Raw genomic sequence first — 57,671 nt, forward strand, 5'->3', positions numbered from 1 at the left:
ATAAAACCCGATGGAAGCGTTAGTTCAACAACAATTTTAAAATAATCGATTCCCATTTTTTACAAACATTTTTAAATCGTCTAGATTGGGGTAGGGTCTTGGCTTACAAGAAGAATCTATCCGCTGCCCACCCGCAATTTCTTGATGATGCACTATTTTATTTAACGACTCTAGCAATGCATCCATCCCAAGCATTCGGATATCTAATAAAACTTTATCTAAACTACGTTCGCTGATTGTATAATGCCTGGTTGCAATCACATTGCCAGTATCCACCCCTTCCTCGATTTTATGAACGGTAACACCCGTTTCTGCACAACCATCCGCTAATGCCCAAAATATCGAAGCGCGTCCTCGATGCTCGGGTTTAATGCCAGAGTGTAGGTTAATACAGCCAAAACGCGATGCATGCAGCAACTTTTTATTAAATAGTGAATTCACTCCAACTGCTACAATATAATCAGGTTGGTAAGTTTGGATTTTTTTTACCACATCTTCTGCATTAATATCTTCCAACCCATTAAATACTGGAATGCCTTGATTTATAAATATATTGGAAACTTGTTTATCCGCGCTGAATCGTCCTTTTAAGATACGCACAAGGGCTTTGAAGAAGTTAATAGGACCAAATGCCCTTAGCACATCCAGATAGTTAATGCGATTTGCGCCCGTATAACCAACGTGAAAATAATTCAATATAAAAGCACTTTTAATATCAATAGCGCCTACGTCATGGCTAAAAAAATAGCGGAAAGCGTCCGCCATATAAAATGGTTCAGATTCTGTGATGAATACAATTTTTATTCTTTCCATCGACTTTCCTACATTCTAGGGCGTGTCCACATTCCATTAGTTGATAATTTGGGAACATCTCCAACTTAATTCACCCACTTATCTTCCGGACTTTCCCTTGAATTTAAGCATTCCTTACTGGCAATACCTTCGCATTAGGATCTTTCGTATAAACGCTGATAATGTCGTTGATTAACTCATCAATGACCCCTTCCTTAACCTCTTCCTCAATCAAACCGCTCGCTTCCCGCTTACTGATTAATCGATTCTCAACCTCTTTAGCGGCTGATCCACCAGGGAAAAAGTTAGCGAGGACTCGTCTCGTTTCAGCTGGGCCTAAATGCTTATACAATCGATTCCTTAATAAGGCATCTTCAGCCGTTGTGCTAAATGCCCATAGCTCAATTGGCCCCAAAGTTAAGGTCAGTAACTGCATGTTTATGCCTTCTTTGGTGGCATATTGCACTAAAAAGGTTGCTCCTCCTTCTCGGGGACCATGCACCCTCGTTCTAAGTGCCGTTTTCGAGGTAGGCGATAAGCCAAAAATCTGAGTGGTTTTCTCAACTGCTTGGGAGGGGCCTGCATCCATCACATAGATCGCAGTCGCAAACTCAATCATCACCGGATCAAAATCATCAACCGACTGGGAAAGCAACGCAATTTGCACTTTCCATTTACGCCCTTCACGCATATCGATAATTACTTGTTCTCTAACCGCTGATGATTTAGCTGTTCGGTGAAATTCATCATAAACAATCCGTTTCGGATCTTCTCGAATTTCTTGAATACGCTCATCATGATATTCTTTGTATTCTTCTGGAACAACACTACCCATGCTTTCCTCAGTGAGGTAGAAGTGCCTTGCCAAAACATAGCGCGCTAACATATACATAACAGCGGTTTGTCTATCCGCTGCATCACCACCGGATTTAGCCACTTCATCTAAATCTAAAGAAACAACACGGGCATCACCGATATCGAAACTCGTAATCCTCGATAAAATGGGATACTCCCGAACCGCGGAGGAAACCATGCGTGAAAACGCACTAATTAACGATTCACCTGTCGGAGTTGTTACTTTTTCATAAAGGTCTTCAATTGAAGGTGTTCGACAGATTGAAGCAGCATCCGCCAGCAAAGGCATGGCATATCGTTGCGCCAGCATCGCTTCATGCGCGAACCCAGCTAAGAATAAAGCGTCTGTCACTTCCCACCAAGTTGATTTTGAATCTTTGACAAAGCCAATCTCTTCCAATATGCCATCCAACATTTCTTCAACACCCGTGGTATAGGGGGTTGGATTAAATTCATCAGCAAGGCTCTTATATAATTCATCCACCACCATACCTGCCAAATCGGCCATCCCGTCGTATGGCTTGGCAGCGCCCAAAGGGGTGGTTAATAACGTTAAAAAATTTACTAAAAAGGAGCGCTCAAGAGCAGTTGGATACCGACAACCTAACTGTGTATCAAAGGGGTTAATACTATATTCTTTCGCCATGCGTAATCGATGATAAGCAACTAAATGGCGTTTGGATTTCGGCAATGCCTCTTTTAATAACGAAATTAAACCACTACTAGACGGTCCAATATCAATAATGGCAATCCGAGGCAAGCGGCTCAACCCGCCATTTAGGCATAGCGCAAGATTTTGTGCACTTGATAAAACAGATTTACCCGAACCCGGTCTAGCATAAACCAAATCAATCCATGTGGTTTGACGTGTCGAACCCGGTTGAAATGGCCATGGTTTGCCATCCGGTGAGCGAAATAATAATGCGCCTGTCCGCCAAGGCGATGCAGGGCGAGTAATAGGCAACATGCTGATTACATCGGTGAGCGGCGCTACCGATGGAACTGCACTACTGCTAACGGTTGCAGCAAGCATATTCGACACAAAACCTTCAAATGGGTCCCCACACATCTCTGAAACATCGGTAGATCCCCAACCTTGGATAGCTTTTACTAATTCCGAACTTCGTCTTCTTAACAAAGACAGGTCGTTCTCAGGTGCCCAAGTAGAAGCAACCACGCGCAAACGAACAACCGCTTCATCCGTATTTAACTCAAGGTACTTTAATAAATTCACAGAATCACTGATTAATCGATTTTGCGCCGATGAAAAACTTAAAATCGCAGAGAGTAACCCCTTTAATTTGACGGTATTCAATCCTTCGCTTTCGACAAGGAAAGCCATTTTCCAAGGGATGTGTGACGGTAAGATCCGTGAAAATAAATTGATAAACGGCCTGACATCTTTGGGGAACAAATCGATATAGATTGTTGAATAAATTTTATCGCCCACTCTAACCGTGCGCATATCTTTAATCTCAGCATCACGAGGCAACACTTGTTTGGCTAATGAGGGCCATAATAGATCGGACGGATCACCATCAAAACCATTGAGCTCACGTGCGCGACATTTATCTCCCGGAAGTGATGCCTGCCAGTCGTCTGATGTAAAATCAGGATCGGCTGAGATACGGATGCTTTTCACTGCATCATGAACATTTAACAAGGTTGCCGATATATTGAGGCTTTCGAAATCATGCATGATGGCTCGCACAAATGCGTCATGCGTATCACGCAATTCAGGGATCGCTGCATAAATTGTTTGTGTATTTCTAAAAGGCGGTGCTTTCGTTTCACGCAGCATTTTTAATTTTGCTTTGTTGGCTGCTTTAAGCTGTTCTCCGGTTAAGTTAATTGGCCGAGTATAGAGGGTGAAATATACGCTTTCATCGGCGCAATAGCCGGATAAATAATTGACTCGTTCTTTAAATAAATCCGATAAATCCAATTCGAGTTTTTCTGCTGTTGCAAACGCGGGGGCATAAATATCTTCAATTTTTTTTCGAATACTCTGCTTTTCATGACTGAAATAAACTTGAAAAGCATGACCTGTCCGAGACATTGCACCCCGAAAAGCATTATTTAATCCTTCAACTAACCGCTCAAATTCTTCGGGACCAGCCAAAGCCATGATCCCGTGTATTTTGATAATGGAAAGTAAGGTACCATCGTGATTGACTAGAACCGTATTGCTATCGGCTGTTTCCAGGTCAATATAAGACTCGCTGGTTTGCTTTAATGAAGTACTGATCCAGGCAAGGAAAGTATCCATGCCTTCGAAAAAAGAGTCAGCCAATCTTCCCATGCTCACCTCATCCTCGTTGCTTAAGACCGCATCAACTTTAACTCGTTCCGCAAAACAAGTTGTTATCCTTCAACAATCTCCCTCACTGCTGCTGCAGCCCAATGTTCTATTTGCTTTCTAAACTTTGCCCGGGAAGGCAGTAACCTAACCGACTCGAACATCTGGTCTATTGTTTCTTTATCACTCACCCCTGAATCAATGATTAACTGCCCCATGATAGAGGGATCACTGGTCCCTTCGCCAAATTTGTTCTCAACATTTTTAGAGCGAAATTTTAAACTACGATATATCGCCTGAGCACTTTGCTTATAACCGGTATCATTGGTAATAGCACAAAATAACACATGGCATAAACTGTTTAACTCAGTTTGGCTCATCTCAGGAACATAAATTAATGTTCCCCCGCCATAACCACCAACCCCAACTGATTCAATAAAGTAACATTGGGAACAAAAGCAACAAGCGGTGACCATGTTAGACATTTTGTTGTTCGAAAAATCGCCATCTAAATTGACCACATCTTGATATTTTTTGGCCTGAAAACCACAGAATTGACAACTATATTGATCTCTTTCCCAAATTTTTCTTTCATATTCGGCAAATTTTGGATCAGACTTACGCGCAGAATACAACCGCCAAGCATTGGCAGAAGCCATTAAACGTAATACATGTTTGCCTAAAAGTTTCGTCATTCTTAATTCACCAAACATACGGAGGCAAGCTATAAGCTTGCCTCCCCAAAAATGATTCTGGCTGAAAGAAAGCCGATTCCAATAAATCAGTTTCCAACTGTAAATACAATACCAGTTGGTCCACCAATATCACCTTGAGATAATTGACCAAACAAGGTGGTACCTGTTGAAGTTAGAATCGCAGGTAAGAATAGTAAAGCGGCTGCGATAAATACGAGCGCAATAGGCGTACCAATTGGGATCTGAGTCGGGTTATCTTTATGTTGCTTAAATTTCATAATAGCACCAATCGAAAACCCAAGGCCCGCTAAATAAGAACCCGCCGTGATTAGCTGGGTCAACGCAGTAAAGGACTGGGTCACAGTCGATGCAATCCCACCCAATGTTTCGGCGCCAGCAGCTACGGCTTGGCCCGTTACCAATAAACATACTAAACCCGTTGCATAGACAATGAACTGACTTAGTTGATTGAAATTAAATTTACAATTTTTCACAGTTTTTCCTCCGAATCGGCCTAAAATGTCTCTACCCATATAAAGTATTATTGATTATCTCCAACGTTTTCACAATGTTAATCGCTAAAATCCCCCCAAAAACATGCATTAATCCTTTGCCCGTAGTACCAGGCTGCCCACCTTGGCCAGCAGCTCGTGCTATTAATACCCATCCACGAATGAAAGCTATTAAACCTATCACTTGAATGAATAGCGATAATGATGCACCTACCGGGCTATTTGATCCAAATAAAGCATCTAACGTACCGTTAGAACTATTAATTGGTGCATACGGCAATATATCAGTATCGCCAAACGTTGTCATTAGCAACACTTTCATGGCGCGAGGCAGATAGATAAAGACTGCCGAAACCACCAGATAAGTGACCGGCTCTTTTAAACTCGCATTAGATGACATCATCGTTCTGGCTTCGCCATACACTTTCAGGCTATAGATTGCTTTAAATGCAAAAGCAATCCCCATGACGTAGGCTACCCCCGTGATGAGTTGTTGAATCGGCTCAAGCGAGGCTGCGATATTTCGCAATATATCTGCTTGACTGGTAATCCAACAGGCAACTGTACCCGCCGTACAACTAGCCATAATTCACCTAAAAATCTTCTTGCTCAAATTGAATCACTTTCCCTGAGCTTGTTACTACTCGCCCCATTTGAGCGTCAATTATTCGAACGATGCCATAACTGGCAATACGACTTCCCTTACTTACTGTAATTGTAGACCCATTTGATCCAATTAGCCAAGCTCGGCCAGGAATGACAGCTTGGATGGAATATTGTATGGGGGGTGGTAATATTTTTTTTGGCTTTGGCTTACTTTTGGGGGTTAGTTTGGCTTTCAGTAGATTAATGACATTACCTTGACCGTCTAACTTTTCTGCGATGTCAGCTAGTTGCTGGTTGATAGTAGCCAATTTGTCAGATAAGTCAGTCACATTGCCATCTAATCCATTCAATTTTGATTCAATATCACTCACATTTGAGGAAAGATTTTGCTGGCTTAACTCTAATTTTGCCAAGTTTTGACGAACCTGTTTGGACATCGATTCATCGGGTTTTGGTTTTGGGGTTGGCTCCACAATTTTAGGTTGTGGTATGGGTGGTTGAATAGGTGGCTGTTTGGGTATAGAAGAAATCTCTGAAGGAGCTTTCTTACTGGTGCTAAAAATGCCACCAAAATACTTATAAGCTAACATGAGAACAACCACCCCCGCGATAACAATGCCAGCATTTCGCCACACAGGATTTATATTAGCTAAAGAAAACCCGGAGGTACTCATTGAGGATTGCGTTGGTTGAGAATCTGACGGCGCTTCCTCATAGCCTTCAGGCGAGTAACCATCAAGCTCCGGAAATTCATATCCTTCATTGTTGTCTTTTGTATCTGCCATAGTCTCAATCTCTACTATTAGTTAATAATCAAGAAAACGATGCATCTTGGGTAAATAATACGCCGATCGCCGTTCCAGAAAACACCTCAATGGTTGGTTGCCTGTTAAAATTTTGCTGCGCATACTGAGCCCAGGTTTTACCCACCGTGGCCAAACCAATCACCGCATTCTCAAGTGCCGACCGGTTAATACCATTTTGTACAGTGATATTATCTCCCCCGCCAGTACCACCAATCGTTACTGTGGTATCCGCCGACTGGAAGGCATTACCAAACCCCTCTAAGAAGGTGGACGCAAACAACGAACCATAGCGATATAGATAATGATTATCCGTTCGACTCGAGAGAGCGGTTCGTGCTGTATTCGGATCGATCGCATAAGCGGAGATACTTTGCGTCTTTTTATCACCTGGTATCGAGATTGTTTGGAACTGAATCGTCATTTTTCCAGAGTTTTGATTGGTGGTGAAACTTCCAATAAGTTTTGACCCCTTGAAAGGACCCGATACAAGCGTAGCAAGAATTGGCCCAGGCTCATCGGAATTCACTGAGGTATCAATCACTGCAAACATAATTTCACCTGTTTTAACCGATGGATAGGGGCTATTTTCCGAACTATCTTGCCCTGAATTTTTCCCTTGGGTGTTTTTCCCAAGTGATTGACCAACCCCTGAATCTTTGTCATTTTTATCTTGATCCCCAGCGATATAGGCTTGTGTTGCAACTTGTTTCCACTTGTTCAAACTGTCACTTGCTTCACTTTGCATCTGTACTTTTCGTTGATCGATCCGTTGTTGAAATTGCTGTTGATCAAACTGCTTTTGTTGTTGCTTTAACAATTGTTGCAATTGTTGTGATGAACGATCAGCTCTTTGTTGGGCTCTTGAGCCAGTTGCAACTCCTGGCAGTTCAGAATCTTGCAACGTATCCCCTGCCTGGCCAGGCGGCAAGGCGACGCCGATATCCGCCGGTGAAAAACCAGCATTCTCAAGCTGCTGGTTAGTAAACCCTGCGTCTTTTAATTCTTTTGCAGAAAATCCTGCATCCTTTAATTGTTTTGCAGAAAATCCAGCATCTTTCAACTGCTTTGCTGAAAACCCAGCGTCCTTAAGCTGCGCTGCCGTGAAACCAGCATCTTTGAGTTGTTTAGCGGTAAATCCAGCATCCTTCAGCTGTTTCGCAGTAAACCCAGCGTCCTTAAGCTGCGCTGCCGTGAAACCAGCATCCTTCAGCTGCTGTGCGCTAAATCCAGCATCCTTCAATTGTTTCGCAGTAAACCCAGCGTCCTTAAGCTGCGCTGCCGTGAAACCAGCATCTTTGAGCTGCTTCGCAGTAAATCCAGCGTCTTTTAGTTGTTTGGCCGTAAAACCTGCCGCCTTTAATTGAGCTGCGGTATAACCGGCATCTCGTAATTCCTTAGCCGTATAGCCTGCTTCCTTCATTGCTTTTGCCGAACACCCCAGGGTTCGCTTTATCTCAGCTGCAGTAACTCCAGCTTCTCTAGCAGCCTTTAATGAGGCAACACTGCAATCAGAAACTCTACCTTTAGCCAATGCACTGATAGGATTGATACCTGCCGCTCTCAACTGTGCTGGTGTAAACCCAGCATCTAGCAATTGTTGGGGCGTGAACCCCGCGGCTTCGAGTGCTGCGGGACCATAGCCAGCTTCTTTTAGTTGTTCTGCTGTACAACCGTTTAGCTCTCTAATACGTTTTGCAGAGACGCCTTCTTCTAATAGCTGATGCAATTTTTTAGGATCACAACCCGCCGCTTTAATCTGCGCATCAGTGACGGGGGTCGCATCTTTAATTTGCGCGGGTGTAAAACCGGCATTAGCTAAATCAGCATCGGTGAATCCAGCCGCTTTAAGTGCTTTAGCACTGCAACCCGCATATTCGCGGATAAGCTTAGCACTGACACCAGCTAAACGCTCTTGTTCTAAAGCAGTCTTACTACATCCCGCATTTTTAATCATCTCAGGTGTAATACCCGGGGGCAATTCTGATTCTGCTGCTTGGATTTGTGCCGGTGTATACCCAGCATCAGCCAGCTGCTTCGGCGTAAATCCGGCATCGAGCAGATCCCTGGCAGTATAGCCAGCTTTTCTGAGCTCATCGGGTGTGAATCCTGCATTTTTTAGTTGCGCGGCAGTGAACCCTGCATTTTTAAGGTCTTGGGCAGTATAACCTGCCGCTTTTAATTGTGCTGCTGTGCAACCACTAATGCGGACAATTGCTGCGGCAGTCACTCCCGCTTCTCGTAATTTACGAAGGGCATCTGGGGAGCACCCTGCTCTACGAATATCATCTGCCGTAATACCATCTGGGATACCGCTTGCGCGACGTATTTCCTCAGGTGAGTACCCCGCACCACGGAGCTCTCCATCCGTAAACCCACCGTCTTTTAATTGTTGCGCGGTAAATCCTGCATTTCTCAACTCGCATGCATCAAAACCACAACGTTTTAAACGACCCGCCGTGTATCCCTGATCTTTTAATTGTCTTGCGTTGAATCCTGCAGCCCGTAAATCCTTACACGAACATATTTGATCCAGGTCAGATAATTGATAGCCATTTTCCTTCAACTGCACACAACTGCAGCCTTTACGTAAATCGTCCAACCCAGCCCCTTCACTGGTAACCTTGGCAACGGAAGATTTGCTACAATTGGCTTGTTTTAATTCCTGCAACCAGAGGCTTTGTTGGGGGCCTAACTGACTTTCGCGAGCGAGGGCCTGAAATCCTATACCTTGAGAAACATTTTGTAACCCTGTTCCCCCTTCACCCAATTTTTGTAATCGAATAATGGTGGGTATGGCACTCGTACCTTGCTTCTCAGCTTGTTGAGCCTGACTAATGTTCTGAATCTCTTGTAGTTTAGCATATTCAGGTGTTGGATTAAGTTGTCCTGGAATGGACTGTATATTTGGCACAAGGCTGACATCTGCGGTTGCTTGTTTTTCTGCAGAAGGGGTTGATAATAATTTGCTAACCCCAATGATCACACCAATAATCAGCAATGCCCCGGTGAATAGAAGGATTAAGCGAGTTCGGGTATTTGTAAATAATGCTTTCAGGTTGTCTTTTCTTGTTGCCATTTGTTATAACCCTTCAATTTTTAAGTGCATCACTTTACCATGCCATGAAACCAACAAAATGGGAGATTTTTGCATTTCATAAGCGTGGGTCCCATCAGCACTGGTCATGCTGGCTAACCAACCTGGTGATAAAACAGTTAAGTTGGTTCGGACATACATTTTATTCTTATACAACCAAGCTCTAGCATCCCCACCACTGACGACTAAACGTTGACTACCAGGGGGCGGTACGCCATCGAGCACATGCAGTAATAGATCATTCGCATGCGGTGGCAAACCATCGCCAATCGGTAAATCTGTTGCATTCGGTCCATAACCTTGCACTCGCAAATCAATGCGATAATCAACTTCTTTTTGACCAGGAACTAATGTCAGCATGACTGGCGTATTTAAGCCTTTTAGGCGCACAGCTAGGTTGCCATAGTTATAGAGCTTTAAAGCTTGAATCATAAGGGTGTTGCCCTTTTTATCCCACTGAATATTAAACGAATTAGGATCCCCTAAATCATAGGCACTAATTGGCCAAGGCGCGCCTGAGGAATCGAGAAAAACCAAGGAGGAGACAAATCCTTGCGAAAGCCGAATTGCTGGTGGGGTTGAGCCAGGAGACAAATTAACGAACAGGGATGTTGCTACAGGCTTAGGGGGTGTTCCAGCACTGGCCGCCGTTGCAAACTCCTTTTGTTCATATTTTTTCTTAAGCTGATGAATTTGTGCTGAGTTAAGTGGAAACATGTCTCTTTGCAAATCTTCAAATGCTTTTTCATCAATTATCGCCTGTTGGGATTTTGTTTCGATCACCGGTGAACTAGAAGTCGGTTGTGTGTTGGGAGCTGAAGAAGTTGTTGTTGCCGCAGGGCCACTGTCTTTGGATGCTTCTGTACTGCGATCTGTCTCCCCTCCTGTTGGTGCATCATTCCCTTTGGATAATCGTTGTTGCAATAACCTCAGTTGCTGGAGCGCTTGCGTTGAATCATTATTATTTTGAGCACAAACAGGGAAAGCCAAAGCTAGGATGCTAACCATAGCAAAAAGGCGGCATGACTGCTTAGTTTTAATCATCCTCATTAACCAATACCTCCGGTTGCTGATCCAACAATGAACTGAGAAATCCCAATGCCGCGGTAAGATTCGAGTGTGGATATACGAATCACTAGCATGGTTATAATACTAGTTTGCTGTTGAATACTACTTGAACTTTGGTAAGTAATTAATATTGGCAATTGGATTCGCCAAGAATATCGACCATTTAACACCCCTTTTTGTAAAATGACCGGCGTATTTTGGGCGACAGCTGTCACTGTTAAGCGTTTTTGCCTAATCTGTTCGATGTTATTACCTTGTTGTAATGATTCCAAAAATTGCTCCCAACCTTCTTTGGTAAAATACCGCGATGCTTGTTCCAATTGTTGAGGATAATTCACAAAATCCAGGGTAAATGCTGAAATAGCAGCCTGGTTTGCCCACTCAGTAACCGCCCCGTCAGATTGATTCGGTTCTGTCAAAGCGATTAATGGGAAAGTTCGCCCTTCGGTGATTGTCCCGTAATATTTTGGCTCCAATGGGTAGATGACCTTATATGTGAGAACCATTATAAAAATAAAATTTAATGCGGCCGATAAAATGACTAACTTAATCAAAAATGAGTGTTGTAGGCCTTTATGAAAAGAACGCTTAAACGAATCTGTCGATATTGTACTTTCAGCCATTATTTCCACTCATATTAAGATCGTTTACCTACCACCCCACATCGTTTAACAACTAAGGTCCCTTCACCCAATCCTATAATAAATTGACATAAATCCTCTCATTACACAACCAATCCTATTATCAAAATTCAACTACATTTCAATATTTACACAATAAGATTAATTTTGATCCTGGTCATTATTCCCCGTAATTGGAGACACGACAAATTGGGAAATGCCAATACCCCGGGGGGCGTTTAATGTCGAAACTCGGGTAATTAGCATTAAAATCATCACATTTTGAGTTGTATAATTTTCTGAGCTTTGATAAGTCACTGAAACCGGCATTTGCACTCGCCACGAATACACACCATTTACTAAGCCTTTTTGGGTTATGGAAGGCGCCCTCGTTGCAACAGCAGAAACCACAAATTTATTTTCCTTAACAGCTTGTAGATTACCAGACCCCTGTAACGCCAAGAGAAATTGGCGCCAGCCGGTTGGTGTGAAAAACCCAGAAGCCGCTTGCAGTTCTTCCCGATAATTGACAAAGTTGTAAGTATAGGATGCGATAGCTGCCTCATTCGCCCATTGAAGAACGGCTGCGTCTGATTGGTTCGGTTCGCTTAACGGGTATAATGGGGTGATGCGTCCATTGATGCTTGTCGCGAAATATCGGGGAGCGGGAGGATGCGTATATATATAGATTAACAAGGATCCAATGATAAAATTCAATAAAAGCGACAGTATCGCAGCAATCATGATTTTTCTTTGACTGTCACGATAAAAGTCATTGCGTAGGGATACTGCTATTAATGCATCTTCTGTCATGAGTGCCTCATTTAATCTGGTATGGGCTTACTTGCTTCTTGGACCGTTTTAGGCGTTGCAAGTAACGCTTCGGATGAAAAATTAGGTTCATCTCTCGGTGTCAGTTTCTCCGGTGAGACAATCCCATTCGTAGCATAATAAACATGATCGCCTTGATGAAAATATTTAAAATAAATCAAAACACCGAATATTACATTAACAATAAAAGAAACCAACAGAAAGCCACTTAAACGTCGAAACGTAACAATATAGAACTGAATCGATTCTAATTTCCTATACCAAGCTTCTTTGCTCATTACATCTTCACCTTATGCGACTTCTCGTCGGAAAGTAATTTCTATACGAGAATTTAAGGAGCCATCTCCCCCATTTTTAGACCGTCGGATCGGCTTGTCGCTCCCATGCCCCTGGGTAAATACAAAACGACTATCAATCCCTTGGTCGCGCAAATAATTTCCTACCTTCGTCGCCCTAGCTAGCGTTAGTGCCTTTTCACGTTCTGCTGTCAGATAGGGACTTGTGTATGCATCAACATAAACACTCACCTTACGAAATTGCTTTAAATAATCGACCACATCATTTAGAACGGCATATGAACCCCATCTAATACGCGGCGATTGATCCGCAAATAAATAGGCACTTGGGATACTGACTAAGTAATTTTGCCCAATGGAGATAACCTTGATTCCACGCTTATTTAAAGCCCTCTGTAAGTCAATTATTTTTCTATCAGAGGCCCCATAGACTTTCTTAGGCAAATCATTACCTAATGGATTACGCGTTGGTTGTCGTGACGCACAAGCAACTAAACTAATGCATACAACCACTATGGTTAAGTGGCATAACCCTTGCCAGCATTTTGCCATACAAACCTAACTAGATGAGTTTAATAAGTATTTATGAAAGCATACTCATAGAAAAGTTACAAGCATTGAAAAAAATTTGTTTGTAAAGGAATCGAAAAAATAACTAAGTGATCAATATATTGGCCATAATTCTTGTTTTTAACCATGAAAAATAAAGCCGTACCTCCAAGAAAGTTAAACGCTATTCTGTCCTGACTTCCTTCCTTTTATTAACGATAGCATCGACCAGTTCTTTCACTACTTCTGCCACGTCGGAGGCAGAAATGTCGTCTCGAACTTCAGGAGGATACGTTGTAGCCACTTGCAAATCTTTAATGACTTCATTGGCCACGGTGCCTGCATATTTATCTTTGGAACCAGAGCAGACCTCCACTTTGGACAATGTGTCTCGAGTTAACCCGATATCCAAAATAGGTAGCTTAAATCTGTCTGGATTATCAACCAATAATGGCGTATACAAATCATTGTCAGGCAATGGTGTAAACAAGGTCATATACCCTTCATCCACTTCAGAAACAACCTCTTCGACCGGTTCTGGTTCGTTGAAATTATGATAAGCAATGAGGGCATTGACTGCTCTTTCAATATTATCTTCTGCCTTTTCATCGTGAAGTGTTTGAGTAATCAAACTGATTTCCTCATTTTCAACTTGATCACGAATCGAAATATCACCCGAATCCAATATTGCTTGGAAACCTTGCAATTGCTTTTGCAACCGGAAAATATACTCATCCGGTGGTGACTCAACTTTGAGAAATTGATTAAGTTTTAGCTTCTTAACTGGCTTTGGATTAGCAAAAAACATACTAGCGCGGACAATTTTTGATTTAAAAAAGATATGAGCCTCACCTTCAGATTGATCCTTGAGATCAAGTAAATCAATACGCGCACGCTTCTCAAAGGAGGAGCTCTTAGTGTCTAAGTAACTGTTTGAAACGCTGGTTTCCTTTGTTTGGAAGGAGTCTACTTTCGTTACATACGCCTCTCCAGCAGTTTTGGTGAAAAAGTCATAGGTTTCGACAGGATCTTCCAATTTCATACAAATTTTGATGTTAGTGTTAGCGCCGATTGAGGCAGCTTCTTCCTTCGATGATTTTTGGAATGCGGGTAAATCCTGCCCTGCAAAGATAGCAGAGAATCCAAGCGAACGCGCTTGCGCTGGCACCACAGCAAAACCTTGCACTGAATAATAACCATACTCATCTAAAATACACATAAATGGCGTTGGGGCAGAGGTTGGTTTCCGTTCAATAACGTCACGGTAATCCCCTTCAACATCTTCACCAAGGCCTGCAGCCATCATCGCTTTTAATGAAGATACAATCACTTTACCTAAGTTTGCCAATTCATCCGGTGATTTTTCCAGCGCCGGTAACAACACCACTAATATCCGGCGATTTAAAACCACATCTTTGAAATCAACTTCTGCCAAGTTGGTTCGGATAATATGGCCATAGGTATCAGCCAATGAGGAGAAGACCCTTACCAACTGCATGGTAATAAAACCATGTTGTTCAAGCACTTGAGAAACCTGTTTCCCTTTTTTCTCTTTGTTATAACCTGGCAAGTTAAATACATAGTTACGCAAAGGGTCTGTCACCAAAGAAGGGACGTTTTCCATACTCACGCTTTCTTGGTCATCTCGTGGAAATACTTTATCAATGACGATCGCTTCTAACCGTTCTAAACTAAAATAATTACGTATTGTATTTGCATCAAGCAAAAGTGCACCCAAATCTCGCATATATACCAATAATTTCATCAAGGCTTCAACGAAGCTGATTGCACGGCCTTTCCACATATCCCCATCGGAAGATTGGCCGGAGCTTCCCATCAAGCTCACTACCAGCTGTGTCAGCATACTTGAAGAACCTTGGCAAAAAGGATTCATCGTATTGGATAATCGCTTCTCTTGAGGGCCCACAATATCCCTAGCGCCTGTCATGAAGTTAATTAATAATAAATCATCTTCCCGTCCCATACTCCGAACCATTGAGAAGACTTTTGCATATAGCGAGTTATCCCCTTTACCATCGACATAGATAAAACCACTTGCTTGCGTCAGTGCATTAAATGCAATAGAAACCAAGGCCTCCGTTTTACCAGAACCTGTTGAACCAAAAATCAAAACGTGCGTCCGCATATCGTCGTTTGTGAACCACAATTCTTCTTTTGTCTTTCGATCATTGCCAAAGAAGGTAATTCCCCTTGATTCATTAGGCGTTTTAATCCCTGGCTTTAAGTCATTATAATCTTTGGTATGGGCACTCATTGGTAATCTGAAAGGCAATGTTTGTTTGCGAGTATAAGCAAACAAAAAGCAAGCAATGCCTACTAAAAGTATGGTGCTGGCAATTTCTGGTAGGTAATACGCAACTGCAGCCAAGGTGAACAGCATGATGGATACATTGGTTGGATCACCAAAGAAATCAGCAATCCGCTGAGACATCGTTCGAGTATCCCTGAGCAATAAGGATGGATCAATTTCACTTTTAGACTCAATTCCTCTCATTAGGGCTCCAGCTTACTTAACTCTTTAGGATGCAGTTTAATTTCTTTCACCGCCATTTCAAGGGCCTTCGTTGCTTCATCAACCATCGGCATTAAAGAACGACGTCCTAATACCTTTTCAGCTTTCCAGTGTGCAAAGGGTCCGCCCACCTCGACAAAGGGTGTTTGCCGACCGACGCTGCTCAGCATATACCACAATCGACGATCCACCACTTTTAACCATAAAAATTCACACACAGGGACAACACCATCCGCTCTCGCAGCTTCCAACAAAGAGGCCATAGCGGATAATACATAGGCGTGCTTTGCTAACACTTCCTGCACAAGCTCGGTTTTTTCATATTTACTGAGGATGGGTTTTGCGACGGAATAATCTGGTTTACCCTGCACATAGGTTTTATCAATGGTTGATAAAATCATCGACGCCGATTTTTTGTCACGATTAATCCGTGCCATAAACACGGCAGCCAAAGCAACGATATGTCCTGGCAATCTATCAAACCCTGTAAAATACGGGCCGACTTGTAAAGTAAATACCCTTTTTGCATCGCCCTTGCGGATACCAGCCGTCATTTCCAATCCGGGTAATGGATTGTCTTGTAATTTGTCTTCTTTGCGCAGTAGGTCATATTTTCTGGCAAATTCGATTGGGGTTAACGCCATTGCCCAAGGCCCTTCAGCAATATCGGCACTCACCAAATCTTCATTAACCACCGGCATGATAGCACTCCAGTTGTGTTGCTCTTGGCTACGAAGTGTATTCATGTTATGAATTTTACGGAATTTCAACACAATATTGGACCGATATAAAACAGCTGCCAAAGCGATTAATACAAGTAAAACGGGGTAGCGTATATAAATACCAACATCTCGCGTATATTCAGTAAATTCCTTCCAGGAGACTGTTGCGGGATCGGTCGTTTTCATGAAAATAATTTCCTCACGCAGCACATTTGGGTCGTAAACTAAGGAAACTAATTCAGCTTGTAAGACATTGAAAGAAAAAATAAAGCTAACAATATAAGGGTGGCCAAATTTCCAAATGAAATATAGTGTGAAAAATAGCAGTATGGTAATCCATACTGGTGCCATGGAGTTATCACCACCACCACCACCTTGGGCTTGCTGTTGTTGTGCCATAATAAAACAGAACTATTTTTGCGTATACTTCTAGTATATACCCAAATAAATAAAATAGCCCATAGGCCTAGTGATAAAATGAAAAAAAAGATAATTATTCTGATTGAGGCTCATCGTTAGACGCAGAGTTTGCATTTTTAACTAAGCGCCCCTCTCGATATTGATAGGTCCCAGAAAGGTGAACAAACCGAGTAATATCATCCAAGGTGATAGCCCTGTCTTTCACCGTTAATAAAGGATGGTTTAGTTTGTCATGTGGTATCTTATCTTTAGGTAGTATTTTGATATCATCTTTATCAATGTAGGCACACACATAAGCTTCATTCACTGGCATGCTTTTACTTTTTATTCGGCTACGTACCCTTTCTTCGTCTTCATAGATAGGTCTCGAGATGAGTTGTCTTGGTAGATTAGCAATGACCTTTTCCCATGAAGATAATTGATTTCCACTTGAGCTATAAAGCGAAATGTAAATCTCTTGCTGCCCACTCCTTAAAGCAACTCGGTTTGCTAGATTAGAGGATGTTTCAGCAGCGTCACTTGATTTTTCGCCCACTTCGACCAAAAAATTATCCCGAATTTTTTCTAATTGCTTACCCATAGCGCGCAAAAAATTCGTTTCTTGCCAGGGTCCTTCATTAAGGGCTTTATCAAACGCATTGCGTATAGACTGAATTTGATCGCGGGTTAGCTTATCTTCTTTCATAAAACTAAATTTCAGATATAACTGCTTGATGTTAACGTAAGTATAACAAAGAAAATCAACCTTGTGACACACTTTAATCAATATTCGGCGCTCACTAAACGCCAACGATAATAACTAAAAAGAAGGTTTTGGCGCTGTACGATTTAAAACGGCATCACATGTCATTTTAAATTCATCCATGGTTTCCACTGCAGCCATATTTTCTTTCGATTGGTTTATTCCACAAACATCTTCAAGTTTCCCAGAGAATTGGTCAATTTGCTCTTCCCAGCCGACTGTATGTCGAGGATCCCCAAAAAGCGAATGTGATCGTGATCGATTCATAGTACAACTCCGAAAAATATTTATCTGCATCCATAATAAAGTTTTAGCACGAATCTAGTGACATGCAAAGCATAAAATTACACTTTTTTAACAATATTCTTCACAAATATACCCGTGATCATTCAAAATGCGAGGATTTATGCGCCTTTATTTTTTGCAGGGCGAAAAAGAAAAAGCAGAAAACTCGCATTTCGAATGATCACGAGTATAGATGCTTTACAATGAGTCATACATTAATTCGTCTAGTGGCGTATAGTCCTTGCTCGGTCCCCCATTCACAAGCTCAAATAGCACGTCTGTCATGCATAAAATACGTAATGAATTTGGGGTAACCTCATCGAAAATCACTCGGCTGCCTAACAGCGCACCTTCCGCATCTTCAAAGCGAATTCCCAATCCATATCCCAAACACAGCGAACATAATTGTTCAGCACGTTTGGCAATAGCCGGTAACAAGCCAGTTTCAGCAAATACTTCTTCTGCACTGATAAAGCGATCGTTTAAATAAAATTTGGCCTGCATACGGCCAGAGATATGTGCCATTGAACTAGGTATATCAAGCTTCATATGCGCCACCAAGGGTTAGCAGAGCGGGTTCTACCAGCAATTAGACTTCTTATCGATCGCAAAAAAACAGGTACGGTGAAACCATAATGCTCAATAAACCCGAAAAATAGAGCTGAAACAATGACTAATACCCCTGTCCAAATACGGATATGCATTAAAAAAATAAAAATGGGAAATGCTGCCCGAGCATCCACCATAAAAAAACGTGCCGATCGCGCTGAATCGCGCCAGTGAGAGGTTTCAGAAAAAGTGGCCATCGCATCCTCTTGATCATACTTATATATTTATTATAACGATGAAAAAAAGAATATGCGAGCTTAAAACGCGGGATTTATCCCTAATGAAGCAAGTTATTTAGAAGACCTGTGTCAATCCGGTAAATCAGGAGATGGGGTGTTTGTGTTCGCTAATATTTCAGATAGGGCATGAGACATGTTAAGTTCGTGCTTTTTAACCTGTTTGGGTTGATGGGATAAATTTAACTCAGGATTAGGCGTCAACTCATCCAAGTTATCGATAGGTTGCGCAGAGAACTCTTCGCCATTTTTGCAGGCATTACTTTCAACAAGTTTTTTGAGTATGTGGTCGGTTCCAGCCATTTTTACACCCCCGCTCAAATCCCGATACTAACAACAGGCATCTGATTTTTGCTACGCTCATAGTTTAAAATACCGACATTTTTTGCCGAATACAAGCTTATTTTAGCATGCGAACATTAACAAAAGCTTAACGAACACAGACTGAATGAGTGTTTTCTTTGTACCCGACAATTTCATAATAGCTCCGTCGTTGCGAGCCTTTATACAGGTCCTGAAAAACGTTCCGAACTAACTTCGTCGTCACTGCGAGCAACGCGAAGCAGCCCAGAAGATCGTTGAGCTCAAATAATATACAAATTGTGAAGTTAGTTAAGCGCTTTACGAAGCAATTGTAAGTTCTATCTGTGAACAAAAATCTGTTCTGGATTGCTTCACTACGTTCGCAACGACGGCTAATTTTTAAAATTGTCCGGTACAAAGGAGTGTTTTTCAATCACGCCTTGGCCAGTTCAGGTTGATGCGCAACTTTTTGGTCATGTTGTTGTTTCAAGGTAATATAATCAATCTTTCCAGAGGCTAAAACCGGGATAGAGGCCTCTGCGATAATCACCGCAGGAATTAATAATTCTGTTTGACCTTTCTTTTGAATAAACTGCACGTACTCGTTGCGAGAGGCCTCAGCACACTCCGTATAGAGAATGATTTGCTCTCCCTTTTTAGGACAAGGAACCGCAATTGAAGCATGAAGGTTTTCAGGCCAAATAGCTGAGGCAATTAATTCAACCGTGGTCAAAGAAACCATTTCACCACCCAGTTTTGCAAAACGCTTCGCTCGGCCAATGATTGTGATAAATCCTTCATTATCCACTTCAACGATATCACCCGTATCGTGCCAGCCACTGACCAACGCCTCTATTTGGCCAGGGTTGTCAGCTCTCATATAGCCACGCATGATATTTGGACCGCGAATGAATAATCGCCCTCCCTTTTTAATGCCATCAACGGGTTCTATGCGAATATCAAGCATTGGTAACGGTTGACCAACACTACCTGTGCAATGAGCCATCGGACAATTTAGAGAAATCACGGGGGAGGCTTCTGTGGCACCATACCCTTCGAAAATCCGTGCACCAAACTGACCGGCCCAATGCCTAACTGTTTCTGGTTTGACTTTCTCAGCCCCCGCAAATATATAGCGAATTGACGCAAATTCATGATTAGCGGCGGCTCGCGCGTAACCGGATAAAAACGTATCGGTAGCAAACATAATGGTTCCGCCCATCTCATAAACTAAACCAGGAATAATTTTGTAATGCAAAGGAGAAGGATAGAAAAAGGCATTATTTCCCGTCACCATTGGCAAAATGCTACCTGCTGTTAAGCCAAAACAATGAAATATGGGTAATGAGTTGAAAAAAACGTCTCGATGACTAAAGTCAACACGCGATAGCATCTGAAAACAATTCGATAATAAATTACTGTGGCTAAGCACAACCCCTTTTGGCACCCCTTCCGATCCGGAAGTAAAAAGTATCACGGCGGTATCTGTTGCTTCAACCTTACGGCCGATCATTTGATAAGCAATTCGGGGAAAGGAAGCTTTGGCCAGACCCGATAATTTTTCGGCCAAGCCAACGTGAGGCTTAAAATCTTCCAGATAATAAATATCAATCCCATTATCTTTCAACTCATCAATCAGGCCATTTAACTTTGCTGTTTCAACAAATTGGCGGGAAGTATAAATCGTTTTAATATTAGCCGTGCGACAGGCTGAATAAACATTATAGAAGCCACTTGAAAAATTGATCATGGCCGGAATGCGTCTGTATGCTTGTAAGGCAAAAAAAGTTATCATGCCAGCACAAGTTGTCGGCATCATGACACCAACCCGTTCAAACACTTGGGTTTGTTTTTTCATTTGCCGGCCTAGAATAAAGCATCGCGTTAGCATCTGCCTATACGTTAAAGGTGTCCGGCTTGCATCTTCTATTTTTGCTTTATTTTTACTCCCAATTTGAACCCCTTCAATTAAGGCTGAAAATAAACTTTGTCGAACTTGACAGTTAGCAAAGGTCATCTCAGACATTAATTGGAATAATTGACTGCTAACCACTTTTCGCTTTCCAGTTGCGCTGCTTAGCTGTAGTTTCGGCATAACGTGCAACGTCACTTTTGGCAATAGACGGATGGGATGTTTGCGCTTAGCTATTGAAAAGATGCTGTATTCCAGCCCGCTAATTCGGACAGGCTGCACCCAACCACCTGCTCGTTGAATAATCATTCCAGGGCCATCGAATACCCGTAAACTATGATCGGGTTGAGTACTATGCCCTTGAGGAAAAATCAAGCATCGTTTTCCTTGATTCATTGCCCTTATTAACGCTCTTGCTGCGGACGCTTTTGTCGGATCCACGGGAATAACGTCTGCAAATAGCGCTAACGCTTTAACCCATAATTTTTTGTATAAACTAGGCGGCAACACAACGGTTAAACGCTCTGGCAAAAACACCGATAGGAACAAGACATCCAAAACAGAGGTGCGATTAGCGATAATCACGGCGCGGTCATTCGGCTCATATTGTCCATTCACAGTGACCCTAAACCCAGCCTGCAGTAGATTTTTGACAAGCCATCGAAATTTATCCGCTAACCAATTTTGCCCAATATTTTTCATCGTCATCCTTCGATACTATTTATTCACAAATCGATTTATACCGTAAAATATCCAGTTATGACAAGTAACAATTTACTTTGTACCGGACAAAAACTCATATCTAAGACGTGCCCGTGCCCAATGTTAATGGTGCCCGAGCCCGTGCCCGGTTTTTAATAGGCAGAAATCACTTTTGTTCGGTGGGCTGCTTCAAGATCAAAGTTTATCTTTTAATTCTTCAAAATCGGGCACGGGCTCGGGCACGCTCACGGGCTCGTATTAGTTCTTTTTTGCTTTTGTCCGGTACAAGTAACAATTTATCCATTGTTAACTTCCTTAAGGTTTAAAGCAATCAATAGACTTTCGGCTGTTTGTGGGCCATAAAGAACCTTCTGAACGTTTCCTCTAGCATCAATAATAAATGTTGCAGGGACGGCTCTTATATTTCCCAAAGCTAGCATTTTTGCTGGATTGACTGCTAATGATGGATAGTCTATATGATGTATTTTTACGGCATCTCGTTGCTCAGACAAGGGGGGTTGATCAAAGTTGACCGCAAATAATGCTACTTTTTGGTGGAAATTTTGATAAAAATCATTCAATGACTTAATCTCATCCACGCACGGCTGACACCAATCCGCCCAATAATTAATAACAATTTTTTTGTTTGCCAAGCTCTCGAGTGAGATGCGCTTGCCATCTAACGTATCAAAAACGATCTGAGAGTGAGCCAAAGCTGCATACAATACCAGGAGTAAACAACAAAACCGTTTCATAATTGCTCTCTTTATAATTTGCTTCAATAGCTGAAACAGAGTACCATAACCCTTACGTCAAGACAAAAATTAGTCTATGAAATTTTTTTTTACTCTGTTTTTTGTCCTTGTATTTGTTGGCTTTACATTACTTTTTAACCAACATGCCAACGACATACTTATCTGGATAAAATCGCTAGGATGGGCAGCACCTGTCTTTTTTTGCTTCTTCTATATGTTAGCCACCTTGTTTTTTATGCCAACCTTAGTCATAACGTTTGCTGGGGGAGCGGTATTTGGCCCAGTATTAGGAACCATTCTCAATCTGACAGGCGCAACATTAGGTGCTACGGCCGCTTTTTGTCTGAGCCGTTATATAGCACGTAAGTGGATATACCGATTTAATCATTATAAGATTGGTCAATTAATTCGTGTCTTTGATCGAAGAGGGTGGCCATTTTTAGCGTTTCTACGTGTTGTACCCATCATACCATTTAACCTGGTAAATTATGGCCTGGGATTAACCAATATGAAGTTACGGGATTATGTCATCATCACCGTTCTCTTTCTGACACCGCCTGAAATTATTTACACAAGTTGTGGCTATGCAGGCAGCCATGCTTTACTCAATGGCACCGTACTCAATCCCGTTCTTATCATGGGTTTACTCGGTCTAGGTGTCTTATTCACGCTGCTGGTTATCTGGTTGCAAAAAAATTATCGCTTAAGCAATTGGTAAATTTCATGTTCTACTGGGTAGACCTGGTCATCAATCTGATGCACCGGAAGAAAACCAAGCACACTATTCGTTATAAAAATCGCCTCTGCTTTTTGCAGATGATACCGGGATAATACTGTCTCATGACATGATAGTCCAAGGCTTCTGGCCTTCTCAAGAAAAACCTCCCTCATCACACCAGGAAGAATCGAAAGATTAAGCGATGGGGTATATAACTCACCATCGAGAATCATAAAAACATTGGCAGCCGACGTTTCTAAGACATAGCCATTATTATCAAAGATAATGACATCATCTCTTCCCTTAGCCAGGGCATAGCGCTTTGCTTGAATATTCTCGATATAACTTAACGTTTTATGGCGATACACAGGGTTATTGCTGTCTCGAAGCCAAGGTAACGACACTAAAGACCAGGCTTTTGCTAATGATTCTGATTCATAGATCTGCCAGAAAATCTCACATCCATCCGCAGTGACGTTCAACCCTCTTTTTTCTGAAAGGGGAAGCAAAATGACTTTTACAATCCCATTTTGACAATTTGAACAAGCAATAGCTTGGTTCAATTGAGACAACCAATCAGACAAAGAGAGAGGAAATGGGATTGATAATTGACAAGCGGAGTTATTCATCCGCTGCCAATGTTTCTTGGCATTTGCAACTTCGCCATGTTTGACACACATGGTTTCAAAGAGACCTTCGCCAAGAAACAGTCGATTATAGCCTTTATTGAGGACTTTTTCGGGATTTTCCCAAGTAACGGGATGGGTATTACTCAGTTTATAGGTAGTCTTCAATATCTTCACGAAGCTGCTTTTCTTCTAACATTCTTTCTAAACGCTTACGCGCATCGATATGTTTTATTTCGTCTGAACTATCCAGTTCATTTTCTACATCAACGAATTCTTCTTCATCAAGGTTGTAGTCATCACTAATCCACTCTCTCATAATACACTCTCAATTAGATTATATCGATAGGAATTGTTGGGGATCGCTAGGTTTAGTTGCGTTAACAACAAGCCTATTCTATGCCCCTAAAGAAAAATAGGCTTATATCATTGTTTTATTTTTCTGACAAGCAATAATTCACTGTGAATTCCCAATAATCTAAAATAATCGGATATATTCACCCGAATATAAACCCAATCACTCTGCCAAATTCACTATTCCAATCAGTATAGATATCGCTTATTATTGAAAGCCTTACAGGGTAAAAGATGATTGGATATGGCCGATAGAGTTCACCAGATAATCCGACAAAATTTGCGGCAGATTCGTAGCAAACTGAGCCCTTCGTGTCAGATGAAGGCTTCGCAGCATGTTTGTGAGAAAATAAAGCGACTCAAAGTGTTTCGTTATGCCAAAAAAATTGCTTTATATCATGCTATCAACGGTGAAATAAGCTTAGACATATTGTGGAAGTCAGCCCCTTATCAAGGGAAGTTTTGCTATTTTCCCGCGTTAAAAGATAACAAAAGCTTATGCTTCCTTCCAACCACACCTGCAACCGATAAGCAAGACAATCGCTTTGGTATTCCTGAACCAAATGTCTGCCATACTCAAGCAATTCCAGTTGAGGATTTAGATATCATTTTCATGCCACTGGTTGCCTTTGATAAGATGGGAAATCGCCTGGGGATGGGTGCTGGCTATTATGATAAGACGCTAGCGGGGATTCAAGGCCCGTTATTAGTTGGTGTGGCTTATCAATTTCAACAACTCGATCATATTAAAACCCATTCACTAGACATTCCACTTCATGCCATCATCACAGATAAGATGATCTTCGATCCAAAGCATCGTCTAGCCTAACGCATCTTCGCCAACTTCACCCGTTCTAACTCGGACAACTTGTTCAATATCATAGACAAATATTTTTCCATCCCCAATTTTGCCCGTATAAGCAGCTTTACAGATGGCATCGATGGCTGTCTCAACCATATCATCCGACAATGCCACTTCAATTTTAATTTTTGGCAGAAAATCAACAACATACTCTGCCCCACGATATAGTTCTGTGTGTCCTTTTTGACGACCAAAACCCCTCACTTCCGTCAATGTAATGCCTGGAATGCCAATTTCCATTAAGGCTTCATGGACATCATCGAGCTTAAACGGCTTAATTATGGCTGTCAGCATTTTCATTGTTGTTATCCTTTCATCACATCTGCTAAACTTCAGTCAATAGCATATCACAATGGAGCGTTAATAATGAATAGCGAACAGTTTGACAAGGTTGCAAAAAAACTCTTTGAAGCATTGCCAACAAGCGTTCAAAATTTGGAAAAGGATATTCAGAAAAAGTTTCATGATGTGTTACTCGCGACGTTTCAGAAAATGGACCTCATCACCCGTGATGAATTTGACACCCAAACCAAAGTGCTCATCAAAACGCGTGAAAAAGTTGATTCCTTACAAGCTCAGCTGGATGCCCTACTAGCCAAAAAGCATAAAGGAAGCTAGAATAACGCCTGGTCCAACTACAAGGAATTGTTATGCAACTCGCAAATACCCAAGCGAGAACCACGCTTGGTATTGATGCACGCCGCGTGTCTGTTGAAGTTCATCTAATCAATGCACTGCCAAAACTCATCATCGTCGGATTAGCTGAAACAGCCGTAAAAGAAAGTAAAGAACGTGTTGCTAGCGCCATTAGCAACAGTAATTTTCGCCTACCAAACCGCAAAATCATTGTCAATCTTGCCCCCGCCGATCTCCCTAAAAGCGGGAGTGGCTTAGATTTAGCAATTGCCATTGGCATTTTAGCGGCCTCGAAACAAATCCCAGCAACAACCCTACCTAATTATGAATTTGTCGGTGAATTAGCATTAAGTGGGGCAATCCGGGGTGTGAAAGCGATCATTCCCATTGTCTTAGCTGCAAAACGAGAAGGAAAAACGATTATTATTTCCTCAGATAATGCAAACGAAGCGGCTATCACAGGATATGAAAAGGTATTAACTGCTAACCATTTACAAGAGGTAACGGCATTTCTTTGTAATCAGCATCAATTAGACCCTCTTCCTCCACGCTCTAACGAAGATTTTGATAGTGATCCTATCGACTGGTCTGAAATTAAAGGGCAAGCTCACGCCAAACAGGCACTGGTCATTGCCGCGAGTGGTGGCCATAGTGTGTTATTAAGTGGCCCACCCGGAAGTGGTAAAAGCATGCTGGCAAAGCGATTTCCAACAATCTTACCACGATTGCAAGAAGAACAAGCACTGTCCGTAGCTGCCATTCATTCGATCAATGGCAATCAACCAAACTTTAACCATTGGCGAACACCACCCTTTCGTGCACCTCACCACACCGCATCGCCAGTTGCTTTGGTAGGCGGTGGGAACCCGCCTAAACCAGGGGAAATTTCCTTAGCTCATCATGGCGTCTTATTTTTAGATGAACTCCCTGAATTCAATCGGCAAGTGTTGGAGACGCTCCGCGAGCCACTTGAATCTGGCCATATCTGCATTTCAAGAGCGGCTATGCAAATGGAGTTCCCAGCTGATTTTCAATTAATTGCGGCTATGAATCCTTGCCCCTGTGGCCAATGGGGTAACGAAGAAGGCTCGTGTCTATGCTCTCCGGATAAGATTCAGCGCTATCTAAGCAAATTATCAGGGCCATTATTAGACCGCATCGATATCCAAGTCAATGTGAAAGCATTAAGCCACCACACGATGATTAATACAACCCCCAATCCAGGAGGTGAAAGCAAACGAATTAGAAAGGAGGTTGAGCGACTTCAACAAAGACAGCGGGACCGCCAGGGGATGTTAAATAGCCAGCTTAACAGTAAAGATCTTGAGTTAGTTTGTCAGTTAGATGAAGCCAGTAAACAATTTTTGCTTTTAGCCATGGAAAAATTAAAATTATCCGCTCGCTCTTATCATCGTTTACTCAAAGTAGCGAGAACCATTGCGGATATCGCAAATGAGCCGAATGTCAGTACTGAATCGATACAACAAGCCTTATCCTTTAAACAAACCATTGGACAACCGTTGTTCGCCTAATTGTGAACTCAAACAGGACGCTCTACAAAAGGTCGAGGGATAGACACTTTTTTAAACCAATATTAATAGTGTCATATAAAAGTATCGAAGCAATGAATGGGTATAGCAAAGTGATTAGGCGTTTTTCGAAAGCGCTGTCAATATTGCCATTCGCACATACACACCATTAGTCACTTGTTCTAGAATTTTTGATTGTGGCCCGTCTATGACGTCAGAGGTCATTTCGATTCCACGGTTCACAGGGCCTGGATGCATCACGATGGCATCGGGTTTTGCCAGTGCTAAACGCATCGCATCGATGCGAAAATCTTGTTGATATCGATTGATATCAAATGCATCTTCAGAAGCTAGCCGTTCCTTTTGCACCCTTAGCCCCATCACCACATCTGCCCCCTTTAAGCCATCAGATAAGTCATCGGTCCATTGGCCATATGACATCGATTCGGGAGCCCAAATTTTTGGTGACACGAAGACTAATTCACCCACCCCCATTTTTTCACAAATGGTCGCAAATGATCTTGCGACGCGTGAGTGACGTAAGTTGCCTACAACCGTGATTTTAATGTCACTTAACTTGGGTTTATAGCTCAACACCGTCATCATATCTAATAAAGCTTGACTAGGGTGAGCGCGCTTTCCATCCCCGCCATTGATAATATGAACAGGCAAGGTAGATAATTTTTTTGACAGCTCAACTGGCAAGCCATCTTGGCTATGGCGGATGATAAAATGGTGAATGCCCATAGCAGCCAAATTTCGGATGGTATCTTCGATGGCTTCACCTTTACTCTCGGAAGATCGGGATATATCAACATGGATAACTTGCATGGATAGTTGTTTTGCTGCTTTTTCGAAACTGATACGAGTGCGGGTGCTATTTTCATAAAACATTAATGCAACCGCATGATAAGGAAGTTGGCTAGCATAAGGGTTTTCCTTAAACGATCGTGCTTGCGCTATCATGGTTTGAATCGCCTCTGCACTGAGTTGCTCTATATCTAAGAAATGCTGCATGTTCCCCCCAACCTATCATTTTTCGATTACGGAATGTCCCGAAGCCATTGCTCTAAAATCAAAGCAGCCGCATGAGCATCAATTTCTGCTTTTTTTAATTCTTTATATCCACCCACATCAAACAGATTTGCCCTGGCTTCTTTCGTTGTCAATCGTTCATCAACTAAATGGACGGGTAATCCATAGTCTTCACGCAAATGTTTGGCAAACTGTTTTGCAGGATCAGTGGTATATTGCGCTTTGCCTGCAATGGTCGTAGGCAACCCAACAACCAGTTCAGCAGGGCGCCACTGTTTAATGAGTTTAGTGATTTCTTGCCAATCTGGCTGTCCTTGATTGGCTTTTAGTGTTGTTAAGGGGCGCGCAGAAGCAGTTATCGACTGTCCTACAGCGACACCAATCCGGCTGTAACCAAAATCAAATCCTAGATAGATAACATTCGACATGTGTGATTAGGCATTACCAGACTGAAAGCTTAATTGACTCATATCCACACCAATGGACTGACCCGCCATTTCCCATCGTTTTTCAAAGGGTATTTCATAAAGTAATTCGGATGTGGCAGGGCAAACCAGCCATTGATTCATCTTAACTTCATAATCAATTTGCTCTTTAGACCACCCCGCATAACCCAGTGTTATCAAGACATCACTCGGCCCTTGGTCTTCAGCAAGGGCTTTGATAATATCATCTGACGTTGTGACTGTCACGTTTTCCTTCAAGTTTAAGCTTGATCGCCACAAGCCAGATGGGCGGTGTATAACGAACCCTCGTTCTGGTTGAACAGGCCCACCGAATAACACAGGAAGACGCTTTTGCTTTTCCTTGGTCGCGTGTATGTTCATTTGATCGAAAATGAATCCTAAGTGATATTGCAAAGGTTGGTTGATAATTAGTCCAACCGTGCCTTCTTGATGATGTTCACAAATATATACAACTGAATGGGCAAAGTTAGGATCTGTCAAACCAGGCATGGCGACCAATAGGTGATTTGCTAGCTGAAATGACTCGATCATTGCTTTTCCCTTATAAAAATAATCAATTATTATTTATAAGTATACACTATATAGTCACTCTTTTTTTTTCTTACCCATAGTGTCAAATTTTGACTACAATAACGGTTTTTTTTAAGTTTTTTTAAACAAAACCCTTGAGTGGCTGATTAATTTTAGGTTATGTTGAAAGTACCTACTGAAAAAAATCGGTAGAAAGTAGCAATATTCATTAAAGGATGAATGCAATTGCTATGTTGATAGGGACGCAACATGCGATTGAGTGCTTTACATTAGGAGGGAGCAATGGCTATAGGTGAAGTCAAATGGTTTAATAATGCCAAAGGATGGGGCTTTATCATTCCACAAGGCGGCGGTGAAGATATCTTCGTTCACTATTCTTCAATTCATGGTACAGGGTACAAAACGTTATTTCCTGGGCAACAAGTCAATTTCGACCTTGTTGAAGGAGAACGTGGGCATCATGCCACTAACGTAATAGCTTTGACAGAGGCACCTGACCAACAGCGGGAAATGCTAAAAGAATGTCAAGAAGGATGATATTACCCACCTTCGAAATTGTCCTCATCCTATAATAACCCGGGCAAACTATCTTGTTTTTCCGGGTTTTTGTTTTAGAGTTAAGAAAGCTTGGGAAATATATACTCTTACGTGAATGTTTGCGTTACCGTCTGCGTTACCGAACCAATCCCTTTCTATCAAAAATAATTCGTTTAAGCTTGGAAATGTCGCTCTAGTTTTGCGATTAGCAACAGCAAGTGTCGGATTATTAGTCGAGTGTTATTGTTACAATTAAGCTATTTCGGTAACGCAAACGTTTACGGAATAGTGGGATTTTCTCATCTATAAGGCTATCTCTATTCCAAACTATTTCAATATCTAAACAAACCAGATAAAATGCTAACTTAGTCAATTAGAACGATTAGTCAATGAAACGTGGGTTATTATTGGTTAATTTGGGTACACCAGATTCACCAAATCGCAAAGATGTTCGTCGTTATTTAAAACAATTTTTATCCGACCCCTATGTACTTGATTTACCTAAGCCGATTCGACTAGCACTTTTGTATTGCTTAATATTACCCTTTCGCCCAAAACAATCAGCGCACGCTTACCAACAAATTTGGCAGGAAAATGGCTCTCCCTTGCTTGCATACAGTCTTCGATTAAAAGAACAGTTACAAGAGAAGCTTGGCCAAGCATTCCAAGTTGCGTTAGGGATGCGCTATGGTCAACCCTCTATCGAATCGGCGCTAAAAAATCTCATGGACTGCCAATCAATAACCGTTTTACCTTTATACCCCCAATATTCGAGGGCTACAACTGAATCAACTATTCAAACTGTTTATGATAGATTAAGCGTCTTTGAAGACAAGCCAAAATTAACCATCATTCGTGACTTTTACAATCACCCAGGCTTTATTGAACCAATGGCTGCCCTCATAAAACCTCACCTTGAGACGCATGACCATCTCTTATTAAGTTATCATGGTCTACCGACACGACAAATTATGAAAAGTGGCTGCCAGACGGTCTGTGAAGGATCTTGTCCCAACCCAAAACTTAATCAACAATGCTATCGTTCTCAATGTTTTGCGACATCGCGAGCTATTGCTGATGCCTTATCTTTAAAGCCCAATGAAATTAGCACATCCTTTCAATCTCGACTTGGTCGAACCCCCTGGATTCAACCTTATACCGATGAACAATTAAGAACTTTAGTCAATCAAGGCAGCAAGAATTTATTGATCGCCTGCCCATCATTTACTACGGATTGTTTAGAAACCCTCGAAGAAATCGGGATAAGAGGACAAGAGCTTTGGTTGGCGTTAGGAGGTGAAAAGCTGACATTAGTTCCCTGCGTTAACGATAGTCCTGCGTGGGTTGCTGGGATTGAATCCATCATTTCGCAATAAAAATCCATCCCTTTAACAGTTGTTACCAACTACGATTCTTTGCATAGAAATAACAATCGTTTTTTCGTGAACGTTTGCGTTACCGAATAGATCCATGATTACCCAAATGAATTATAGCCTCGCTGATGGGATGTCCTCCACATTAGGCAAAGCCTGAATACGAAGGACCCATCATCATCCAGATTTTTTAATGGAATGCATTAATACCTGTAATATGACGTCCCAAAACGAGGGTGTGAACATTATCCGTTCCTTCATAAGTGTAAACGGATTCCAAGTTCAACATATGGCGAATGACGTGATATTCTAGGCTGATGCCATTGCCGCCTAACAAATTCCGACAGCCACGAGCAATCGCTAATGCCTGACGACATGCATTACGTTTCGCCAACGAAATCATAACAGGGGTGTCTTTTCCTTGGTCTTTAAGTTGGCCAATGGTTAAATTTAAGCATTGGGCTTTTAATATTTCACTATACATCTCGGCCAAATCGGCTTGTATTAATTGGTTACTTGCTAACGGTTTATTGAAAGCTTGTCGGTCAATAACATAATCTTTGGTAATATCAAAGCAGGCTATCGCTGCGCCAATTGCTCCCCAACAAATGCCATACCTGGCTTGGCTTAAACAACTTAAAGCAGCACCTAATCCCCTTTCACTGCCCGGGAGATAGTGCGAATCGGGGACAAATACATCATCGAATACCAATTCACCCGTGACAGAAGCACGCAGTGACATTTTATGCTTGATTTCCCGTCGGATAAATCCATCAAATTCTTTTTCAACAATGAAGCCACGAATACCTTGATCGGTTTTCGCCCACACGATTGCTAGATCACAAACAGGCGCATTGGTAATCCAAGTTTTTGCGCCATTTAAACGCCACCCGCCATCTACTTTGACCGCTTTTGTGCGCATGCTGCCGGGATCCGATCCTGAATCCGGTTCAGTCAACCCGAAGCTTCCGATCAACTTCGCTTTGGCCATGTCAGGCAAATATTTCTGACGTTGTTCTTCACTGCCAAATTGATAGATGGGGAACATGCATAATGAACTTTGTACGGAAACAAAGCTTCGAAGACCACTATCGCCACGCTCAAGCTCTTGGCATACAAGCCCATAAGCGACGTACGAGGCTTCTGAACCACCATATTGCTCAGGCAAGGTCAAACCCAACAAGCCTAAATCAGCGACTTGTTGCGCAAGCTTTGGAGGAAATACTCCTTTTTCAAAGGACTCTTCCATAATAGGAACAACATCATCAGCAACAAATTTTGCCACGCTGTCCCTTATCATTCGTTCTTCATCTTTTAAGTGTTGGTCAATTAACAATAAATCGTCCACGGCTTTTCTCCTGACTTTTTAATATTGATGCAACATGATTAACGATAGCATCCCGACTGGGCAGAACATGTTGCCATGCATCGCCTAAAGGAATGAAGCAATCACTCGCCGTAATCCGGCTTATCGACAAGGGTCTGCTGCTATTTTCTTGCAGCAAGGTCCATATCCCTTCGCTGACAGAGCCGCTTTTCCGACTTTCATCAACAATCACAATATGTTTTGCGCCTCTAACAGCTTGTAATATGGCCTCAATCGGCAAAGGGTTCAACCATCGAATATCAATCACTTTGGTTTGAATTTGGTGCTGACTTTCTAAAATGGCAGCCGCTTGTCGCGATAGGTAATACCCATTTGCAAAGCTTAAAATGGCGATATCCCCTTTGCCATGCTCACTGATGTCACCAAGCTCTATCATCTCGGAAGGATCGGGATATTCGCTTAGCCATAAATTATCGCCAGCCTCATGCAAATCTTTGGTCATATACAAGGCTATGGGCTCTAAAAAGACAACGACACGTCGTTGTTCATGAGCCAATTTAACACAAGTTCTCAGCATTTTTGCAGCATCCTCACCATGGGAGGGCGTTGCGACAATAACCCCAGGCAAATCCCGCAATACCCCGATGGCATTATCATTATGAAAATGCCCTCCAAAGCCCTTTTGATAAGCCCAAGAGGCGATGCGAATAACCATTGGATTTTGATATTGTCCTTTTGAAAAAAAGGATAACGTTGACGCTTCCCCTCTTAATTGGTCTTCTGCATTATGCAAGTAAGCTAAAAACTGGATTTCTGGAATGGGGATAAACCCATTATGAGCAAATCCAATGGCTGTTCCTAGGATTGTTGTTTCATCCAGTAAGGTGTCAAACACCCTTCTCGGACCAAACCGCTTTTGCAAATCTGCCGTGACTCGGTATACGCCCCCTTTTTTGCCGACATCCTCGCCAAAGATAACTATCTGAGGATAACGCAGCATCAAGTCAGTTAATGCAAAATTAATTTGTTGGCATAAATTGCGTTTTAGCTTGAGCTGATTCGCCTGTTCCGCAAAAATTGCTTGTCGGCTTGCATCATCAGGCATCCCGGGTGAAGAGCGGTAATAGGTCGCATCGGGAATAACCGTCGAGGCAATTTGTTCGGCAGAATCGAGTTTTTTTGTTTTTAGGGCGGCCGTTGCTTTGGCTTCAATTAAAGCACGATTGTCTTTATACAACGTCAAAATGGCTTGTTCATTCATCCAGCCCGCTTCAAGTAGCATTCTGGCGGTATGCAAGAGCGGATCTTGTTTCTCTGTTCGCTCAATTTGCTCAAGCGTATTGTATTGAAGTTCAATATCCGAACCAGCATGACCTAATAATCGCACACAGCGCATACGCACAAACACGGGTACCTTTTTACTCCGAGCCAAGTGAAAAGCTTGCCTTGCTGTTTTAACCACATCCGCTATATTTAAGCCATCGCAAGTGAAATAATGGATACCGGGGCGCTTTGCAATGGACGCTTCTATCCAAGTTGTGGGCGTGGGGACAGAAATACTCGTCCCATTGTCCTCGCACCAAAAAACAAGCGGCAAGGGAATACCTTGCGTTGCTAACCACGAACACGCATTCAAAGTCGTTTGTGATGAGGCGTGGTTCACCGAACCATCTCCAAATGAAACATAGCTAATCGCATCTGAGGCAAGATCCGTTTCAAATCCCGCATTTTTGCCGCGACTTAACGATACGGCTAACCCTAAAGCTTTCGGCAAATGCGACGCAATGGTCGATGTTTGTGGAGGAATATTTAATTCCTTACGGCCAAATACTTTATGTCGTCCACCCGAAATAGGATCCTCGGCAGACGCTAAAAAGGATAAAATACAATCATTTAGACCATCAACTGTCTCTAGATGACGCGCACGTTGGATATAAAACGCACAGCTGCGATAATGCAAAAAAGCCATATCTTTTAGCGATAATTCGAGCCCCGCGCCCGCGTTTCCTTCATGACCACTGCTACCAATCGTGTAGAAAGATAATCCTTTTTCCTTTAACTCACGGGCAATGATATCAAGCAATCTGGATTTTATCTGCGTATCAAATAATTGTATGGCTTGTTGTTTATCAAGATCTGCTTGTTCAAAATGCGTGTGGCTTGCCGGAGAAGGTAATTGATGATTGTGAATGGATGCCGTAAATTGCTCATCAACGATAACAGCGCGATTTAACATAATGCCATCCTGGAAAGTGTCCTGACTTTGTCTATAAAATAGTTGTTATGATTCCTGAAATTAGCATGACGGTCAAGTGATTATCTGTGCAAAAAACAAAAAAAGGACTTCTAAATAACTTGCTTCATGTTCCCTTCTCCCCAGACATGGGGAGAAGGTGCCCGAAGGGCGGATGAGGGGTTGTTGAATCGAAGTTATTATTTTGATGAATAGCGCATGGTGCTTGAAGTGCTTACGAAAAACCCCGCCCCCCCCCTTCGGGCATCCTCTCCCCGTTTCCGGGGAGAGGGGAAATTGAGGGAGGTTATTTAGAAGTCCTGAAAAAAATATACCGAATAATCTTGGTATTGCTATAATAAGAGTGATAGAAAATTAATCAATACAATGAACAAGTTTGACTGACCGTTTAAGGATGAATGATGCAGCTTGAAACATTTGCACCCGGACAAATCAAAATTCAACCAGGAGAGGTCGCCAAACTCAACCGGGCTGTCAGCGATTTATATGTGGGTCAAATACTAAAAACCATCGTTGTTAAATCCGTGAATGATCAAACGGTTATGCTCAATATTAATGGCAATAATATTAATGCTCAAACAGCACATCGCTATATCCCTGGGCAAGAGCTGACAGTGCAAGTCGCAAAACAGGGGAATGAAATTCATTTACAAGTTCAGCCCCAAACAAACACAACGCAAGCTATTCAACAAGCAATTTCCCAACATATTACTCAACAACTACCGACGAACCAAGTGTTAAGTCACATTGCCAATTTAATGCAAACGAATCGGTTACCCCCACCCATCCAATCATTAATACAAAATTGGATGCAATCAATGCCAATGTTAGGCCAATTAAGTCAAGTGCTACCGAGCTTAATGGGCAAAAGCGGACTATTCTTTGAAAACAAATTACGCAAAATTGGTTCGAGTAATGCCTATCAAATCAAAGGCGATTTAAAAGGCATGCTATTTCGACTGCTCGCGCTAACCCAAACCGTCGACTCCAAAGTGGATAAATCGCTTAAGCTACCAGCCAATGTTAATCCGAAACATGCCCCTTTACCGCTGCCAGGTGCAATACCCCAACCGTTTCAAGAGGCTGACCTCCTTGAATTAGGGATAGATAAACTGTCTCTCAAAGATCAATTACATTTTCTAGCCAAGGCAGGTCTAGCTCGAATAACGAGTTTGCAACTGTCTCACTTAGGTTTAAACCAAAGCCAAACAAATTATCAGATAATGCTGGATCTCCCGTTTAGGCTCAATGGACGTATTGAAACCATCCCTTTACTCATTAAGCAAGAAGCGTTTCAACATAATACGTCACTTGATACCTGGTCAGCCCAATTCGCCTTAAATTTAGATAATATCGGCCCTATACAAGCCAAAGTTCAACTAACTTATAAGACGATCGGCGTTGAAATTAACATTGAGAAACCGCAGAATGAACACATGTTACAAGAAATCAAACCCCTGCTTAGTGTCTGGGCCAATGAGCAAGGACTTAGGTTGGGACGTTGGCAAATTAATCACGGTCTTGAACAAAATGATTTCCGGGAACACCCATTTTCCATAGTGGATATTGAGTTATGAGCAAAGAAAACGATATCAGTATTGCCTTAGATTATGATGGAAAATCCGCACCGAAAGTGACTGCCAAAGGGCGGGGTGAAATTGCGCGTAAGATTGTTGAAATTGCTAGAAAACATGGTGTTCCTGTCCAGCAAGATGCGCAATTAACCTATATGCTCGAAAATGTCGAGTTGAACGCAGAAATTCCACCGGCTTTATATATCGCCGTCGCTCAATTGCTCGCTTTTTTGTATCACATCAATGGCAAAAGTCCGACCGATTATCATGCTCACCCAACCAATGATGTAGAAGAGGATGTGCCAACATCGAATAGAAATGCCATTACCAACAAGGATAATGACAATCAGGATGAATTTAAGGACTTTCCTTAAATAGAGTGACCACTAAGGACACGAGCACGAACACGAGTTAGCTGAGCCAATTTTTGATCATTTTCCAAAGAAATAAATAACAAATAGTTGCTTTCTTTGTGAATATTTGCTATAAAACGCGTCTTGATTTTTACAAATTCAGAAGTAGAGGGTCTTATCGCCTTTTTGTTAGCCCTCGTGTAATCTTTGGAGTAACAACATGTCTAGAGTCTGTCAAGTTACAGGCAAGCGACCAATGTCAGGTAACAACGTGTCGCATGCAGTTAACAGAACCAAACGTCGTTTTTTGCCTAATATCCAGCAAAAAAGATATTGGGTTGATGAAGAAAACCGTTTTGTCACTTTGCGTGTCAGCACACGTGGTATGCGTATTATTGATAAATTAGGCATAAAAACTGTGTTAGAGAAAATTCGCAACCGCGGCGAAAAAATTTAATTATATCGTTTAAGGAACAATCATGGCAGCTGTTACTACTAAAGTTAGAATGAACTGCACTGAAGGCACTGGTCATTATTACACCACAACTAAAAACCCACGTACCCATCCTGATAAGATGGAATTGAAAAAATATAATCCTGTCTTACGTCGACATGTTATGTACAAAGAAGGGAAAATTAAGTAGTTTCTTTTTTTACCTGATGTTTGCACTGAGTTGATGTCAGTGCACTATTTGTTAGTATCTGCTTCTCTGTATCGTGCTTGAGATACTAACAAATTCCTTCCCTACCTATTCAAACCTCTCCTTATTATCTCTATTTTTAACATTTTACCTCATGCATTTAAATTCGTTATTTTATAACCATCTATAAAATAGCGCTGGAAAAAGCTGGATTATCGACGATAATCAGTTAAACTTTAATTAAAGGCGATGTTTTTAATTGAGGATTATATGAAGGCATCATTACAATTAAATATTAGCCAACAACTGACGTTAACGCCCCAGTTGCAACAAGCCATCCGCCTCCTACAACTTTCCACTATAGACCTTCAACAAGAAATCCAACAAATCCTAGAAACGAATCCTCTTCTCGAAGCCACGCAGGAAGAGCCTACCAATGAAGAACCCGAAGTGAAAACCGTCGAAATTGATGATGATTATCAATGGGCTAACCTTTTTGAAAGTGCTTTCCATAACTTCAGTGAAGATAAGCAAAGTTTTGAAAATTTATATTCGACAACAACCGATCTACATCAACACTTAACCTGGCAATTAACCTTAAGCACGCTATCTATCGTCGATAAAGTCATTGGTGCAGCCATTATTGATGCATGCCATGAAGATGGGTTTTTAACATTACCGATTGAAGACATTTTCCATAGTTTAAAACAAGAATTATCGGAACTAGAATTTGATGAAGTGATCGCAGTGAAACATTTTCTACAAAATCTGGATCCTATCGGTTGCTGCTCAAGTGATCTGGCGGACTGTCTCCTTGTTCAACTCAACCACTACCCGGTAGAAGAACCGTTAAAAGCACTCACCAAATCAATTCTTAGCGAAAGTCTAACGTTGCTAGGCCAACATAATTACAAGCAAATCAAAAAGGATTATCGCATTTCAGATGATCAACTAAACAAAGTACTAGACATCATACACCGCTTGCACCCAAAGCCCGGTGAAATGATTCAACAAGAATTCACAGAGTATGTCATTCCGGATGTTATTGTTAGAAAGGACAACGGAGAATGGCAAGTTGCACTCAATAATCAAAGTTTGCCAAAATTAAGTATTAATAATCAGTATGCCCAATTACTCAAACAAAGTCCGAATCAAGCCGATTCAACTTATCTTAAATCGAACTTACAAGAAGCAAAATGGTTTTTGAAGAGCATACAAAGCCGCCAAGAAACATTGTTAAATGTGGCACGTTGCATTATGGAAAAACAAAAAGACTTTCTTGAGCATGGCGAAGTAGCCATGAAACCTTTGGTACTTAATGATATTTCCACTGAGTTAGGATTGCATGAATCAACTGTTTCTCGTGTTACCACTCAAAAATTTATTCATACGCCAAGAGGACTCTACGAGTTGAAATATTTTTTCTCATCCCAAGTGCAAACCGATTCAGGTGGTGGGTGTTCGTCAACAGCCATACGAGCAGTAATCAAACAACTTATTCAGGAAGAGAATGGTAAAAAACCATTAAGCGATAGTAAAATCGCTAATTTAATTGCACAGCAAGGTATTCATGTCGCTCGTCGCACAGTGGCTAAATACCGGGAAGCGATGGGCATTCCCCCATCTAGTGCTCGAAAAAAGCTATCTTAATACGGAAACGACATTAAGATTAGATAAACGTATTATGTCATAAAATCTTTAAGGAGCGTAACCATGATGCAAATCAATATGACCGGTCATCGCATGGAACTAACCCCTGCACTCAAGCAGTTTACTCAAGAAAAATTTGATAAATTAGAAAAGCATTTCGATAAAATTACATCAATCAATATTGTATTTGATGTCGAAAAAGTTCGCCAAATTGCAGAAGCGACCATTCTCGTAACTCAAGGTGAATTGCATGCACGCTCTGAAACAGATGACATGTATGCTTCCGTGGATGATTTGGTTAACAAACTGGATCGCCAACTCCTTAAACACAAAGAAAAACTGCGCGAAAAACGATAATGTGATGCATCAACACATGAAAGCTCGGCAACTGCCGGGCTTTCTTTTTAGGGCTTATCACACACCGTCTTAACGAAAGCAAGGGCTTCATCAAAGTCTTTAAAATAGTTCTTTAAGCCCACCAACTCAAGAATTCCTGCTTTTTTTAACTTTTCGGTAACACGTTTATTTGCACCTGATAGCAAAACTGTGACGCCACGTTTATGTAAATCAAGAATCACTTCCTCAAGGGTTTGCAGACCAGTCATATCAATAAATGGCACCCATTTGAGACGAATAATAAGATACCCTGGATCAGTATGAGAAGCAGCAAGCGCTCGTTCAAAATTCTCGACTGCTCCAAAAAATAAGGGTCCTTCCACAGAAAAGACTAAGACATTGGATGGAAGCTTGACACTTTCACTTGGGGAAAATTCTTGAATTAATTCCATTTCCGTCGCTTGTCTTACTTCCACACTGGTTGCCATGCGCCGCAGAAAATGAAGAGTAGCAATAATCACACCAATATTAACAGCAACAACCAGGTCAGCAAAAACCGTCAAAAAGAATGTCATTAACAAGATAACAACATCCGCTCTCGGTGCTCGGCGTGCCATTTTGATAAAATGTTTGGCCTCACTCATGTTCCAGGCTACCACAAACAATATTGCGGCGAGTACGGCAAGGGGAATGTGTATAGCTAAAGGCGCTAACAATATTAAGATAACAAGTAACGTCAATGAATGGATGATCCCTGATAAAGGGCTTGTGCCGCCATTACGAATATTCGTTGCTGTTCTGGCAATGGCACCAGTCGCAGCAAACCCACCCAATAATGGTGTTACAATATTTGCTATACCCTGACCAACTAATTCTTGATTGGAATCATGGCGCGTTCCAGCCATGCCATCTGCAACGACTGCAGATAACAAAGACTCAATCGCTCCAAGCATTGCAATGGTAAAAGCAGGGCCAATTAATTCAGTCAACTGTCCCCAACTGATCGATGGTATCGTTATCTTGGGTAACCCCTGCGGAATACCACCGAATGCTGTTCCAATCGTTTTAACACCCTCAAATTGAAATAGATACTGAAACAAAGTGATCACGACTAACGCCATCAGAGGTCCAGGAAGGCGTTTAAATACAGGAATCTTTGGGCAATAAATAACAATAAATAACGCCAATACCGACAATAGGGTTGTTGTGATATTTAAGTGTGGAAAGGACTGGATCAGCTGATATAATTTCGAATGAAAATGGTGACTTGATACATCAGGAAGCCCAAAAAAATCCTGCCATTGTCCCACCCAAATAATCACAGCAATGCCTGCTGTAAAACCAACAATGACGGGATCGGGAATAAATTTGATGATTGAACCCATCTTGGCTAATCCAAGAAAAAATAACATAATGCCAGCCATCAACGTGGCTATCTGTAATCCTTCAATACCATATTTTTTAGTAATACTTGCTAATACCACAATAAACGCACCAGTTGGCCCAGCAATTTGAAGGCGACTACCACCAAAAATAGACACAATAACCCCGGCCACAATAGCGGTGTACAGCCCTTGTTCTGGCTTTGCACCACTCGCAATCGCAAAAGCCATTGCCAGAGGTAGCGCAACAACGCCAACAATCATCCCTGCAATTAGATTATTTATCCAATGCTTTGATTGAAGTAAGCCAGCGTTTTTTGCTTCCCAGAGTGCCCACATGATGATACCTTTAGTTAAGATTGATGCAAGAAAGATTATATTGTGATTCTCACCAAACGACAATTAGTATTGCATTCGCCCATGTCCATTCAAACGGCAGGCATAGATACCCGCAAATGTTCACCTAAAAGTCCATTGCTTTTTCATGCGTAGTACCTAAGCAAATGGTATATTGCTATTGTCTAGAGTCATTATAGGCGATACAATTACATCCCTAATCTAAGTTAGGCATGAAGAAAAATGAAACTTGATGCAACCGTTATATTAACTGGCGATCAAAGTAAAAAGACGGTCATTTCAACCTTGATCAACCATTTTTGTGCCGCATCACCTCACATTGATCCCAACGCTTTATTTGATCAGTTTTGGCAACGTGAGTTAATGGGCTCTACAGGCCTAGGCTATGGTGTTGCCATACCGCATATTCGTACGGAACAAGTGAAAGAAACGCATGCCGTGTTTGTCCGTTTAGAGCGTCCGATTGACTTTGCAGGGATAGACAAGCAACCCGTTGACTTAGTGATGGGAATGTTATTTTCAGATAAGGATCAACACCGGAATCTCGTTGAATTAAAACACGTTGCGGAGTTTTTCAACGCTTGTAAAAATCGACAATTTATACGAGATGCAGAACAAACAGTTACCATTGAATTCCTGCTTAAGAATTTAGTTTCCAAACATAATATTCCTGATCTAGCGCACTGCTAAGGACGTTCGTCCAGCTCCTTTCTTTGCGTTGGCAAAAAGTCCTTTCTGTCCAATCCCATAGCAACAGCCAACGCACCCGCAACATAGATAGAAGAATAAGTACCCACGACAATACCTATAATCAAAGCGAGTGAAAACCCATGAATCGTTTCACCACCATAAATGAATAAGGCAACAACCACAAACAAGGTTAACACGGAGGTCATAATCGTCCGGGACAACGTTTGGTTAATTGATATGTTCATAATCTCCATCGCATTTGCACGACGAATTTTAATAAAATTTTCGCGAACACGATCAAACACAACAATGGTATCATTTAACGAGTACCCGATGACGGCCAATAAACCTGCAAGGGCTTTAAGATCAAACTCAATGCCAAATAATGCAAAAACCCCCAGAATTAAAACGGGGTCGTGAATCAAAGCCAACGCAGAGCTGACAGCTAAACGATACTCAAATCGCATAGCGATATAGATCATTGTCGCTAATAGTGAAACAATAATCGCTAGAGCACCTTTTGTAGCAAGTTCTTCCCCAACTTGTGGCCCAACATAATCAACTCGTTGTTTAACGGCACCGGGTAAATTCCCCATCACACTGTTCACAAGTTTTGTCTGATCCTGACCAGCGCGAGGAGAAATACTAATTAACACGTCTTTTGATGTGCCATAGCTAACGACTTGCGCCTCAGGGAATCCTGCTTTGGTTAAGCTTTCTCGGATATTTTGTAAGTCCGCAGCTTTTTGATAGGTAATTTCAATTTGGGTACCCCCGGTGAAATCTAACCCCCAATTGAGCCCATTGACAGCTAAAGCCCCCAGAGAGATGATGAAAATCAAAGCGGACAGAATAGCAGCCCACTTACGAGCCCCCATGAAATCATAATTTGAATTTGGATTAAAAAATTCCATCTCGCCCCTCGACTAAATACCTATTGATAGTTTTTTCACATTTCTGCGACCATAGAACCAATTCACCATAGCTCGCGTGTAAGTAATGGCCGTTAGCATTGACGTCAATAAACCCAAACACAATGTTACGGCAAAGCCTTTTACTGGTCCTGTTCCAATTGCAAACAACACAACACCAACAATCAACGTGGTGATGTTCGCATCAATAATGGTGGAAAATGCTCTTTCATACCCCGCAAAGATGGCAGCATGCGGTGTTAATCCATTGCGGATTTCTTCACGAATCCTTTCATAAATCAACACATTTGCATCGACGGCCATGCCCACTGTTAGCACGATACCCGCAATACCAGGTAACGTCAGAGTCGCACCGATGATTGATAAGAGAGCTGTCAAAAACAACAAATTCAATATTAACGCGATGTTTGCAACCAAGCCAAAAAATCGGTAATACACAAGCATCGTTAATAGAATCAATGCCATACCAACTTCAAGGGAAATGATTCCTCGGCGAATATTTTCTTTACCAAGGCTTGGGCCTACGGTACGTTCTTCAACGGGATAAATAGCCGCTGGTAGAGCACCTGCTCGCAGAAGCAAGGCTAAATTACTGGCTTCTTTACTATCAGTCAGACCGGTAATCTGAAAATTATTGCCTAAGGCTGATTGAATGACTGGCGCACTGATAACGCGCTCTTCTTTCCGGGTTACACGTTTTAAGTCGCCACTCGAATCAGGCTCCAGTGTTGTTTTACTTTCAACAAACACGATTGCCATGCGTTTGCCGATGTTTTTTCGCGTCACTTTACTAAAGAGCGCTTCGCCCCCACCGCCTAATTGGATTTGCACGGAGGGACTTGCTGATTGTTGATCAAAACTAGAGACCGCACTGGTAATTGCATCCCCACTAAGAACCACCTGGCGTTTCAGTAATATAGGCTGACCTTTCATATCATACAAACGACTATCAATGGGGATAGCGCCCGTTTGCTTTGCCAACATCGGATCATTTTCAGAATCAACCATATGAAACTCAAGCGTTGCTGTTCCACCTAAAATTTGCTTGGCTCTGGTTGCGTCTTGGATGCCCGGTAAATCGACAGCCACGCGTGTGGCACCTTGTTGTTGTACTACTGCTTCCCCCACCCCTAATTCATTCACTCGATTACGTAGAATACTCATGGTTTGATCAATGGTATTCTGTCTAATTTGATTCAATTCAGCGGGTGGTAAAGTAACAATCATGCTATATGAATCCGCAAATTTGGTGTACACCGCAGCAGGATTTTTTGCTTTTAAACTCCTCAATGCATCTTCGAGCGATTGCAGGCTTCGGAAACGAACATTAACACCTTGGTTTTTAAAATATCGGATACCCGAATAACGAATGCCATCTTCGCGAAGATCTTGCGCAATGCTCTTAATCATCCCCTCAAATCGACGACCAATAACCGCATCAACATCGACTTCCAATAAAAAGTGCACTCCCCCACGCAAGTCAAGACCTTGCTTCATCGGTTCTGCACCAATCGAGGACAACCAGTTGGGCGTTGTAGGCGCCAAATTCAAAGCGATGGTATAATCATTACCGAGATCTGCCTTCAATAAATCACGGGCTTTTAATTGGTTATCCGTTGATGAAAAACGAATATCGATCTGATTATTTTCCACATCCAAGCGCTCAAATGGCATCTTGTCATTGGATAATGCTTGCTTTACTTCAGTTGAAACTTTTTCAACGGATTGGCCAGCAGGAGGATTAATTTGAATGGCCGGTTCTTCAGTGTATAAGTTGGGAATTGAATAAACCAATGCCACCACTGCCAAAACGACAAGCATGATATTTTTCCACAAGGGATAACGATTCTGGTGCATAGTCCGTGTCTCTCGACGTTGATATTAAATAGACTTTAGGGTACCTTTAGGCAACACTGAGCTGATAGCATTTCGTTGAATGGTTACTTCAATGCTATCGGCCAATGCCACCTTAATATATTGATCATCAATTTTGACAATTTTACCTAAAAAGCCACCATTGGTAATCACTTCATCACCTTTGCGCAACTCAGAAATGAGCTTTTGGTGTTCTTTAGCACGCTTATTTTGTGGGCGTATGAGCATAAAATAGAACAAAACAAAAATAGCTAATAGCATAAACATTGGGAACATGCTTTCACCAGGTGCCGCTGCAGGGGCACTGCTTGAAGCTGCTGCTACTGCATCAGCAATGAAAAAACTCATAAGGATACTCCTACTTATCATAACAAATCATTATGGGTGAACATAATATCTAGATTTGCTGGTGATAACAATGGTCAAATGTAAAATTTCAGTTGACAAAGGTTATGCATGGTTAAATATCGGTTCGCCAAAAGCGGGACATAACTGTGGAGATGATGAAAATAACATCGTTGCAAACCCAGCCCACAAGCTTCACAATCACATCGATTCGCCAATGGCTTTGTTGAGCTAACCCATTGATCATCGGTGATTTGATAGATACCATGCTCATCCAATAACAAACCCGCAGTTGATTTTGGGCATAATTGCTCAGTCAACAACCAGGTATGTTGTTGATCGAGCGTTTCCAAGCAAAAAGCTTGCCTCTCCTCGAACAATTGCCACGCTTTTGATGGATTGATAATCGAACTTAACTGCACTAGTTTATGTTGCGGTAATTGAGAAATCCAATCGACAACTGAGTCAGCCAACAATGATCTGTCAGGCATTAACCAATAATAATCCAATTGGCAGATAGCTTCCATTAGCCAAGGACCCCAATCAATACGGTGCTTTTGACCATTTAAGGGGGATTGGAGGGTTAATTTGTCTTTTTTAAAGGACAAGTTTCTAAGATCTAGGATGACAGAATTTGGCCAAGGGTGAATTTTGTCGGCAATTGTCTCCCAAGATGGTTTAACATCCTGAGAATAAAAAGCAACCATTTCCAAATCATAGCAAATAGCTGACACGTTAGCCGTATGCCAATCAATATCCGTTAAATACTGCCCGTCATGGGGCATCACTTTAACCGCGATAGCCTGATTCATTGGGCTTTTCGCCATAATAAACTCGTATCTCCATAACTAAAAAAGCGATAGTGTTGACCAATCGCCTCTTGATATAGCGCCATTGCCTCATTATAACCAATAAAGGCAGATACTAACATCAATAAGGTTGATTCAGGCAAATGAAAATTAGTAATCAAACCATCACACAGTTGAAATTGATAGCCTGGGGTTATAAAAATATCGGTTTCGCCATGGCCAGGCTGAAGATACCCTGAACGCATGACACTCTCTAGTGTCCGCATCGTTGTTGTACCCACGGCAATGACGCGCCTGCCTTCTGACTTTGCCTTTTGGATAATTTCAACGGTTTCACTTGGAAGAAAATAGCACTCACTATGCATTTTGTGGTCTGAAATATTGTCCGCCCTGACCGGTTGGAATGTCCCAGCACCGACATGTAAAGTCGTATATGCGAGATGAACACCTTGAGATTGCAAAGAATCAAGCATTGGCTTGTCAAAATGAAGTCCAGCCGTTGGGGCAGCAACAGAACCTTGATGCGCAGCATAAACTGTTTGGTAGCGGTCCTTGTCGCTCACTTCATCTTGGCGATGTATATAGGGTGGCAAAGGGACATGACCGCTTTTTTGCAAAATATCATTCAGTAACGAGAACGATTTACACATAAATAAATCATCTTGACGGCCAGTGACTTCGATTTGCCATTGGCCGTCAATGACAAGTATCGTCCCGGGTTTGGGCGCTTTACTCGCTTTGATATGGGCTAAGCAATGGTAGTCATCCACCATTCGTTCTATCAAGACCTCGACCTGCCCGCCCGTCGATTTTTTCCCATACAGGCGCGCTGGCATCACTTTGGTATTATTCATCACCAATACGTCCCCAGCTTGTAGATGCTCCGGCAGGGATTTAAAATGTTGATGACAATAGCCTCCTTGATTGGGATCATGAACCAAAAGGCGAGAATCAGAACGGTTTGCTAATGGGTATTGCGCAATCAAAGATTCGGGCAATTGAAAATGAAAGTCTTGGCGACGCATAACACTTAGACCAAAAATAAAGCATTATAAGTGAGCATCATAAGATATTCAATACGCTAAGACGAAGGGATACTCCAAAGCAATGCCGTTAGTTTCAGTCAATTTTTGATGGATTTAATTGCTCTTCCTCTTTTGATGGATTTAATTGCTCTTTCACGTAATCTCTATTTTCCTTTACATCCGAAATGGTTTTAGCAAAAAATGAACCCAAACTTTCTTTTTCTATTTTGTCATAAATAGGTCCATTTGGACCTGATTCTATTACTTTACCATTCTGATAGGTTACCCTAGCTTCATGCTGCCTTATCTGTTTTTCTGAGCCCTTTTGATCAGTAAAGAAAACACAATAACTATGAATTTTTTTATCATGCGTATTATGCCTCGACTTTTCCATGCGTTCAAAACTTGCACCAACATAACCGGATACAGGGTAGTCGGTGAATTCACTCACTTCTTGTGCAAAGACATGAAAGGTATTTTCAATTCTAGAGTAATCTTGATCTTGATAGCCAAATTGTTTTCTAAAATGAGAGCTGCTGGATTTCGCCTCACGCTCATCCAGTGCTTCAGCAGTATGACATCCAAATATTTTTAACTTTTTCGGCTTGAGCTTGTCAAAAATAGTAAGGTATATGTCTGCATATTCACGTGCGTTGTTTGCATCATCAAAAATTCCAAAATACCCATGTCCTACATGATAGATAGTTGTATTATAGTTCCCTTGGACTAAAATATCGGTCAACTCTGTTATGTTAGATTCCATTATATCAAACGGGATAACAAGCACATTTTGACTTTTATGGTGCACTAATCTTCGAATACCTGTTTCAAAAATCCATTCATCATTTCGTTTCGCTTCTTTAAAACTATACAATTTTTGCGTCACGATAATTATATCGTTACTTTGATTTAATGCTAAATATTTTATTAGTTCTTGCCTAAGATTGCCTTTTTTAGCATAGGCGCATCCTTCTTCAATCTCCTCAGAAAATGATTCCTTTGGAAAAAGCGAAAGGTATGAAGGCGTTTGCTTAGCATGCTGCTGATTATGACTATTTTTTGGATAGAATTTTTTTTTCATAAGCACTCCTAACAATATTTCAACAATTGTGACCAGATTATCGACAAATTAGTGGTTTAAATCAACATGAGATAGTAAAATTATAGCCCACATTATTTAAACAGATGTCGTATGCTTAATTTAACCAACCTAACCCTGATGCAAGGGAACAAAATTCTTATCAAAAAATCTTCTATTAGCTTATTTGAAAAACAAAAAGTTGGCCTGGTTGGTAAAAATGGCTCAGGTAAATCGAGTTTATTCTCGCTTATCTTAGGCCAACTCCACCCTGAAGAAGGGGAGTGTTTACTAAACAACAATTTGCGCATTAGCCATCTTGCCCAACATGTTCCCGATTCAGAAGAACCTGCTATCGACTATGTGTTGGGTGGCGATGTCGATTACCAAGCACTGATGCATGAATTAAAGGAAGCCGAACACTTAGGTGATGCCGATAAAATGGTTGCCTGCCATAATCGCCTTTCGGAGACCGATGGATACGCAAAACCGGCTCAAGCGGCAGCCATCTTAGCGGGGTTAGGTGTTGCCAATGAGCGCCAAACAGAAGCCGTTAAAGCCTTTTCTGGCGGTTGGCGTATGCGGTTAAATTTGGCGCGCTGCCTTATGAAGCCAGCCGAATTGATGCTGTTAGATGAGCCGACTAACCACCTGGATTTGGAGGCTATCTATTGGCTAGAAAAATGGTTAAAACAAAGCCCTGCTACAATCATCATCATCTCACATGACCGCGATTTTTTAGATGCGTTTACCAGTCACACCTTACACATTGAACACCAACAACTCACGTTATACTCCGGGAATTATAGTCAATTTGAACTAATTAGGGCCGAAAAGCTCGCTTTACAACAAGCTACCTATGAAAAGCAACAAGCAAAAGTGGCTCATTTAATGTCGTTTGTTGATAGGTTTCGTTATAAAGCATCTAAAGCAAAGCAAGCTCAAAGTCGCTTGAAAGCGATTGAGAGAATAAATCTAATCGCACAAGCCCAGGTGGATTCCAATTTTTCCTTCCAATTTTATCCCTGTGACAGGGTTTCATCGCCCATGCTTCAAAGCGAGGAATTAGACGCGGGCTATCAAAAAGGCGAACCCGTTTTACAGAAAGTCAATTTAACCATCAATCCAGGGGATCGAATTGCGCTTCTTGGCCCGAATGGCATGGGGAAATCCACCTTGATAAAAACGTTAACTCAACGTATCGCACCATTAGCGGGCCAAATCCATCGTGCAAAGCATTTAAATATTGCCTATTATGCCCAACATCAGCTCGAAGAGTTAGACGTTCATCAAAGCCCCATGGCTCAAATTCAAGCCTTATCACCCGAAGTAAGTGAACAAGAAATACGTAATTTCCTAGGGGGGTTTGGCTTCCAAGGGGATAATGCCCTGACAACCATTGAACATTTTTCAGGGGGTGAAAAAGCGCGATTGGCGCTGGCAAAATTAGTCTGGCAAAAACCAAATTTATTACTGCTCGATGAGCCGACCAACCACTTGGATCTTGACATGCGTGCCGCCGTTACCCTAGCCCTGCAAAGCTTTGAAGGCGCTATGATTTTGATTTCTCACGACAGGCATTTACTACGCAACAGTGTTGACCAATTCTATCTTATATACAATAACCGAGTATCAGCGTTTGACGGCGATCTCGATGACTATTATCAATGGCTAAGTCAACTACAAACCTCTCTCAACTCAACCACTAAGAAAGCTGATTCATCACAGCTATTTAAGCAAAAAAAGCAATTAACTAACCGCGTTGATAAGCTGGAAAGGCAGATTACAGAACTACAGCAAGAACACCTAACGATCGAAAATGATCTATCGGATCTCACCTTGTATGAAGCCGGCAATGCACATAAATTATCGTCGCTTCAAGACAAGGCACACCTTATCAAAAGCCAGCTTAGTCAAATGGAACAAGATTGGTTAGAGGCCATAGAAAACCTTGAAGCGCTTAACGAGGAACGTTGACATCTTATACGTGGTATTTTTTTTATCTTTGTAATGGCGACTTGTTAATAATTATCCAGTACTTAGATTATTTACTTTGTACCGGACAAAAACTCATATCTAAGACGTGCCCGTGCCCAATGCTAATGGTGCCCGGGCTCGTATTAGTTCTTTGTTTTTTGTCCAGTACAAAGGATTATTCATCCACCATGTGCTTAATTTATGGTTAATTTAATCTAATTTTGATATAATAACTCAAATTTACACTCCTAAAGGCTAATTATGGGCAGTAAAAACTATTATTTCATCGACAATTTTGCAGATGGCAATTGTGGATATTTGGCCTATGCTATCTCGTTAATGTATGTATTGCGTCATGCCAAGGATAATGCGATGACCAGCAGAATTATCGATAAGTTATTAAAGGTTAAAGAGGTTGACAGCAATTACTTAAAAAAGCTAATTGAAGACACGCGGAAAGAAAAAAGAGCGTTTACTCAGGTCGAGTTAAATGAAATCCAACGCAAATTAGGTCAGCCCTTACGAGAATTTGCGGCAGAACAAGTCATTTTAGAGTATCAATCAAAACAAGATGACTCTTCCCATATATTTGCAGTAGCAAACTATCCGATGCTCATGGAATTTAAAGGAGCAATCGTTGGTGATTCAGACATCGCCTCTTATGCCCCTTTTCCAAAGGAGCATGATTTGAGTTCTGCAGAGCTTCATAAATTGCCCAATTTTGCCAGAAACATATTGTCATTCTATATCGAACATAGAGAGAATTTTGCAGAGCAATACAAACGTCTATGCAATACAGAAAAACCATCGGATCTCACTAAAGAAAGAAAAATTCAGATATTCGACTCACTTATAAATGCTAAAACGATTGCTTTTTTTAATAGCAATAATTTGCTTGAACAATATAGACATCGTTTGGCCACCCCCAAAATATGGGCAAGTGAAGAAACCATGTTATGCATGCATCGCGCTATTACCAATGAGCGTATGATTGGTGAAGAGGGGCACCGCGAATTCACCCAAGAAAACCCGATTTCTTTTTCTATCGCCCGAGATGGCGTGCAAATGTCGGGTGATGTCGTTCAAATACTATTAGATAACCATAATAATTCCCATTGGACCTCATTGATTCCAAGCGAGTTGCTTGCCGATATCCCTGAAGCTCAAAGACCATCTAAAAAATTTGAATTGCGGACAATTACAAAAATAGCCACTACTGGCCAAAAGAAAACAGATGATGGTTTTCCAAGTGTGGATGTCAATTCAGTGGATAAAGATACTATTGAAAAGCAACAAAAGTTGCTTGAACTCTATGCTAACCAGCACAAAGCTAAGAAAGGTACCAGTCAGTCAATGGACAATACATCGGGTTCAAAGAGCTCAGGTGGATTGATTAACCCTTTGAAGAAACCCGCGGCGACGGATAATTCAGGAAGCCAACAAACCGGTACCCCAAGTCCCGTCAGTACGGATGATCTCGAAAAAGAAAGAAAACGCTTATTTTATTTAGCCTTGGTTGAAGGACAACGTGAATGTCCTATTGAAAGAGAGATCCATATGCTTTTGAAAGAGCAAGAGGGAATTATGCACTCACTGAAGGAAACCAATGATACAATCGCTGAAGTGGAACAAGCCATTCAAAATGCAAATTCAGAAGAAGCCAAACAAACTTTGGAACAATGGCAAACTAAGAAACTGACGTTGGCGTTAGAAAAACGCGAGCTTGAGGAGAAGCTGCGTGCTAATGAAACAAGTATCATCCGATTACTTGGGGTTGAGGCAGCAGAAAAATATAGCTCAGAACATCCTGAAGCACTTGAGTCGAATAGTCCACAGGAAACTTCCGTTTTGCCTATTCCAAGCAGCAATAAAGCAATCCCTGAAACAACGCCACCCGCCCCAACGGGAAGTTTTACGCTCCAGTTGCTATTTGCGGCAGCAAAAAATATCGCCCTTTTTCTCGTTGCGCTATTAGCAGGCGTTGGTGTTGGATTATTGGTAGCAAGCACGGGCATCGGTATACCTGCAGCAATTGGTCTTGGTGTTACAACGACCGCTGTGACAGGACTGGGTTTATATTCCTTGTTTAATCGAGGGGAAAAAACGGAAGCCACTCCTGTTGCGGAACCCATCCTTAAATAGTAGCCCGTATGGAGGCATAGCCGTAATACGGGAACTCAACCACGACAAAGCCGAAACATCTCAAAAGAGCCAAACGTTTGAATTTCCATGGGTGTTATTTTTTTGTCTCGGTTGCGCCGAGGGTTATTTCCCGCATTCCGCTTCGCTGTATGCGGGCTGGATTTTTAGGATTATTCCTCCCTTAGCTTGATGGCTATGGGACTTGGCTCGACCTACGATTGCTCAATTAGCTTGAAAATGCTACTTACCTATCAAGGCCAGCATCGCTTTCGCCGCTTTTTGTTCTGCTTTCCGACGAGATGGGCCCACCCCTTCTGTTGAAAGTTGAAGGGATTTTAGTTGGCACTGGACATAAAACTGCTGAGCATGCTCTTCACCAACCGTTTTCACCAGTTGGTAATCGGGCAAGTCCATTCCCTGAGATTGTAGTTTTTCCTGCAAAACACTTTTTGCATCTTTGATATCATTGATTAAAGAGCCATCGTTTAATCGGGATTCAAACAGGAACAAAATCGACTTTTTGCATGCTTCAAAACCACCATCGAGATAAATAGCAGCAAAAACGGCTTCTAAAGCGTCTGCTAAAATCGACGCTCGACGAAATCCCCCACTCCGTAATTCTCCCTGCCCCATGATTAAATAATCACCCAGCTTGATTTCTCGCGCTATCTCAGCCAGGGTATCCCCTTTCACCAAATAGGAACGTAGCCGACTTAGAACACCTTCTGCTTGATTATGGTATCGCTGATAAATAGCTTCAGCAATCACTAGACTTAACACTGAATCACCAAGAAACTCTAGCCGCTCATTATGGGAAGTCGCTGCACTTCGGTGGGTTAATGCAAGGTTTAGCAAGGCGGCTTGATTGAATTGGTAATTAAGTGATAAACAAAGCTTTTCAACATCAGGGCGCATTAATGTTTACCTCTTGTTCAACTTTAAAGTGCACTAATAGACTGATGTTGGCAAACATTTTTTCTTTCACTTCGTAATCAATTTTAATGTTGAAGGTGTTGTAATTTATCGGCTTAATAACAATATTGCTGGGCTTAATTGAAATAACACTATCAATATAAAATTGATTAATCAATATCCGCCGGATTTGGTCAGAGTTATACGACATATCATGGCTAAACCGTTCTGAGGAAATATTGGTCAAAGCCGATACGGCATTTTTCACCTTATAATTATTATAATAAATGGGTGCAACCTTCATAATAAAAATTGCGAATATAACAACCAACGCTGCTGATACTAACATGCCTGTTAACGTCATGCCTTGCATCCGTCTCATTTTTCATTCCTTTCAATAAGTTAAAACCATCGGTAAGAGTAACCCTGGGGCGTGTCCTCATACCCTACAGTATAGTTCCTATTCGAGACCAACGTACAGAGCCAGTCTGACCATTCCAACTGAGCCAAACCATCACCGCTTTACCGCGTAAATAGGATTCTGGTACAAATCCCCAAAATCGGCTATCAGCACTATCATCCCGGTTATCGCCCATCATGAAGTATTGTTTTGGGGGAACAACTAAGGAAAAATCAGCAGAATATGCTTCAGGATTAAGGTAAATGGCATGTTTAGTGCCCGCCAAATCTTCTTCATATTTTGCGACGGTACGTCCAGAGCTTTCATCGGTGGTATATTCAATAAATGTCTGCTTTATTTCTTTGCCATTGATGTAGAGCACTTTATCACGGTACTCCACTTTATCACCCGGCACGCCTATCACGCGTTTAATAAAATCATAAGTCGGATCAGGCGGCCATCTGAAAACCGCAATTTGTCCGGTTTTAGGTTCGGAAATTGGCAGTATTTTTGTTTCAGAGACTGGCAACCTCAAACCATAAGAAAACTTGTTCACCACCACGAAATCACCGACTTGTAAAGTGGGCTCTAAGGAGCCTGATGGGATACGGAATGGCTCACCTAAAAATGAGCGCAAGATTAAGACAATTAGAAATATTGGGAAAAACCCATGACCAAACTCTAAAATTCTTCCCCGTTTTTGGCCGGCCGGGCGTTTTTTCGCATAGTAAAAAACCTCCAAGACATACAAAACGCCGGTTAAGATTGTCATGACTAATAAAAATAAGGCAAAACTCATACGTTAATATCCTTTTTTATTAGGGTTTGTTGATATTTCGTTCCGGGTGGCAAGCAAACGGGACGAAATGTCGACAGACCCTCTTTAATTTTTCTTTTTGTGTGTTTGGAACACTGCCATGAAGGCTTCTTGGGGTATCTCCACGCTACCCACCTGTTTCATTCGCTTTTTACCTGCTTTTTGCTTTTCTAATAATTTGCGTTTACGCGTGACATCTCCCCCATAGCATTTCGCTGTCACATTCTTGCGTAATGCTTTGACCGTTTGCCTTGCGATGACATGGTTACCAATAGCAGCCTGGATGGCCACATCAAACATCTGCCTGGGAATGAGTTCTTGCATTTTTTCAGCTAATACCTTGCCTCGTTGATAGGCCACATCACGATGGACAATGACCGCCAGAGCATCCACCTTATCGCCATTAATCAAGATATCCATCTTAACAAGATTTGCCGGCTCAAATTTTAAGAAGTTATAGTCGAGTGAGGCGTATCCTCGGGTGAGTGACTTTAACTTGTCAAAAAAATCCGAAACCACTTCACTCATGGGTATGTCATAAACGACCGAGACTTGATAGCCACTATAAGTCATGCTGACTTGTGAACCCCGACGTTCAGTACATAAAGAGATGACTTGGCCAAGATAATCTTGAGGCACCAAGATATTAGCCCGAACGATGGGTTCATACATCTGTTTGATTTGCGAAGCGCCTGGTAAGTGGGAGGGATTATCCACCATTATCATTTCTGACTTCGTGGTTTCAACTTGGTAAATCACTGTTGGCGCAGTCGATATCAAATCCAGGTCATATTCCCTTTCTAAACGTTCCTGAATGATTTCCATATGCAGCATACCTAAAAAGCCACAGCGAAAACCAAACCCCAGTGCTTCCGATGACTCCGGTTCAAAAAACAACGACGCATCATTTAAACTCAATTTATTCAAAGCGTCACGAAACGCTTCAAAATCATCCGCACTGATTGGAAATAACCCGGCATATACCTGCGGCTTTACTTTTTGGAATCCAGGCAATGGGCTTTTGGCTTGATTTTTCTCAAGGGTTAACGTATCACCAACCGGTGCCCCATGGATGTCTTTTATGCCAGCAATCACATAGCCTACTTCACCTGCTTTTAAAGCGGCTAGTTTATGCCGCTTTGGCGTAAAATACCCGACTTCATCCACTTCATGGCTGCGGCCCGTTGACATCACCCGCATTTTATCGCCTTTTTGCAGCTGGCCATTGACGATTCTAACCAAGGAAACAACCCCAAGATAACTATCAAACCATGAATCAATAATCAACGCTTGTAACGGCTCTTCAATTTCACCCTTCGGCGGGGGAATTTTATCAACGATTGCTTGCAAAACTTCGCGTACACCGTCTCCCGTTTTTGCCGACACTTTGAGAGCGTTGCGAGCTTCAATGCCAATAATGTTCTCAATTTCATTGCATACCCTCTCAGGCTCAGCTTGGGGTAGGTCTAACTTATTAAGAACCGGGACAACTTCTAATTCTTGCTCAATAGCAGTGTAACAAACCGCGACCGTTTGCGCTTCCACGCCTTGTGCCGCATCGACTACCAAGATAGCACCTTCACAAGCGGCCAACGAACGGGACACTTCATAACTGAAATCAACATGCCCAGGGGTATCAATGAAATTTAATAAATAGGTTTGTCCATTTTCAGCTGTAAAATTAAGGGACACGCTTTGGGCTTTAATGGTAATACCACGCTCTCTCTCAATATCCATTGAGTCTAAAACCTGCTCTTCCATTTCACGATCTGTCAAGCCCCCGCATATTTGAATAAAGCGGTCAGCCAAGGTTGATTTACCATGATCAATATGAGCAATGATTGAAAAATTACGGATATGACTTAGATCGCTCAAACTGAATACCTGCAAAGAAAAAGAGGTGTATTCTATCGCAAAAAAGCCGCAGAAAAAAGATGGTCACAAGAGGCATCGAAAATATACACAATTTTGCCATGAAAATCGGGGCAATTCACGATTGCCCCTATCAACAGATCTTAACCCAGCAATTTGTATAGAATGGCTGACAATGCCAAAAGGCCAATAATAGTTGTGAATATATCCGCAATCGTTTGTCGATAGGCTTTTAGCCGCTCTATGCGATACAACGCATGCATTGGCATCAGAAACAAGATGATCGCTATGATGGGCCCACCCAATGTTTCAATCATGCCTAATATTGAAGGATTGATGGTAGCAACAATCCAGCATGCCCCCAATATGGATAAATCAATCGATGGCAAAAACGCTTTCTTCAATAAGGGATTGGTAGGATGAACTTCTTTTTGCCATAGACCTTTTAAACCTTCTCTTGCGCCTAGATAATGGCCAAAAAACGATTTAGCAATGGCAACAAAAGCGATGATAGGTGCAATTAACGAGATAAAAGGTTGGTGAAAGTAGTTTGCCAAATACGATAAAATAGAGATATTTTGATGCTTGGCCAACTGCATGTCTTCAGGAGTTAAGGTAAAAACACAGCTAAATACAAAAAACATTACCGTTGCAATCATCAATAGATGGCTTGTCGCTAATATCTGACAACTTTTTTGATCTGCATCTTTCCCATAGGTTTGCTTTTGTTGTAAAGCAAACGAGGAAATGATCGGTGAATGATTGAAGGAAAATACCATCACCGGAATCAAAATTGCAATGCTAGACATTGTCGAGGTGGACAGAAGCGATGGCGAATTATTCAGTGAATGAATCCAGTACGATAAATTCCATGAAGGAATGAGATAACACGATAGTGCCAATAGTACGATAACAAACGGATAAACAAGCATACTCATTGAGCGCAGCACCATCTGTTGACCAAAGACAATGACTAGCATTAAGCCAGTTAATAAACCACCGGATAATAAAGGTCGGGAGATAGGCTGAAAATGAAGTTGGTTCACCCAAAAACTCTCAGCGGTATTGGTGATTGCCACGCTATACATCAGTAAAATTGGAAAAATGGCAAAGAAATAAAAGAACGTAATCAGAAGGCCTGAGCGTTGACCATAATATTCTTTTGCGACATCGGTGATATCGCCGTGTTTATTTGGTGATGATAAGACAAATCGGCTAAGACCACGATGGGCATAATAGGTCATTGGGAAAGCCAAGATCGTCATAATCAATAATGGCAAAAGCCCGTTGATACCCGCATTAATCGGCAGGAATAAGGTGCCGGCTCCTATTGCTGTTCCATATAAGCTAAGCGTCCATAAGGTATCTTGCTTATTCCACGAGCTATTTAAGGGGGTGTTGCTCTGTTCGAGCGACTCAATAGTTACTTGTGTCACCTTGACTCCTGAACGACGATCACTGTCATCTATGGTAAAGAAACCAGGCAAAAAAAGCAATAATATTTACCAATCTGTAATATTAAATATTACTGTGTAGTATTTGGCGTTCATCTGACTAAAAAGTCAAAATATTGCCCAGGATAAGGTTCATTAATTAACGTAAAATGCCACCATTCCTTGTGGTAGGGCTTAAATCCTGCTTGACGCATAATTTTCCGCAGTCGCTTCCGATTCGATAATTGCTCTTTTGATTGTCTAGCATAATGAAAGTGCGCGCTCGGGTCGAGACAGTCAAACCGTGTGCCCATATTAATTGAATTATCGTTTAGATAAGCCAATGTTGAGTCATAGCAGCGTTTAATGGCCCGGAGATGGGGCTGGTGTTTTGGTTCATTTGCAAGAATTAATGTTAAATCAACCGTGCTTCCACGGCTATGTCCCGAATAGCGAGCGATATAACCTTTTTGGAATAATTGATTCTTCCTTACGCGTGGGTAAAAAGCGGGTTGATAAGCATTCGATAGGTGATTTTGACTCCAATGATAGAAATCATCCACGGCCCATTTTGGGCGAT

At 41.7% G+C, this 57,671-nt stretch carries 58 protein-coding genes (2 of these 58 only partly in view); 16 read left to right on the top strand and 42 right to left on the bottom strand.

Going from position 1 to position 57,671, the window contains the following annotated elements; all coding sequences use genetic code 11:
* Positions 1 to 45, top strand: partial view of a hypothetical protein gene (locus AB3348_RS04400; RefSeq protein WP_367606352.1) — the 3' end only. 345 nt of this gene lie to the left of the window's left edge; the window shows 45 of its 390 coding nt (coding positions 346-390); its start codon lies beyond the left edge, outside the window; its stop codon occupies positions 43 to 45.
* On the opposite strand, the gene AB3348_RS04405 is transcribed toward AB3348_RS04400, so the two are convergent.
* The 21 genes from AB3348_RS04405 to AB3348_RS04505 form a co-directional block, all read right to left on the bottom strand.
* A complete protein-coding gene (locus tag AB3348_RS04405) occupies positions 37 to 813 on the bottom strand; it encodes a formyltransferase family protein (protein ID WP_367606353.1) in 777 nt (258 codons plus the stop codon). The genes AB3348_RS04400 and AB3348_RS04405 overlap by 9 nt on opposite strands.
* A 103-nt stretch (positions 814 to 916) precedes the next feature.
* Complete coding sequence (locus tag AB3348_RS04410) at positions 917 to 3,949, bottom strand: type IV secretion protein IcmB (RefSeq protein ID WP_367606354.1); 3,033 nt, start codon at positions 3,947 to 3,949, stop codon at positions 917 to 919.
* A 62-nt stretch (positions 3,950 to 4,011) separates the two neighbouring features.
* Positions 4,012 to 4,641 carry a type IVB secretion system protein IcmJDotN gene (icmJ, locus tag AB3348_RS04415; RefSeq protein ID WP_367606355.1) on the bottom strand — a complete coding sequence of 210 codons (630 nt, stop codon included), beginning with the start codon at positions 4,639 to 4,641 and terminating at the stop codon, positions 4,012 to 4,014.
* 86 nt (positions 4,642 to 4,727) lie between these two features.
* Positions 4,728 to 5,093 (bottom strand): type IV secretion protein IcmD, encoded by a 366-nt coding sequence (locus AB3348_RS04420; RefSeq protein WP_367606533.1) that lies wholly within the window; start codon positions 5,091 to 5,093, stop codon positions 4,728 to 4,730.
* Between the two features lie 73 nt (positions 5,094 to 5,166).
* Positions 5,167 to 5,742: a type IV secretion protein IcmC gene (locus AB3348_RS04425; protein WP_367606534.1), complete on the bottom strand. Its 576-nt coding sequence runs from the start codon at positions 5,740 to 5,742 to the stop codon at positions 5,167 to 5,169.
* A 4-nt stretch (positions 5,743 to 5,746) separates the two neighbouring features.
* Positions 5,747 to 6,544, bottom strand: coding sequence for a type IVB secretion system protein IcmG/DotF (icmG, locus tag AB3348_RS04430; protein WP_367606357.1), 798 nt, complete (start codon positions 6,542 to 6,544; stop codon positions 5,747 to 5,749).
* A gap of 28 nt (positions 6,545 to 6,572) precedes the next feature.
* Positions 6,573 to 9,641 carry a type IVB secretion system protein DotG/IcmE gene (dotG, locus tag AB3348_RS04435; protein WP_367606358.1) on the bottom strand — a complete coding sequence of 1,023 codons (3,069 nt, stop codon included), beginning with the start codon at positions 9,639 to 9,641 and terminating at the stop codon, positions 6,573 to 6,575.
* A 3-nt stretch (positions 9,642 to 9,644) separates the two neighbouring features.
* On the bottom strand, positions 9,645 to 10,703 hold the full coding sequence (locus AB3348_RS04440) for a DotH/IcmK family type IV secretion protein (protein WP_367606359.1): 1,059 nt from the start codon (positions 10,701 to 10,703) through the stop codon (positions 9,645 to 9,647).
* Between the two features lie 5 nt (positions 10,704 to 10,708).
* A complete protein-coding gene (locus AB3348_RS04445) occupies positions 10,709 to 11,350 on the bottom strand; it encodes a type IVB secretion system apparatus protein IcmL/DotI (protein WP_367606361.1) in 642 nt (213 codons plus the stop codon).
* 159 nt (positions 11,351 to 11,509) lie between these two features.
* Complete coding sequence (locus AB3348_RS04450) at positions 11,510 to 12,160, bottom strand: type IVB secretion system apparatus protein IcmL/DotI (RefSeq protein ID WP_367606362.1); 651 nt, start codon at positions 12,158 to 12,160, stop codon at positions 11,510 to 11,512.
* 11 nt (positions 12,161 to 12,171) lie between these two features.
* Positions 12,172 to 12,456 carry a phosphoesterase gene (locus AB3348_RS04455; protein ID WP_367606363.1) on the bottom strand — a complete coding sequence of 95 codons (285 nt, stop codon included), beginning with the start codon at positions 12,454 to 12,456 and terminating at the stop codon, positions 12,172 to 12,174.
* A 12-nt stretch (positions 12,457 to 12,468) separates the two neighbouring features.
* The gene (locus AB3348_RS04460; protein ID WP_367606364.1) at positions 12,469 to 13,026 is read right to left on the bottom strand and encodes an OmpA family protein; all 558 of its coding nucleotides are present in this window, start codon (positions 13,024 to 13,026) and stop codon (positions 12,469 to 12,471) included.
* Between the two features lie 181 nt (positions 13,027 to 13,207).
* Positions 13,208 to 15,538, bottom strand: coding sequence for a TraM recognition domain-containing protein (locus AB3348_RS04465; protein WP_367606365.1), 2,331 nt, complete (start codon positions 15,536 to 15,538; stop codon positions 13,208 to 13,210).
* Positions 15,538 to 16,677, bottom strand: a complete 1,140-nt coding sequence (gene icmP, locus AB3348_RS04470; RefSeq protein ID WP_367606366.1) for a type IVB secretion system coupling complex protein DotM/IcmP — start codon at positions 16,675 to 16,677, stop codon at positions 15,538 to 15,540. The genes AB3348_RS04465 and icmP overlap by 1 nt, the downstream gene beginning before the upstream one ends.
* Positions 16,678 to 16,771: 94 nt before the next feature.
* Positions 16,772 to 17,383 carry a Dot/Icm secretion system protein IcmQ gene (gene icmQ / locus AB3348_RS04475; RefSeq protein ID WP_367606367.1) on the bottom strand — a complete coding sequence of 204 codons (612 nt, stop codon included), beginning with the start codon at positions 17,381 to 17,383 and terminating at the stop codon, positions 16,772 to 16,774.
* Between the two features lie 114 nt (positions 17,384 to 17,497).
* Positions 17,498 to 17,707, bottom strand: coding sequence for a hypothetical protein (locus tag AB3348_RS04480; protein WP_367606368.1), 210 nt, complete (start codon positions 17,705 to 17,707; stop codon positions 17,498 to 17,500).
* 216 nt (positions 17,708 to 17,923) lie between these two features.
* Positions 17,924 to 18,274: a type IV secretion IcmS family protein gene (locus tag AB3348_RS04485; RefSeq protein WP_367606369.1), complete on the bottom strand. Its 351-nt coding sequence runs from the start codon at positions 18,272 to 18,274 to the stop codon at positions 17,924 to 17,926.
* Positions 18,271 to 18,531, bottom strand: a complete 261-nt coding sequence (gene icmT / locus AB3348_RS04490; protein WP_367606370.1) for an IcmT/TraK family protein — start codon at positions 18,529 to 18,531, stop codon at positions 18,271 to 18,273. Before icmT ends, AB3348_RS04485 begins: the two co-directional genes overlap by 4 nt.
* Positions 18,532 to 18,642: 111 nt before the next feature.
* The gene (locus AB3348_RS04495; protein WP_367606371.1) at positions 18,643 to 18,873 is read right to left on the bottom strand and encodes a hypothetical protein; all 231 of its coding nucleotides are present in this window, start codon (positions 18,871 to 18,873) and stop codon (positions 18,643 to 18,645) included.
* A 433-nt stretch (positions 18,874 to 19,306) separates the two neighbouring features.
* Positions 19,307 to 21,487 (bottom strand): AMP-binding protein, encoded by a 2,181-nt coding sequence (locus AB3348_RS04500; RefSeq protein WP_367606372.1) that lies wholly within the window; start codon positions 21,485 to 21,487, stop codon positions 19,307 to 19,309.
* Positions 21,488 to 21,783: 296 nt separating this feature from the next.
* Positions 21,784 to 22,242, bottom strand: coding sequence for a TlpA family protein disulfide reductase (locus tag AB3348_RS04505; protein ID WP_367606373.1), 459 nt, complete (start codon positions 22,240 to 22,242; stop codon positions 21,784 to 21,786).
* Positions 22,243 to 22,318: 76 nt separating this feature from the next.
* Here AB3348_RS04505 and AB3348_RS04510 point away from each other — a divergent pair, with 76 nt between their 5' ends.
* Entirely contained in the window at positions 22,319 to 22,960 is a 642-nt protein-coding gene (locus AB3348_RS04510) for a TVP38/TMEM64 family protein (RefSeq protein WP_367606374.1), read from the top strand.
* Here AB3348_RS04510 and AB3348_RS04515 read toward each other — a convergent pair.
* Both AB3348_RS04515 and AB3348_RS04520 read right to left on the bottom strand, forming a co-directional pair.
* Positions 22,939 to 23,763 (bottom strand): aminotransferase class IV, encoded by an 825-nt coding sequence (locus tag AB3348_RS04515; RefSeq protein WP_367606375.1) that lies wholly within the window; start codon positions 23,761 to 23,763, stop codon positions 22,939 to 22,941. The two genes, AB3348_RS04510 and AB3348_RS04515, sit on opposite strands and share 22 nt — an antisense overlap.
* Positions 23,738 to 23,905, bottom strand: a complete 168-nt coding sequence (locus AB3348_RS04520) for a PA3496 family putative envelope integrity protein (protein WP_367606376.1) — start codon at positions 23,903 to 23,905, stop codon at positions 23,738 to 23,740. Before AB3348_RS04520 ends, AB3348_RS04515 begins: the two co-directional genes overlap by 26 nt.
* Before the next feature lie 279 nt (positions 23,906 to 24,184).
* Here AB3348_RS04520 and AB3348_RS04525 point away from each other — a divergent pair, with 279 nt between their 5' ends.
* Positions 24,185 to 24,769, top strand: a complete 585-nt coding sequence (locus tag AB3348_RS04525) for a 5-formyltetrahydrofolate cyclo-ligase (protein WP_367606377.1) — start codon at positions 24,185 to 24,187, stop codon at positions 24,767 to 24,769.
* Here AB3348_RS04525 and AB3348_RS04530 read toward each other — a convergent pair.
* The gene (locus tag AB3348_RS04530) at positions 24,761 to 25,102 is read right to left on the bottom strand and encodes a P-II family nitrogen regulator (RefSeq protein WP_367606378.1); all 342 of its coding nucleotides are present in this window, start codon (positions 25,100 to 25,102) and stop codon (positions 24,761 to 24,763) included. The two genes, AB3348_RS04525 and AB3348_RS04530, sit on opposite strands and share 9 nt — an antisense overlap.
* Before the next feature lie 63 nt (positions 25,103 to 25,165).
* Between AB3348_RS04530 and AB3348_RS04535 the strand changes: the two genes are divergently transcribed.
* Together AB3348_RS04535 and AB3348_RS04540 are read left to right on the top strand one after the other, a co-directional pair.
* Positions 25,166 to 25,420, top strand: coding sequence for an accessory factor UbiK family protein (locus tag AB3348_RS04535; RefSeq protein WP_367606535.1), 255 nt, complete (start codon positions 25,166 to 25,168; stop codon positions 25,418 to 25,420).
* Between the two features lie 32 nt (positions 25,421 to 25,452).
* Positions 25,453 to 26,970: a YifB family Mg chelatase-like AAA ATPase gene (locus AB3348_RS04540; protein ID WP_367606379.1), complete on the top strand. Its 1,518-nt coding sequence runs from the start codon at positions 25,453 to 25,455 to the stop codon at positions 26,968 to 26,970.
* A 114-nt stretch (positions 26,971 to 27,084) separates the two neighbouring features.
* Here AB3348_RS04540 and AB3348_RS04545 read toward each other — a convergent pair whose 3' ends face one another.
* From AB3348_RS04545 to AB3348_RS04555, 3 genes are read right to left on the bottom strand one after another with little or no spacing between them, the layout of a single operon-like run.
* Positions 27,085 to 27,984, bottom strand: a complete 900-nt coding sequence (locus tag AB3348_RS04545) for an aspartate carbamoyltransferase catalytic subunit (RefSeq protein WP_367606380.1) — start codon at positions 27,982 to 27,984, stop codon at positions 27,085 to 27,087.
* A 26-nt stretch (positions 27,985 to 28,010) separates the two neighbouring features.
* Positions 28,011 to 28,430 carry a Holliday junction resolvase RuvX gene (gene ruvX, locus AB3348_RS04550; RefSeq protein ID WP_367606382.1) on the bottom strand — a complete coding sequence of 140 codons (420 nt, stop codon included), beginning with the start codon at positions 28,428 to 28,430 and terminating at the stop codon, positions 28,011 to 28,013.
* A 6-nt stretch (positions 28,431 to 28,436) separates the two neighbouring features.
* The gene (locus AB3348_RS04555; protein ID WP_367606383.1) at positions 28,437 to 29,000 is read right to left on the bottom strand and encodes a YqgE/AlgH family protein; all 564 of its coding nucleotides are present in this window, start codon (positions 28,998 to 29,000) and stop codon (positions 28,437 to 28,439) included.
* Between the two features lie 282 nt (positions 29,001 to 29,282).
* Between AB3348_RS04555 and AB3348_RS04560 the strand changes: the two genes are divergently transcribed.
* Together AB3348_RS04560 and hemH are read left to right on the top strand one after the other, a co-directional pair.
* Entirely contained in the window at positions 29,283 to 29,537 is a 255-nt protein-coding gene (locus AB3348_RS04560) for a cold-shock protein (protein ID WP_367606384.1), read from the top strand.
* Positions 29,538 to 29,926: 389 nt separating this feature from the next.
* A complete protein-coding gene (gene hemH, locus AB3348_RS04565) occupies positions 29,927 to 30,913 on the top strand; it encodes a ferrochelatase (protein WP_367606385.1) in 987 nt (328 codons plus the stop codon).
* Between the two features lie 187 nt (positions 30,914 to 31,100).
* On the opposite strand, the gene AB3348_RS04570 is transcribed toward hemH, so the two are convergent.
* Complete coding sequence (locus tag AB3348_RS04570; RefSeq protein ID WP_367606536.1) at positions 31,101 to 32,210, bottom strand: acyl-CoA dehydrogenase family protein; 1,110 nt, start codon at positions 32,208 to 32,210, stop codon at positions 31,101 to 31,103.
* A 25-nt stretch (positions 32,211 to 32,235) separates the two neighbouring features.
* Entirely contained in the window at positions 32,236 to 34,473 is a 2,238-nt protein-coding gene (locus AB3348_RS04575; protein WP_367606386.1) for a thiamine pyrophosphate-dependent enzyme, read from the bottom strand.
* A 416-nt stretch (positions 34,474 to 34,889) separates the two neighbouring features.
* On the opposite strand from AB3348_RS04575, the gene AB3348_RS04580 reads away from it, so the two are divergent.
* From AB3348_RS04580 to raiA, 6 genes are all read left to right on the top strand, one after another.
* Entirely contained in the window at positions 34,890 to 36,068 is a 1,179-nt protein-coding gene (locus AB3348_RS04580) for a hypothetical protein (protein ID WP_367606387.1), read from the top strand.
* On the top strand, positions 36,065 to 36,439 hold the full coding sequence (locus tag AB3348_RS04585; protein ID WP_367606388.1) for an EscU/YscU/HrcU family type III secretion system export apparatus switch protein: 375 nt from the start codon (positions 36,065 to 36,067) through the stop codon (positions 36,437 to 36,439). The genes AB3348_RS04580 and AB3348_RS04585 overlap by 4 nt, the downstream gene beginning before the upstream one ends.
* Positions 36,440 to 36,638: 199 nt before the next feature.
* Positions 36,639 to 36,875, top strand: a complete 237-nt coding sequence (gene rpmB / locus AB3348_RS04590; RefSeq protein ID WP_367606389.1) for a 50S ribosomal protein L28 — start codon at positions 36,639 to 36,641, stop codon at positions 36,873 to 36,875.
* Between the two features lie 22 nt (positions 36,876 to 36,897).
* Complete coding sequence (gene rpmG / locus AB3348_RS04595; protein WP_367606390.1) at positions 36,898 to 37,062, top strand: 50S ribosomal protein L33; 165 nt, start codon at positions 36,898 to 36,900, stop codon at positions 37,060 to 37,062.
* Positions 37,063 to 37,329: 267 nt separating this feature from the next.
* On the top strand, positions 37,330 to 38,709 hold the full coding sequence (locus AB3348_RS04600; RefSeq protein ID WP_367606391.1) for an RNA polymerase factor sigma-54: 1,380 nt from the start codon (positions 37,330 to 37,332) through the stop codon (positions 38,707 to 38,709).
* Positions 38,710 to 38,775: 66 nt separating this feature from the next.
* Positions 38,776 to 39,066: a ribosome-associated translation inhibitor RaiA gene (gene raiA / locus AB3348_RS04605; protein WP_367606537.1), complete on the top strand. Its 291-nt coding sequence runs from the start codon at positions 38,776 to 38,778 to the stop codon at positions 39,064 to 39,066.
* A gap of 47 nt (positions 39,067 to 39,113) precedes the next feature.
* Here the strand turns inward: raiA and AB3348_RS04610 are convergent, their stop codons facing one another.
* Positions 39,114 to 40,766, bottom strand: a complete 1,653-nt coding sequence (locus AB3348_RS04610; protein ID WP_367606392.1) for a SulP family inorganic anion transporter — start codon at positions 40,764 to 40,766, stop codon at positions 39,114 to 39,116.
* A gap of 240 nt (positions 40,767 to 41,006) precedes the next feature.
* On the opposite strand from AB3348_RS04610, the gene AB3348_RS04615 reads away from it, so the two are divergent.
* On the top strand, positions 41,007 to 41,474 hold the full coding sequence (locus AB3348_RS04615; protein ID WP_367606393.1) for a PTS sugar transporter subunit IIA: 468 nt from the start codon (positions 41,007 to 41,009) through the stop codon (positions 41,472 to 41,474).
* Here AB3348_RS04615 and secF read toward each other — a convergent pair.
* The 6 genes from secF to AB3348_RS04645 form a co-directional block, all read right to left on the bottom strand.
* Entirely contained in the window at positions 41,471 to 42,388 is a 918-nt protein-coding gene (secF, locus tag AB3348_RS04620; RefSeq protein ID WP_367606394.1) for a protein translocase subunit SecF, read from the bottom strand. The two genes, AB3348_RS04615 and secF, sit on opposite strands and share 4 nt — an antisense overlap.
* Positions 42,389 to 42,400: 12 nt before the next feature.
* Complete coding sequence (secD, locus tag AB3348_RS04625; protein ID WP_367606395.1) at positions 42,401 to 44,263, bottom strand: protein translocase subunit SecD; 1,863 nt, start codon at positions 44,261 to 44,263, stop codon at positions 42,401 to 42,403.
* 24 nt (positions 44,264 to 44,287) lie between these two features.
* The gene (gene yajC, locus AB3348_RS04630) at positions 44,288 to 44,629 is read right to left on the bottom strand and encodes a preprotein translocase subunit YajC (protein ID WP_367606396.1); all 342 of its coding nucleotides are present in this window, start codon (positions 44,627 to 44,629) and stop codon (positions 44,288 to 44,290) included.
* A 74-nt stretch (positions 44,630 to 44,703) separates the two neighbouring features.
* Positions 44,704 to 45,438, bottom strand: a complete 735-nt coding sequence (locus tag AB3348_RS04635) for a hypothetical protein (RefSeq protein WP_367606397.1) — start codon at positions 45,436 to 45,438, stop codon at positions 44,704 to 44,706.
* A complete protein-coding gene (gene queA, locus AB3348_RS04640; protein ID WP_367606398.1) occupies positions 45,435 to 46,460 on the bottom strand; it encodes a tRNA preQ1(34) S-adenosylmethionine ribosyltransferase-isomerase QueA in 1,026 nt (341 codons plus the stop codon). Before queA ends, AB3348_RS04635 begins: the two co-directional genes overlap by 4 nt.
* A gap of 94 nt (positions 46,461 to 46,554) precedes the next feature.
* Positions 46,555 to 47,541, bottom strand: coding sequence for a hypothetical protein (locus AB3348_RS04645; protein ID WP_367606399.1), 987 nt, complete (start codon positions 47,539 to 47,541; stop codon positions 46,555 to 46,557).
* Positions 47,542 to 47,652: 111 nt separating this feature from the next.
* Between AB3348_RS04645 and AB3348_RS04650 the strand changes: the two genes are divergently transcribed.
* Positions 47,653 to 49,515, top strand: coding sequence for an ABC-F family ATP-binding cassette domain-containing protein (locus tag AB3348_RS04650; protein WP_367606400.1), 1,863 nt, complete (start codon positions 47,653 to 47,655; stop codon positions 49,513 to 49,515).
* Between the two features lie 261 nt (positions 49,516 to 49,776).
* A complete protein-coding gene (locus AB3348_RS04655; RefSeq protein ID WP_367606401.1) occupies positions 49,777 to 51,657 on the top strand; it encodes a hypothetical protein in 1,881 nt (626 codons plus the stop codon).
* Between the two features lie 240 nt (positions 51,658 to 51,897).
* Here AB3348_RS04655 and rnc read toward each other — a convergent pair whose 3' ends face one another.
* From rnc to AB3348_RS04685, 6 genes are all read right to left on the bottom strand, one after another.
* Positions 51,898 to 52,572, bottom strand: coding sequence for a ribonuclease III (gene rnc / locus AB3348_RS04660; protein ID WP_367606402.1), 675 nt, complete (start codon positions 52,570 to 52,572; stop codon positions 51,898 to 51,900).
* Positions 52,562 to 52,951 carry a DUF4845 domain-containing protein gene (locus tag AB3348_RS04665; protein ID WP_367606403.1) on the bottom strand — a complete coding sequence of 130 codons (390 nt, stop codon included), beginning with the start codon at positions 52,949 to 52,951 and terminating at the stop codon, positions 52,562 to 52,564. The genes rnc and AB3348_RS04665 overlap by 11 nt, the downstream gene beginning before the upstream one ends.
* A 64-nt stretch (positions 52,952 to 53,015) precedes the next feature.
* A complete protein-coding gene (gene lepB / locus AB3348_RS04670; RefSeq protein WP_367606404.1) occupies positions 53,016 to 53,768 on the bottom strand; it encodes a signal peptidase I in 753 nt (250 codons plus the stop codon).
* Positions 53,769 to 53,852: 84 nt separating this feature from the next.
* Positions 53,853 to 55,661 (bottom strand): translation elongation factor 4, encoded by a 1,809-nt coding sequence (lepA, locus tag AB3348_RS04675; protein ID WP_367606405.1) that lies wholly within the window; start codon positions 55,659 to 55,661, stop codon positions 53,853 to 53,855.
* Positions 55,662 to 55,801: 140 nt separating this feature from the next.
* On the bottom strand, positions 55,802 to 57,094 hold the full coding sequence (locus AB3348_RS04680) for an HAAAP family serine/threonine permease (protein WP_367606406.1): 1,293 nt from the start codon (positions 57,092 to 57,094) through the stop codon (positions 55,802 to 55,804).
* Between the two features lie 110 nt (positions 57,095 to 57,204).
* Positions 57,205 to 57,671, bottom strand: partial view of a M15 family metallopeptidase gene (locus tag AB3348_RS04685; RefSeq protein WP_367606407.1) — the 3' portion only. It continues 262 nt past the right edge of the window; only the last 467 of its 729 coding nucleotides appear in the window; its start codon lies beyond the right edge, outside the window; it ends in the stop codon at positions 57,205 to 57,207.

The organism is Legionella sp. W05-934-2 (assembly GCF_964199965.1).
Taxonomy (GTDB): domain Bacteria; phylum Pseudomonadota; class Gammaproteobacteria; order Legionellales; family Legionellaceae; genus JAFIFT01.

What these genes read in the sequence shown, in the direction of transcription:
- AB3348_RS04405 (WP_367606353.1), bottom strand. Translation starts at nt 813, where the DNA reads ATGGAAAGAATAAAAATTGTATTCATCACAGAATCTGAACCATTTTAT.
- AB3348_RS04410 (WP_367606354.1), bottom strand. Translation starts at nt 3,949, where the DNA reads ATGGGAAGATTGGCTGACTCTTTTTTCGAAGGCATGGATACTTTCCTT.
- icmJ (WP_367606355.1), bottom strand. Translation starts at nt 4,641, where the DNA reads ATGACGAAACTTTTAGGCAAACATGTATTACGTTTAATGGCTTCTGCC.
- icmG (WP_367606357.1), bottom strand. Translation starts at nt 6,544, where the DNA reads ATGGCAGATACAAAAGACAACAATGAAGGATATGAATTTCCGGAGCTT.
- dotG (WP_367606358.1), bottom strand. Translation starts at nt 9,641, where the DNA reads ATGGCAACAAGAAAAGACAACCTGAAAGCATTATTTACAAATACCCGA.
- AB3348_RS04440 (WP_367606359.1), bottom strand. Translation starts at nt 10,703, where the DNA reads ATGATTAAAACTAAGCAGTCATGCCGCCTTTTTGCTATGGTTAGCATC.
- AB3348_RS04445 (WP_367606361.1), bottom strand. Translation starts at nt 11,350, where the DNA reads ATGGCTGAAAGTACAATATCGACAGATTCGTTTAAGCGTTCTTTTCAT.
- AB3348_RS04450 (WP_367606362.1), bottom strand. Translation starts at nt 12,160, where the DNA reads ATGACAGAAGATGCATTAATAGCAGTATCCCTACGCAATGACTTTTAT.
- AB3348_RS04455 (WP_367606363.1), bottom strand. Translation starts at nt 12,456, where the DNA reads ATGAGCAAAGAAGCTTGGTATAGGAAATTAGAATCGATTCAGTTCTAT.
- AB3348_RS04460 (WP_367606364.1), bottom strand. Translation starts at nt 13,026, where the DNA reads ATGGCAAAATGCTGGCAAGGGTTATGCCACTTAACCATAGTGGTTGTA.
- AB3348_RS04465 (WP_367606365.1), bottom strand. Translation starts at nt 15,538, where the DNA reads ATGAGAGGAATTGAGTCTAAAAGTGAAATTGATCCATCCTTATTGCTC.
- icmP (WP_367606366.1), bottom strand. Translation starts at nt 16,677, where the DNA reads ATGGCACAACAACAGCAAGCCCAAGGTGGTGGTGGTGGTGATAACTCC.
- icmQ (WP_367606367.1), bottom strand. Translation starts at nt 17,383, where the DNA reads ATGAAAGAAGATAAGCTAACCCGCGATCAAATTCAGTCTATACGCAAT.
- AB3348_RS04480 (WP_367606368.1), bottom strand. Translation starts at nt 17,707, where the DNA reads ATGAATCGATCACGATCACATTCGCTTTTTGGGGATCCTCGACATACA.
- AB3348_RS04485 (WP_367606369.1), bottom strand. Translation starts at nt 18,274, where the DNA reads ATGAAGCTTGATATACCTAGTTCAATGGCACATATCTCTGGCCGTATG.
- icmT (WP_367606370.1), bottom strand. Translation starts at nt 18,531, where the DNA reads ATGGCCACTTTTTCTGAAACCTCTCACTGGCGCGATTCAGCGCGATCG.
- AB3348_RS04495 (WP_367606371.1), bottom strand. Translation starts at nt 18,873, where the DNA reads ATGGCTGGAACCGACCACATACTCAAAAAACTTGTTGAAAGTAATGCC.
- AB3348_RS04500 (WP_367606372.1), bottom strand. Translation starts at nt 21,487, where the DNA reads ATGAAAAATATTGGGCAAAATTGGTTAGCGGATAAATTTCGATGGCTT.
- AB3348_RS04505 (WP_367606373.1), bottom strand. Translation starts at nt 22,242, where the DNA reads ATGAAACGGTTTTGTTGTTTACTCCTGGTATTGTATGCAGCTTTGGCT.
- AB3348_RS04510 (WP_367606374.1), top strand. Translation starts at nt 22,319, where the DNA reads ATGAAATTTTTTTTTACTCTGTTTTTTGTCCTTGTATTTGTTGGCTTT.
- AB3348_RS04520 (WP_367606376.1), bottom strand. Translation starts at nt 23,905, where the DNA reads ATGAGAGAGTGGATTAGTGATGACTACAACCTTGATGAAGAAGAATTC.
- AB3348_RS04525 (WP_367606377.1), top strand. Translation starts at nt 24,185, where the DNA reads ATGGCCGATAGAGTTCACCAGATAATCCGACAAAATTTGCGGCAGATT.
- AB3348_RS04530 (WP_367606378.1), bottom strand. Translation starts at nt 25,102, where the DNA reads ATGAAAATGCTGACAGCCATAATTAAGCCGTTTAAGCTCGATGATGTC.
- AB3348_RS04540 (WP_367606379.1), top strand. Translation starts at nt 25,453, where the DNA reads ATGCAACTCGCAAATACCCAAGCGAGAACCACGCTTGGTATTGATGCA.
- AB3348_RS04545 (WP_367606380.1), bottom strand. Translation starts at nt 27,984, where the DNA reads ATGCAGCATTTCTTAGATATAGAGCAACTCAGTGCAGAGGCGATTCAA.
- ruvX (WP_367606382.1), bottom strand. Translation starts at nt 28,430, where the DNA reads ATGTCGAATGTTATCTATCTAGGATTTGATTTTGGTTACAGCCGGATT.
- AB3348_RS04555 (WP_367606383.1), bottom strand. Translation starts at nt 29,000, where the DNA reads ATGATCGAGTCATTTCAGCTAGCAAATCACCTATTGGTCGCCATGCCT.
- AB3348_RS04560 (WP_367606384.1), top strand. Translation starts at nt 29,283, where the DNA reads ATGGCTATAGGTGAAGTCAAATGGTTTAATAATGCCAAAGGATGGGGC.
- hemH (WP_367606385.1), top strand. Translation starts at nt 29,927, where the DNA reads ATGAAACGTGGGTTATTATTGGTTAATTTGGGTACACCAGATTCACCA.
- AB3348_RS04570 (WP_367606536.1), bottom strand. Translation starts at nt 32,210, where the DNA reads ATGATAAGGGACAGCGTGGCAAAATTTGTTGCTGATGATGTTGTTCCT.
- AB3348_RS04575 (WP_367606386.1), bottom strand. Translation starts at nt 34,473, where the DNA reads ATGTTAAATCGCGCTGTTATCGTTGATGAGCAATTTACGGCATCCATT.
- AB3348_RS04580 (WP_367606387.1), top strand. Translation starts at nt 34,890, where the DNA reads ATGATGCAGCTTGAAACATTTGCACCCGGACAAATCAAAATTCAACCA.
- AB3348_RS04585 (WP_367606388.1), top strand. Translation starts at nt 36,065, where the DNA reads ATGAGCAAAGAAAACGATATCAGTATTGCCTTAGATTATGATGGAAAA.
- rpmB (WP_367606389.1), top strand. Translation starts at nt 36,639, where the DNA reads ATGTCTAGAGTCTGTCAAGTTACAGGCAAGCGACCAATGTCAGGTAAC.
- rpmG (WP_367606390.1), top strand. Translation starts at nt 36,898, where the DNA reads ATGGCAGCTGTTACTACTAAAGTTAGAATGAACTGCACTGAAGGCACT.
- AB3348_RS04600 (WP_367606391.1), top strand. Translation starts at nt 37,330, where the DNA reads ATGAAGGCATCATTACAATTAAATATTAGCCAACAACTGACGTTAACG.
- raiA (WP_367606537.1), top strand. Translation starts at nt 38,776, where the DNA reads ATGCAAATCAATATGACCGGTCATCGCATGGAACTAACCCCTGCACTC.
- AB3348_RS04610 (WP_367606392.1), bottom strand. Translation starts at nt 40,766, where the DNA reads ATGTGGGCACTCTGGGAAGCAAAAAACGCTGGCTTACTTCAATCAAAG.
- AB3348_RS04615 (WP_367606393.1), top strand. Translation starts at nt 41,007, where the DNA reads ATGAAACTTGATGCAACCGTTATATTAACTGGCGATCAAAGTAAAAAG.
- secF (WP_367606394.1), bottom strand. Translation starts at nt 42,388, where the DNA reads ATGGAATTTTTTAATCCAAATTCAAATTATGATTTCATGGGGGCTCGT.
- secD (WP_367606395.1), bottom strand. Translation starts at nt 44,263, where the DNA reads ATGCACCAGAATCGTTATCCCTTGTGGAAAAATATCATGCTTGTCGTT.
- yajC (WP_367606396.1), bottom strand. Translation starts at nt 44,629, where the DNA reads ATGAGTTTTTTCATTGCTGATGCAGTAGCAGCAGCTTCAAGCAGTGCC.
- AB3348_RS04635 (WP_367606397.1), bottom strand. Translation starts at nt 45,438, where the DNA reads ATGAATCAGGCTATCGCGGTTAAAGTGATGCCCCATGACGGGCAGTAT.
- queA (WP_367606398.1), bottom strand. Translation starts at nt 46,460, where the DNA reads ATGCGTCGCCAAGACTTTCATTTTCAATTGCCCGAATCTTTGATTGCG.
- AB3348_RS04645 (WP_367606399.1), bottom strand. Translation starts at nt 47,541, where the DNA reads ATGAAAAAAAAATTCTATCCAAAAAATAGTCATAATCAGCAGCATGCT.
- AB3348_RS04650 (WP_367606400.1), top strand. Translation starts at nt 47,653, where the DNA reads ATGCTTAATTTAACCAACCTAACCCTGATGCAAGGGAACAAAATTCTT.
- AB3348_RS04655 (WP_367606401.1), top strand. Translation starts at nt 49,777, where the DNA reads ATGGGCAGTAAAAACTATTATTTCATCGACAATTTTGCAGATGGCAAT.
- rnc (WP_367606402.1), bottom strand. Translation starts at nt 52,572, where the DNA reads ATGCGCCCTGATGTTGAAAAGCTTTGTTTATCACTTAATTACCAATTC.
- AB3348_RS04665 (WP_367606403.1), bottom strand. Translation starts at nt 52,951, where the DNA reads ATGAGACGGATGCAAGGCATGACGTTAACAGGCATGTTAGTATCAGCA.
- lepB (WP_367606404.1), bottom strand. Translation starts at nt 53,768, where the DNA reads ATGAGTTTTGCCTTATTTTTATTAGTCATGACAATCTTAACCGGCGTT.